Genomic DNA, 57671 nt, shown 5'->3' with positions numbered 1-57671 from the left:
TGCGGCGAGCTATCACCGTTCGCCCTGAGCGTAGCGAAGCGCAGTCGAAGGGCCGTCGCGCCGGGCGGCTTCGACTCCGCGCCTGCGGCGCTACGCTCAGCCCGAACGGAATCAGGCGGCGACTTGGCCTGTTGCTCGCGTGTGCCTGCGCAAGCTTCGCCGCGTACGCTGCGCCGTCGTCCGCCGTGGCGATGCCTGCGGAAACTGCGCCCACCGAGGCGCAGCGCATGCAGTGGTTCGCGGACGCGAAGTTCGGCATCTTCATCCACTACGGCATCTACGCGGTGGACGGCATCGACGAGTCGTGGTCGTTCTACGACGGCTACGTCAGCTACGACCACTACATGCAGCAGCTCAAGGGCTTCACCGCGGCGGACTACCACCCGCAGGCCTGGGCCGACCTGATCCGCGCAAGCGGCGCGCGCTACGCGGTGCTCACCGCCAAGCACCACGATGGCGTGGCGCTATGGGATACGGCGCAGGGCCTCAACGTGGTGAAGGACACGCCGGCGAAGCGCGACCTGGTCGGGCCGTTCGTGCAGGCGTTGCGCAGGGACGGCCTCAAGGTGGGCCTGTACTTCTCGCTGATCGACTGGTCGTACAAGGACTATCCGGGCTTCACCAAGACCGAGTCGCGCTACGACGCCAAGGCCGATCCCGCGCGCTGGAATCGTTTCGTGACGTACTACCAGGGCCAGCTGAAGGATCTGTCGCGGCGCTACGATCCGGATCTCTACTGGTTCGACGGCGACTGGGAGCACAGCGCCGAGGAATGGCAGGCGAAGCAGGATCGCGAAATGCTGCTGGCGCGCAACCCCATGGCCATCATCAACTCGCGCCTCGCGGGCTACGGCGACTACGCCACGCCGGAGCAGGGCGTGCCGATCACGCGGCCGCCCCAGAAGTACTGGGAATTGTGCATGACCATGAACGACTCCTGGGGCTGGCAGCCGAACGACCACCACTTCAAGAGTGCCAACCAGCTGATCCGCATCCTCGCCGACACCATCAGCATGGGCGGCAACCTGCTGCTAGACATCGGCCCACGCGCCGACGGCACGATCCCCGAGCAGGAAATCGATACGCTGAAGCAGATCGGCCGCTGGACGCACAAGAACGCCGAGGCGATCTACGCCACGCAGGCCGGCATTCCCAAGGATTACTACGCCGGTTCCAGCACGCTGTCGAAGGATGGCGGCACGCTGTACCTGTTCGTGGATGGACGTCCAAACGGCCCGGTGCTGGTGAAGGGCCTGATGAACCGCGTGCTGCACGCGCGCGTGGTCGGCGATGGCACCACGCTGGATACGCAGGTGGTGGGCAAGCCGTACTGGAGCCAGGTTCCCGGCCTGCTCTACGTCACCGTGCCGCCTGCCGCGCTGGATCCCGAGGTCACCGTGCTGGCGCTCACGCTCGACGGGCCGGTGAAGCTGTTCCACGACGAAGTGAAGCCGATCGAGAGCAACTGAAGCCGCGAAGCGGGGCTGGCGGATCGCCGGTCATATTGCATTGCGGCGTGCATCGCTCCAGAGCGAGTGATAGCTTTATATATAGATCGATCTAAATTCCCTGTGCAAATTTGGGAACGCACTGAAAGTGCAGGGAAGGGGGCGATTGATCCGAAAGATTCGCGGGCAAAGGAACGCAGCAATCCCGGCACGAATTCGCACGATCCAATCAGACCGGGACAGCGAGAAGCAAGTAGGGCCGCACGGGTCAGGGGTGTCCCGCCGGCTCATGCAGTTACGACAAACCACATCTTGAGGGAGGGGTTCCCATGCGTCATGCCATCGCGTTGCGTCGCAATGCACTTGTGAGCGCGCTTTCCATCGCGCTGCTGTCGCCGCTCGCCGTGCAGGCGCAGACGGCCCCGTCGGGCGATGCCCAGTCCGCGCAGTCCAGCCAGGCGCAGCCGGCCGACCAGAAAAAGGCGGTGAAGCTGCAGGCGGTCACGGTCACCGGCTCGATGATTCCGCGCGTGGAGGTCGAGGGGCCGACTCCCGTGGTCAGCATCAGCGGCGCGGACATCAAGGCCGAGGGCTACACCACCCTCTACGAATTCATGAACTCGCTGCCGCAGGCCGGCGTGTCGCAGACCGCGCCCAGCTGGGGCTCCACCTCGGTGAATGCGCGCCAGCTCAACCTGCGCAACATGGGTTCCGGCTTCACCCTGCTGATGGTCAACGGGCATCGTGTCGTCGATTACCCGCAATCCAACAACGGCCAGAGCAACTTCCAGAACTACAACAACATCCCCACCGGGATGATCGACCATGTCGAGATCCTCGTCTCCGGCGCATCGTCGATCTACGGCTCGGATGCGGTGGCGGGCGTGGTCAATGTGATCCTGAAGAAGGATTACCAGGGCGACGACCTGCAGTTGACCGGCGGCGGCGCCACCCGTGGCGGCCGCTCCTACGGCGACGCCAACTTTGTCGGCGGCCACTCCGGCGACAACTGGCACGTCGTCTACAACCTGGAGCACTCCAACCGCTCGCCGTTGTGGGGCCACGACCGCAGCTACACGGATTCCGAGGCGGATGCCGGCTACGGCGCCTGGAGCCCGAGCGCTCGCATGTTCGGCTACCAGACCTACGACGGCCTGTCGCTGTACGACGCCAACGGCAACTACATCACGCCGCCGACCGGCGCCTGCGGCCAGTTCGGCAACAACTTCGCGCTGCGCCACAAGCAGACCATCGGCACGAGCGGCGATGCGGTCACCGGGCCGGTGACCGACAACGGCTACTACTGCACCCAGCCGAACCTGTTCAGCAACTGGGTGCTGACGCCGGGCATCCGCAGCAACGACGGCTACGTTGCCGGCGAGTACGACTTCGGCAACGGCCTGCAGGCCTACGCTTCGGCAGGCCTGTGGGACACGGTGGGCACTTCCAACACGCAGTTGCCCTTCCTGTATCCGATGGGCGGGCTGCCCGGCAGCTTCTACGACCAGACGTCGGGGCAGGTGATCACCAACTATTTCCGCCAGCTCACCGCGCAGGAAATGGGTACCAGCGCCAACACGCACGACCGCGAACAGAACTGGAACATCATGGCGGGCCTGCGCGGCACGATGTTCGGCGACCGGTTCAATTGGGATCTGAACCTCAATTCCCAGAAATACATCGTCCACGAGGACTACACCGGCCTCAACGAACAGGGCATGTTCGACTTCTTCTTCGGGCCGCAGCTGGGCAGCACGACGGTCGACGGCAACACCTATCCGATCTATGCGGTGAACCAGCAGCGCTTCTGGAACCCGATCACGCCGCAGCAGTACAGCACCTTCGCGGTGAAGGGGCAGAACAGCGCGGTGTCGTGGCTCGACCAGGCCAGCTTCAACGTCAACGGCGACCTGTTCGACCTTCCCTGGAACGGCCAGTCGGTGGGCTGGGCGGGCGTGCTGGAAGCGGCCCACAACGGCTACCTGCTGTCGCCGGACGCGCGCGGCAACACCACCTCCTTCGGCGATCCGTTCCAGGACTACAACACCGGCGGCGGCACGCGCATGCGCTTCTCGCTGGGCACGGAGTTCCGCATCCCGCTGCTGTCGACGCTGACCTGGACTCTGTCCGGCCGCGCCGACAAGTACCGCGACGCCAGCATCGCCGATGTCGCGCGCACCTGGGGCACCGGCATCGAATGGCGCCCCTACGACGGCCTGCTGATCCGCGGCAGCTACAGCACCAACTTCAAGGCGCCCGACATGCAGGCGGTCTACCAGACCGAGTCGACCGTGCCGGTGGGTATCTACGCCGACCCGTATCAGTGCATCCAGACCGGCGATACCACCTGCCAGGCGGTTCAGCACACGACCTACTTCACGCAGTACTCGGGCGGCAACCGCAACCTGGTGCCGCAGAAGGGCCATTCCTGGACTTACGGCTTCGTCTGGCAGGTGCCGGGCGTCGATGGCCTGTCGGTGTCGGCCGATTACTGGCACACCGGCGTGGACAACGCGATCGAATACATCAGCAAGGACACCTTGCTGACCGACGAGGCGGGTTGCCGCACCGGCAAGACGATCACCGGCGCACCTTACACGGCACATGAGCCGGGCTCGGCCTATTGCCAGCTGGCGATCTCGGACGTGACGCGCGACGCGAACGGCAACATCACCGCCGTCCACGTCGGGCCGATCAACGAGGCGTCGCTGTACGTCAGCGGCGTGGATGCCTCGCTCGAATACAAGCTGCGCACGCTGGACAGCGGCGATTTCAACACCAGCATCGTCTACACCGACAACCTCTCGTACAAGGAGCGCGTGCTGGCTTCCGATCCCTTGCTCAACACCCGCTACCAGCACGTGGCCAGCAAGGTGACCTGGATCGGGCGGTGGTCGAAGGCGGACTGGGACGTGACGCTCTCCGGTCAGCGTGCCGGCAGCATCCGTGCAAACAACTACGGCGGCTGCGAAGTGCTGTCGAACGGCATCATCCCCTCGCTGGGCGATCCGGAATGCGTCGTCTACAACGGCAAGATCCCGCCGTGGATCACCTGGGATACCTCGGTCGGCTATCGCATCAACGATAAAACCAAGCTGACCTTCACCGTCTCCAACATCTTCGACAAGGTCGGGCCGATCCCGTATTACGCCGGCGGCTTCGAGTTCATCCCGACGCTGCAGGGCGATACCTACAACGGCCGCGAAGTCTTCCTGACGTTCGACTACAAGCTCGACTGACGCAAGAGCTCGACTGATCCCTCTCAGGTCGAGCTTTCCCCCGCGCCCCGGTTCTGCCGGGGCGTTTTTTTGGAAGCCTCCGCAAGCCGGTTTTTCCTCGCCAAAAAAGCGCATGCCCGCTTGCGCGGGCATGGCGTGGAAAGGCATGGATGTGCCGCCGGCGTCAGCTTCTGCGCAATTGCAGCAGCTCGTGACACGCGCCCATGGTGTGGTAGTCCACCTTGCCGGCGGGGCTCTTCTCGTCGCTGTACTTGCGGTTGTCGCGGGTGAGGATGCGGTACCACGCGCCGTATTCGTGGTCGACGAAGTGCCGCCACGAATACGCCCACAACTTGTCGTGCCAGGTGGCGTAGCCGGCGTCGCCGGTGCGTGCGTGCAGCAGGGCGGCGGCGGCCAGCGATTCGGCCTGCACCCAGAAATACTTGTCGTCGTCGCACACGCTGCCGTCGGGCGCGAAGCCGTAGCACAGGCCGCCGTGCACCTCGTCCCAGGCATGCTTCACCGCAGTGTCGAACAGGTGGCGCGCGGTGGGCACGATCCAGTGCTCCTCGCGGTTGCGCTCCAGCAGCAGCGGCTCGAGGATCATCAGCAGCTTGGCCCACTCGGTCTGGTGGCCGGGCTGGAAGCCCCAGGGGCGGAACAGGTGCTTGGGGTTGTCGCGGTTGTAGTCCCAGTCGATGCGCCACCCGGTGTCGTAGTGTTCCCACACCAGGCCGTCGGCCTGCGCAGCCTGGCGGCGCGTCATATGGTCGGCGAGCGTGAGCGCGCGATCGAGGTAGCGCACCTCGTCGCTGGCCTGGTAGGCGGCGAGCATCGCCTCGCACATGTGCATGTTGGCGTTCTGGCCGCGGTAGCCGCTGAAGTTCCACTCGGCGTCGGCCTCGTCGCGGTACAGGCCGGCTTCGGCGTCCCAGAAGCGGCGTTCCAGCAGCTCCCAGGTCTCGTCCATCCACGCGGCGGCTTCGGCGACGCCGGCCTTGCGCGCGCTGGCGTAGGCCAGCAGCACGAAGGCGACGCCGTAGGCGTGGTTGGTGCGGTCTTCCGGCGCGCCGTCGCGGATCGTCCACGCGTAGCCGCCGCTCTGCGGATTGCGGTGCACTTCGCGCAGGTAGCGCAGGCCGTGGCGCATGGCATCGCGGTATTCGGCGGCGAGCCTGGCGTCGTCGGCGAACTCCAGCGCTGCCATCGCGTAGTTGAAGACGAAGCGCGTGCTGCTCACCAGGTGGCGGTGGCTGCGGTCGTAGATCGAGCCGTCGTCCTTGTAGTAGTGGAAGAAACCGCCGGCCGGATCGATCGCGCGCGGATGGTAGAACGCCATGCTGTCGGCGATGTGCCGGCACAGGAAGCCGGGCGAGTTGAAATCGGGCAGCGGCGTGGCGGGCAGTACGTGGGTCATGCGTGTCGGACTCAAGAGTGGGATGCCATGAAGGCGAGGACTTCGTCGGCGGTCGGCAGCGCGACGAACGAACCTTGCCGCGTCACCGCGATCGCGGCGGCGGCGGCGGCGTGGCGCAGCGTGGCGTGCAGGCGTGGCAGCGTGGCGACCAGCGCGTCGAGGTCGCCCGAGCCGATCCGCTGTTCGGCCAGTTGCTGCAGCAGGCCGCCCACGAAGGCGTCGCCCGCGGCGGTGCTGTCCACCATCGGCACGCGATAGGCAGGCAGCTCGCCCTCGGCGTCGGGATGGAACCAGCGCAGCGGGTTGGGGCCATCGGTGACCACCAGCAGGCGCGTGCGGCCTTGCCACAGGCGCTCCAGCACGGCGTCCTCGCCGTCCACCGCCAGCCACGCGAATTCCTCGGCGCTGAGCTTCACCAGGTCGGCGAGTTGCAGCGCGGGCCATACCTGCGCGCGCGCACCGGCATCCTGCGGCCACAGCGCGGGGCGCAGGTTGAGGTCGAAGCTCACCAGGGCGCCCGAGTCGCGTGCGCGGCGCATGCCTTCGCGGGTGGTTTCCGCCGCAGCGGGCTCCGTCATGCTGTTGGAGCAGACGTGGAACACCGCGGTGCCGTCGAACGCGTCGGCGCGGAAGTGTTCGGGGCGGAACAGCAGGTCGGCCGAAGGCGGGCGATAGAAGCTGAAGCTGCGGTCGCCGTGCGCGTCCAGCGCCACGAAGGCCAGCGCGGTGTTCGCCTCGCCGGTGCGCGCCACGTCGCGGGTGTCCACGCCGGCGTGCTTGAGGCTGTCGAGCAGGAAGTCGCCGAACAGGTCGTTGCCCAGCATGCCGGCGAAACGCGCCGCGCCGCCCAGCTTCGCCACCGCCACCGCCACGTTGGCGGGCGCGCCGCCGGCGAAGGGCACGAAGGCGCGCGGGTAGCCGTGCGGATCGCGGCCCTCGGCGTGGAAATCGATCAGCGCTTCGCCGAAGCAGAGTACGGAACGCATCGTGCGGGATACCTTTAGCTGGCGACGGCGTTGCGGATCTTCGATCCGTGCAGGCCGTAGAACAGGATGAAGGCGTAGCACAGCACCGGCAGCACGAAGGCGTGGTGCACGCCCAGATGGTCGGCCAGCACGCCTTGCAGCCAGGGGATCACCGCGCCGCCGACGATGGCCATGATGAGCAGGCTCGACGCCTTGTCGGTGAGCGGCCCCAGCCGCTCGATGCCCAGCGCGAAGATGGTGGGAAACATGATCGAGTTGAACAGGCCCACCGCGACGATGCTGTACATCGCCACGTGGCCCTCGCTCGCCATGCTGGTCAGCACCAGCAGCCCGGCGATGGCCGCGAACACCGCCAGCAGGCGGCGCGGGTTGAGCCATGCCAGCAGGAAGGTGCCGAGGAAGCGGCCGATCATCGCGCCGCTCCAGTAGAAGCTCACGTAGCGCGCAGCCTGCTGCTCGGTCATGCCGCCAATGTCCGGCTGGGCGATGTAGTTGATGAGGAAGCTGCCGATCGCCACCTCCGCGCCCACGTAGCAGAAGATCGCCGCCACGCCGTAGGCCACGTGCGGAACGCGCAGCGCGTCGCCCAGCGTGTGCTTGCGGCCATCCGCCTGCGCGCCGGCCTCGGCCAGCGGCGGCAGGCGGAACAGCGCCACGAACACCGCCAGCAGGAACAGCACGGCGGCCAGCACCAGGTACGGCATCTGCACCGAATGCGCCTGCTGCGCGCGGTAGGCCGCCTGCTGCACGGCAGGCAGCGCGGCGACCTGGTCGGCGCCCAGCATCACGCCGGAGAGGATCAGCAGGCCTCCCACCCATGGCGCCACCGCGGTGCCGAACGAGTTGAGCGTCTGCGCCAGCGTCAGCCGGCTGGAGCCGGTGCGCGCGGGGCCGAGCAGGGCCACGTAGGGATTGGCCGCCACCTGCAGCACGGTGATGCCGGTGGCCAGCACGAAGAACGCGAACAGGAACAGCGGATAGCTCTGCCATTGCGCCGCCGGCCAGAACAGCAGCGCGCCGATGCCCGCCACCGCCAGTCCCGCCACCATGCCGCGCTTGAAGCCCAGCCGTTCCACCAGCTTGCCGGCCGGCAGCGCCATCAGGAAGTACGCGCCGAAGAACACGAACTGCACCAGCATCGCCTGCTTGTAGTCGAGCGTGAAAAGCGCCTTCAGGTGCGGGATCAGGATGTCGTTGAGGCTGGTCAGCGCGCCCCACATGAAGAAGATCACCGAGCAGGCCATCATCGCCAGCGGGTAGTCGGTGTAGCGTCCGCTGTCGTTGCCCGTGCGGGCGGGTTGCGGAGGTGTGGTGGCGAAGGCCATGCGTTTCCCCTGTGGTGTGCTGTGTCAGGCTGCGGACGGCGGGCAACTGCTGCCGCGTACCACCAGTTGCACTGGCGCCACGGTGCGGTGCGGTTCGGCCTGCGGCTCGCGCAGGCGTTGCAGCAGCAGTTCGGCGGCCTGCCTGCCGCGCGCGCGCGGCGTGGAGGCCAGCGTGCTGAGCGGCGGCGCGCTCAGCGCGGCTTCGGCGATGTCGTCGAAACCGGTGACGGCGAAGTCGCGGCCGGGCTGGATGCCGCGCTGGTACAGGCCCAGCATCAGGCCCAGCGCCACCGCGTCGTTGTAGCAGACCGCCGCGGTGGGAGTGGGCGAATCGAAGAACAGCGCGCCGCACTGCGCCGCCGCGTCCACGCGGTTCGGCGCGCACTCGATGCGCCAGTGCGGCTCGATGGGCAGGCCGGCGGCCTTCATCGCCTCGACGTAGCCGGCGTGGCGCTGCTGGCAGGAGCTGGAGCCGGCGTGGCCGCCGAAGAAGGCGATGCGCTTCTGGCCCAGCGCGATCAGGTGCTCGGTGGCCAGCCGTGCGCCGCGCTGGTTGTCCAGCATCAACCGATCCCACGGCGCGTCGGGCGATGCCTTGCCGGCGAGTTCGCGGTTGAACAGCAGCAGCGGCGTGCGCATGCCGATGGTCTTGAGCACCTGGCCGGCGTCGCTGCCTTCCGCGGGCGAGAGGATCACGCCGGCCGGGTCGTGTTCCAGCAGCGAGGCCAGCACCTGCTGCTCGCGCGCGATGGATTCGCCGGTGCTGCCGAGCAGGGTGACGTAGCCGGCGCCGCCCAGCGCCTCGTCCACGCCGGTGGCAAACTCGGCGAAGAAGGGATTGGCCAGGTCGTTGAGCACCAGCGCGATGCTGGACGAGGTGCGCCGGCGCAGGTTGGCCGCGGCGCGGTTGTAGACGTAACCTTGGCGGCGCAGCTCTTCCTCGACGCGGGCGCGGGTGAGCTTGTTCACCAGCGGGCTGCCGCGCAACACCAGCGATACGGTGGCGCGCGACACGTCGCAGGCGGCGGCGATGTCGGTGAGGGTGATCTTGCGATTGGCGTGTGGTGCGCTGTCCATGTCCATGGCTCGCCTGTGGTCGCTTGGAACGATCAAAATGTAGCGCAAGCCTGACGCCTGTGGTTCCGCGATGCAACATGCAAGCACCGCCACCGGGATGCTAGCGTCCTCAGCTTGGAACGATTTAAATTTTTGCGGTCAGGCAGGGCTCCGTGATCGGCCACGATCGCGAGGATCCAATGGCCCGCCATCCATGGCCGGGCTTTCCACGAACCACGAAGAAGCAACGGGGCGACTCATGAAGCAGCGCGGCAGACAGGTTTGTTCGGCATTCGCGATGGCGGTTTCGCTGGCCTTGTTCTCCGGCGGCGCGGCAGCGGCGGGCAGCGGCAACGCGGCGGCGGTCGATCCGCGCATCGGCACCGGCGGCGACGGCCACACCTTTCCGGGCGCCACCGTGCCGTTCGGCATGATCCAGCTCTCGCCCGACACCGCGATGCCGGACTTCAAGCACGCCTACAAGTGGGCCGCGGGCTACCAGTACGGCGACCCCACCATCCTGGGCTTCTCGCACACGCACTTCTCCGGCTCCGGCCATTCGGATCTGGGCGACGTGCTGGTGATGCCGATCGCCGGCGACGTCAGGCTCGATCCGGGCGACGCGGACAAGCCGGGCAGCGGCTACCGCTCGCGCTTCAGCCATGCCAGCGAAGTGGAGCAGGCCGGCTACTACGCGGTGACCTTGAGCGACTACGGCATCCGCGCCGAGCTGACCGCCTCGGCGCGCATCGGCTGGCACCGCTACACCTTCCCGAAGGACAAGCCGGCGCACCTGCTGCTCGACCTGCGCCCCAGCATCTACGACTACCCCGGCAAGGTGCTGTGGTCGCGCCTGCGCGTGCGCGCCGACGGCACGGTCAGCGGCTGCCGCACCACGCGCGGCTGGGCGCCGGGGCGCGAACTGTGCTTCGCGCTGCGCTTCAACCAGACTATGGTCTCGCGCACGCTGTACGACCGCGAGACCGACGTGGCCTACAAGGGCTTCGTGGGCCCGGGCAACCAGCCCGAGGATCGCGACGCCGAGAACGGCCGCGCGCTGGAGGGCGTGTTCGACTTCGGCAAGCTGGACAAGCCGCTGCTGGTGAAGGTGGCGATCTCGCCGGTGAGCGAGGCCAACGCCATCGACAACCTCGACCGCGACGGCAAGGGCTGGGACTTCGACGCGCGCCGCGCCGACGCCACGGCCGCGTGGAACAAGGCGCTGTCCGCGATCGACGTGGACGGCACGCCGGCGCAGCGCACCGGCTTCTACACCTCGCTCTACCACGCCATGCTGTCGCCCACGCTGAGCATGGACGCCAACGGCGAATACCGCGGCCCCGACCACCAGGTGCACAAGGCCGACGGCTTCGATTTCTATTCCAGCTGGTCGCTGTGGGACGTGTACCGCGCGCAGCAGCCGCTGATGGTGCTGCTGCGGCCCGACCTCAGCACGCAGTTCGTGCGCTCGCTGCTCGCCGCCCAGCAGGCCAGCCCGTTCGGCATCCTGCCGGTGTGGGCGTACCAGGGCCTGGAAACGTGGTGCATGATCGGCTACCACGCGGTGCCCGTGATCGCCGACGCCTACGTCAAGGGCGTGCGCGGCTTCGACGCGGACAAGGCGCTGAAGGCGATGGTGGCCAGCGCCACCTACGGCCCCTACGGCGACCTGGCCGACTACATGAAGCTGGGCTACGTGCCCATCGACAAGGAGCCGGAAGCGGCTTCCAAGACGCTGGAATACGCCTACGACGACTGGTCGCTGGCGCAGATGGCCAAGGCGATGGGCAAGGCGAAGATCGCCGACGAATTCGGCAAGCGCGCGACCAACTGGCGCAACGCGTGGGATCCGCAGACCGGCTTCATGCGCGCCAAGCTCAGCAACGGCCAGTTCCGCACCCCGTTCGACCCCACCTTCGCCGGCTACGGTAGCGACTACACCGAGGGCAACGCCTGGCAGTACTCCTGGTACGTGCCGCAGGACGTGCCCGGGCTGATCGCGGCGATGGGCGGCGACGCGAAGTTCGTCGCCAAGCTGGACGAGGTGTTCGACGCCAAGGTCGACCCAGGCCACTTCAAGAACGTGGAGGACATCACCGGCCTGATCGGCTGGTACGCGCACGGCAACGAGCCCAGCCACCACATCGCCTACCTCTACGACTACGCTGGCGCGCCGTGGAAGACGCAGGCCAGGCTGAAACAGATCATGGACAGCCAGTACGGCGTCGCGCCCGACGGCCTCGCCGGCAACGACGACCTCGGCCAGATGTCGGCGTGGTACGTGTTCACCGCGCTGGGCTTCTACCCGGTCACGCCGGCCAGCGACACGTACGCCATCGGCCGGCCCTTCGTGCCGAAGGCGGTGCTGCACCTAGAGAACGGACACACCTTCACCGTCGTGGCCGAGCATCTCGACGGCGCGCACCCGTACGTCGGCGCGGTGCTGCTCGACGGCAAGCCGCTGGATCGCCCCTTCCTGCACCACGGCGAGATCCTTGCCGGCGGCGAACTGCGCTTCGTGATGCAGGCCGAGCCGAACCGACAGTGGGGCGCGGCGCAACTGGTGGCAACGGGCGCGCGGCGATAGGCCGCGTTCCCGCGGATCGTCGGCCGGGCTGGCCGCTGGCACAAAACCTGCGCAGAATAGGCGGGTGCCCGCGGGGGAGTCGGGCGCTTTCGAGCGGGAGTCGCCGATGTTGCCTGTCCGATGAAAGCCAAGGGTTTGCCGCGCTGGCGGCTCGCCGGCCTGCTGTTCGCGATGCTCGTCATCGTGGCGCTGCCGTATCTCGCCACGCGCGTGATGGCCGACGAGACGCAGCGGGTCAACAGCTGGCTCAACCAGACCAGCACGATCAAGGCGCTTGCCTACAACATCGCCTACCTGGTGCGCGACAGCGAGGCGGCGAGCTACCGCATCCTCGCCGGCGACGGCGACGCCGCCATCGAGCAGCGCGCCGGCAGCGCCAAGCGCCAGACGCCACCCCTGCTGGATCAGCTGCGCGCGCTGACCCGCGACAATCCCGACCAGCAGGCGCGCATTGGCGCGCTGGAAAGCGCGGTCAACGGCCGCGTCACCCTGATGGATCAGGCGATGGCCCGCCTGCGCAAGGGCGACGCCGAGGGCGCGCGGCAGTCGCTGCGCGACACCAGCGACCTGTTCCGCATGCACGCGCTGATCGACGGCATCGCGCAGTCCGCCGATCGCCTCGTCGGCGAACGCAGCCGCGAAGTCGAGCGGCAGATGTACCGCAGCCGGCTGCTGCTCGGGCTGATCGCGCTGGCGCAGCTGCTGCTGCTGATCGTGGTGGTGGCCACCTCGGAGCGGCAGATCGGCAAGCGCCAGCTGGCGGAAACCCGCGAAGGCCGCGCGGTGCTGCGCTCGCAGATGATCGTGCAGGCGGTGCGCGAACCCATCGCGCTGTTCGACGGGCAGCTGCGCAGCCTGCTGGTGAACGCCGCCTTCGCCGAGCTGTACGGGCTGGATCCCAAGCACCATCGCCCGTTGCCGCTGCCGCAGATCGGCAACGGCGCGTGGAGCGACGGCGCCTTGCTGCAGCGGCTCAACGACGTGCTGCTGCGCGACCGCGAGCTGTGGGACTACGAAGTCGTGCAGCACACGCCGGACGGCGTGGATCGCCACGTCGTCGTCAACGCGCGGCGCATCCAGCAGCAGGACAGCGACGCGCAGTCGCTGCTGCTCACGGTGAGCGACGTCACCGCGCGCGCGCTGGCCGAGCACAAGGTCAGCGAGCTGAACCACCAGCTGGAAGGCAAGGTGGCGCAGATCACCGACGTCAACCGCGAGCTGGAGGCCTTCAGCTATTCCGTCTCGCACGACCTGCGCGCGCCGCTGCGCCACATCGCCGGCTTCGCGCGCAAGCTGCGCCAGCACCTCGGCGAGCAGGTGGACGAAACCGGCAGCCACTACCTCGACGTGATCGGCAGCTCGGCGCAGCGCATGGGCCAGCTGATCGAGGATCTGCTGGTGTTCTCGCGCCTCGGCCGCGGCGCGTTGCGCCTGCAGCCGGTGGACATGCAGTCGCTGGCCGAGGAGGCGCGCGCCCTGTGCGCGGCCGAGGCGCCGGAGCGGCGCATCAGCTGGTCCATCGCGCCGCTGCCCATCGTGGTGGGCGACGAGAACATGCTGCGCACCGTGTGGCAGAACCTGATCGGCAACGCGGTGAAGTACACCGGCCAGCGCGAGCACGCGCACATCGCGGTGGACGTGCAGCGTGGCCGCAGCGGCGACTACGAGTTCAGCGTCAGCGACGACGGCGCCGGCTTCGACATGCAGTACGCCGACAAGCTGTTCGGCGTGTTCCAGCGCCTGCATCGCGCTTCGGATTTCCCCGGCAACGGCATCGGCCTGGCCAACGTGCGGCGCATCCTCGCCCGCCACGGCGGGCGCATCTGGGCCGTGGCCGAGCCGGAGCAGGGCGCGCGTTTCCACTTCACCTTGCCGGCACGGGATCTGTCCGGCACATCCACCGAGAGGCTTTCATGATGAACCGCCACATCCGCACCATCCTGCTGGTCGAAGACAGCATGGCCGACGCCGAAATGTCGCTGGACGCGCTGCGCGAGGCCAACCTCGCCAACCCCGTGGTGCACCTGCAGGACGGCGTGGAATGCATGGACTGGCTGCAATGCCGCGGCGCCTGGGCCACGCGCGAGCCGGGCAACCCGGCGGTGGTGCTGCTGGACATCAAGATGCCGCGCATGGACGGCCTGGAAGTGCTCAAGCGCATGCGCGCGGACGAGCGCCTGAAGCGCATCCCGGTGGTGATCCTTTCTTCTTCGCGCGAAGAAAGCGATCTCGCGCGCAGCTGGGATCTCGGCGTCAACGCCTACGTCATCAAGCCGGTGGACGTGGATCAGTTCTTCACCGCCGTGCGCACGCTGGGGCAGTTCTGGGCCGTGCTCAACCAGGCACCCGAATACGACTGAGGATTGCGGACGATGGAGTCATCCATGCACGGTTCGCACGGCAGCGATGCGCGCCCGATCAGGGTGCTGCTGGTGGAGGACGACCGCGAGGACGCCGAACTGGCGCTGGCCGAGCTCGCCGACGACGCGCTGGCGCACGAGGCGCGCGTGGTGGACGGCGAGGCGGCCTACCTCGCCGCGCTGCGCGAGTTCGCGCCCGACATCGTGCTGTCCGACCTAAGCCTGCCGGGCTTCTCCGGCCAGCGCGCGCTGGAGCTGCTGCGCCAGCGCGACGCGGAGCTGCCCTTCATTTTCGTCTCCGGCACGCTGGGCGAGGAGGCGGCCATCGCCGCGCTGCGCAACGGCGCCACCGACTACATCCTCAAGCAGAACCCGGCGCGCCTCGCCAGCGCCGTGCGCCGCGCGCTGGCCGAGGCCGCCGAGCACCGCGCCAGCCAGCGCGCCGAGGCCGGACTGATCCGTGCGCAACGCTTCGAGAGCCTGGCGATGCTGGCCGGCGGCCTCAGCCACGACCTGCGCAACCTGCTGCAGCCGCTGCTGCTGGCCGGCGAGAGCCTGCGCGAATACGACGACGACCCGCAGCTTGCGCGGCTGGGCGAACTGGTGCGCGGCTGCGGCAAGCGCGGGCTGGACATGGTGCAGTCCATGCTCTCCTTCGCGCGCGGCGCGCGACGCGCCGAGCAGGTGCGGCTGGGCGCGCTGATGGACGCATTGGGCCTGCTGCTGCAGGGCAGCGTGCCGCGCGCCATCCGCATGCAGATGGCCGTGGAGATGCCCGAACTCGAATTCGCCGGCAACCACACCGAGCTGCAGCAATGCCTGCTCAACCTCTGCCTCAACGCGATCCAGGCCATGCCGGGCGGCGGCGACCTGCGCATCGAGGCGGCGCAGCTGCGGCTGGACGCGGGTTTCTTCCAGCCCGGCGAGCAGGCGCACGCCGGCCGCTACTTGCGCCTCAGCGTGATCGACAACGGCCCCGGCATGGGCAGCGACGTGCTGGCGCGCCTGTTCGAGCCGTTCTTCACCACCAAGGAAAGCGGCACCGGCCTCGGCCTGCTGTCGTGCCGGCGCATCGTCGCCAGCCACGGCGGCGTGATGCGCGTGGACAGCGCGCCGGGCAAAGGCACCCGCTTCGACCTCTACATCCCTCTGCAGGAAGCCGCTGCCGACACGGCCGAAGCGGGCGACGACATCAACACGCTGGAAGGCGCCGGCGAATGCGTGCTGGTGGTGGCCGAGGCCGCCAGCGAACTCTCCCTGCTCAGCGACACGCTGGACGCCTGGGGCTACCGGGCCAGCGCCAGCCAGAGCGGTACCGCCGCGCTGCAGTGGATAGTCGAGCACGGCAAGCCCGACCTGGTGCTGATGGACGCCGACATGAACCTGTTCAGCGGCGAGCGCATGCTGGCCGCGCTGGCCGAGCAGGGCTACGACGGCGCCGTGGTGATGCTGGCGCGCCCCGACGCACCGCCGCAGCCCGCCGGACTGCCGCCCTTGCCGCGCTTGCACGTGCTCGACAAGCCGGTCACCACGCGCAAGCTGCTGCGCACACTACGTTTGGCGCTGGCCGGCGCGGCCGGCTGACGCACTTCAAAGCCCTCTCCCCTCCGGGGAGAGGGTTGGGTGAGGGGCCGGTGCTCGCGTGAGTGATTGCCTCTGGTGAGGCCCGGAAATGCTCTTGAAGCCTAACGCCGAAAATCAGCGGCACCGGTATGGTGTCCGTTGGATTGAGAGGTTAGCTTGCTAATGACGCGGATGTATCACCGATGAGCACTCGAAGTTCGCGCTCGAGTGCTGCCCGAGCCTCAGGTACCTGCTTCTTGAAATGATCCCAAGCTTGTTCCCATACCTCGAGCTTCTTGTCTTGCGCTGGCGGAGGAAGCGAAACATCGTTGTACTTAACGTATCCACCCATACGAACAATCTGCCACCGAGTGTCTTTGACTAGGGACTCAAGACTCTTGCACAAAGGGTCAGGTAGATAAATGCGGTGTTTGTCGAAGTAGCGATAGAAAGTGGCGATTGCATTTATTGCGGTGGAGTATTTTTCGATTTTAGTTGGTTCACCAGCCCACTCCATGGGCGACGCAAGGCTTTCTCCTTCCCAGAACGCCTCAACTAACAAGGCGTAAACTTTGGCTACAACCTTGGCGCGACGCTCTTGAAGCTTGCTGAAAGTAACTTGATGCTCCTGCGCCGCCAGCTGGAGTTGGTGGCGCAGACGATCGGCCGCTTCTTGCGCGTTGAGTGCTAAATCGGACTTGTGTTTTTCGATGTCGCGGGCGAGCGATGCGCCGACAAGCGATTTTGCTAACCACGCGAGAACCATCACTAATGCGGTATTGCCGCCGATGGCTAATAGGATTGACTGCCAAGTTTCCATAGCAAGCTAACGCGTAGTGAACCCCGAATCAGGGCATGTGCAAGCATGCTCCATCGCGACCATGGTTGCGTCAAGCGAGGAAATTCTCTGCGCTGGCAAAGGGCTCGCTGACGCCTTCAGCTGGCAGTCGCGGGCATGCTGGCGGGCATATCGCGTGAAACGGGGTGACATGTTTTATCGTCTCGAAAGTCCGGATATGCGTACCGTGGTGAAACGTCCGAGCGCTGCTTCTGGCGCGCAGGATGCTCGCTGCTTTTTCGGGGCCCCTGGGCGGCGGTGAGGCGGGGACGAGAAGGCCGCGCAGCGGGCGAGCCCATGGATGGGCTCGCCTTTTCGCGCGGACAGGAGTCCGCTCGAAAAGCCCGGCCCCGGCTCACGGACTTGCCGTCCATGGATGGACGGCAAGCGCCAACCGGGGTGTCGTTTCCTCTTGGCTACTTCTCCTTTGGACAAGCAAAGGAGAAGTAGCTCGGGCGCCGGCAGGCGCTCGAAACCGCTGTTGTTTCTAGCGCGGCGAGTAGAGGTTCGCATGTAGGGGCGGTGAGGCAAGGGTGGCCCCTCACCCAACCCTCTCCCCGGCGGGGAGAGGGCTGCAGGCGTCCTCAGTCGATGCCGAGTTTCTTCAGCTTGTAGCGCAGCGCGCGGAACGTGATGCCGAGCTTCTTCGCGGCAGCGGTCTTGTTGTAGCGCGATTCCTCCAGCGCCTTCACGATGGCGCTGCGTTCGAGGTTGCTGATGTAGTCGTCGAGGCCGCCGTCGGCGGAGGCGTGGGCCGGCGTGGGCGCCGCGGCATGAGTCGCCGGTTGGCCGGCGGCGGGTGCGGCCTCGGCGCGCGCCTGGCGCTGCGGCAGCATCAGGTCGAGGGCGTCGATGCGGTCGCCGTCGCACATCGCGGTGGCGCGTTCGAGGATGTTTTCCAGCTCGCGCACGTTGCCGGGGAAGTCGTAGCTTTCCAGCGCCTGCTGCGCCTCGGGCAGCAGGTGGCGTGGGGTGCTGCCGTCCTTGCGGGCGAGGCCCTGCAGGATGTGGCTGGCCAGCAGCGGCACGTCGCCGCGGCGCTCGCGCAGCGGCGGCACGCGCAGCTCGATCACGTTGATGCGGTAGAACAGATCCTGGCGGAACTGGCCCTGCTCGACCAGCGCGGCGAGGTTCTTGTGCGTGGCGGAGAGGATGCGCACGTCCACCGGCACCTCTTCGCGCGCGCCGATCGGGCGCACGGCCTTTTCCTGGATCGCGCGCAGCAATTTCACCTGCATGTGCAGCGGCAGCTCAGCTACCTCGTCGAGGAACAGCGTGCCGCCGTGCGCGGCCTGGAACAGGCCCTCCTTGTCGGCGCCGGCGCCGGTGAAGCTGCCTTTCTTGTGGCCGAAGAATTCGCTTTCCATCAGCTCGGAGGGGATGGCCCCGCAGTTCACCGGCACGAACGGGCCGCTGGCGCGCGGGCCCTGCTCGTGGATCAGGCGGGCGACCAGCTCCTTGCCCACGCCGGATTCGCCGGCGATGTACACCGGCGCCTGGTTGCGCGCGAGCTTGGCGATGGTGGCGCGCACCTGCTGCATGGCCTGCGAGTCGCCGACCAGTCGCTCGCCGGCGTTGCCGGCCTTCGCCGCGGCCTTGCCGCTGCGCCGTTCCTCGGCCAGTCGCAGCGCGGTGCGCACCAGCTGGCGCAGCATCTGGATGTCCACCGGCTTGGAGACGAAGTCGAACGCGCCGGCCTTCAGCGCGTTCACCGCGGCGTCCACGTTGCCGTAGGCGGTGATCATCGCCGCCGGCGTTTCCGGGTGGTTGGCCGAGATGTATTCGAGGATCTCGTGGCCGCTGCCGTCGGGCAGGCGCATGTCGGTGAAGCAGAGGTCGTAGCTGCGTTCGCCGAGCGCGCGGCGCGCCTCGGAAACCGTGCCCACCGCGTCCACCTGCAAGTCCATGCGTCCCAGCGTGATGGTGAGCAGTTCGCGGATGTCGCGCTCGTCGTCGATGACCAGAACGGTCTGTTGGCTCATGGTGCGTTCGGCAATGGCGGTGTTGCCTACGAGGATACTCGTGGCGCCGACGAGGGCAAAGCATTGCCCGCGTTCAGCGGGCCAGGCGGTGTTGGAAGAAATCGACGATGGCGGCGTAGGCCTGCTTCGACTCGGGCAACTGCGGGTCGGAGAAGAACGAGTGCCACATGCCTTCCCACACGCGCAACTCGGTGGGCACGCCCGCCTCGCGCAGCAGCTCGTTGCTGTGCACGACCGAGCTCATCGCCATGTCGCGCGTGCCGGTGATCAGCAGCGTGGGCGGGAACTTCGCCAGCAGCGCCGGCGACAGGCCGGGCTGCACCAGCGGGTCGCGCGGATCGGCGCCGCGGAAGTAGGGCAGCGCGGCGAGGCCGAGCGGATGCGCGGGCACGCCCTGGCCGTTGAGCAGCGGCGCGACGTAGGAGGAATCACCGCCCAGGTCGGTGAGCGCGCCGCAAAACATGCCGATCGCGCCAGGCACCGGCAGCTTGTCGTGGATGAAGCGCGCCACCGCCTCGCCGGTGAGGATGCCGCCGGCCGAGCAGCCGTAGATGCCGATCTCGGCCGGCTTGTGGGTTTTCAGCAGCGCGCGGTAGACCTTCTCCACGTCTGTGCTTGCGGCGGGGAAGGTGTATTCCGGCCCTTGCCGGTAGTCCACGGCGATCACCTCGATGCGGCCGATGCTGGCGACGGGAATCGACTCCACCAGCGCGCCGCTGTGCGCGCCCCACAGGAAGGCGCCGCCGTGCAGGTTGAGCAGCACGCGGCGGCGATTCTCCGGCGACACGCCTTGCGCGGGCCGCACCACGTCCACGCCGACGCCGGCGATGGTGTCGCGGCCGAGCTTCACGGGGTAGAGCTTTTCCATCAGCTTCGCGCGCTCGCTGTTCTGGCTGTCGTAGAACCTGCGGCTTGCGGCGATGGGGCCGCCGAGCGGCGACGCCTTGGCGCCGTAGGCGAGCATGCCCGGGAAGAACGCGCGCGCCTGCGGCGAGGCGAACGCGGAGTAGGGCACGCTGGCGGCGGGCGCGCTTACGCTGCCGTCGGCCTGCACGCCGGGCCTGGTGTCCTGCGCCATGGCGGCAGCGGCAAACAGACTGCCGCACAGCAGCGCCGAGACGAGGCGATGGAGGGGTTGGCGATGCATGGCGATTCCTCGCGCGCCGGTTGCGCTCTTGGTTGTTGCGAACGAATGCGTGCGACCGGCGGCGCTCATGGCGTGGCGGCCTTTCCGGCGGTGCCGTCGAGCAAGGCGCGCAGCTTGAGGTACACGCCGTTGGTCCAGCCGAAGCCGACCACGTTCTGCGTGTAGCCGGCGGTGATCTTCACGTCGGCGTTGCCGCTCGCCATGTTGTATTTCTCGCGGATGGTGCCGTCGTCGGCATAGCCGCGATCCACGGTGGCCGTGAACTCGGCGGCGATGCGCCGCGCGTCGGCGTCGAAGCCGTAGTCCGCCAGGCCCTTCACCGCCAGCCAGTTGGTCGGCGCCCAGCCGAAGGGGGCATCCCACTGCGCGCCGGTGGCGCGCGTGCTCATGGCCAGCCCGCCCGGCTTCTCGAACAGCGCCAGCTTGCCGCGCAGTGCCTGCGCCTGCGAGGCGGAGGCGGCGCCGGCCCACAGCGGGTAGAACATGCTGAGGTAGGGATCGCCGGAGGGCTTGCCGGCGACGAAGTCGTAGTCCATGTAGCGGCCCTGCGCGGGTTGCCACAGGTACTTATCCATTGCCGCCCTGCGCGCGTCCGCCGCCTGCTGCCAGCGCGCGGCGTCGGCGCTCTTGCCGAGCGCGGCGGCGAAGTCGTGCAGGTTGCGCTCGTAGCGGTAAAGCAGGCTGTTCAGGCCCACCGGCGCGTAGTGGTGGGTGGAGCCAGCGAACGGGCCGAAGTGGAAGTCGGTGTCGAAGCCCGACTCGCGCATCGCGCGGTCGCCGAGGTAGTAGTCGGCGGTGAGGCGGTAGCCGTCCACCCAGGCGTCGGCGCAGACCGGCGAGGCCGCGGTGTCGCAGCTCGCGGTCTTCAGCCGTGCTGCCTCAGCGGCGTCGGGGCGCCGCGAGGCCTTGATCAGGTAGCCGGGATCCTGCGCGCGATGTGCCAGCAGCCAGCGGATCACGCCCTGGTAGTAGCTGGCGTCGTGCGCTTCCAGCACCGGGCCGTGACCGTAGTCGAAGTAGCGCGCCAGGCCGGTGTCGCCGGCGCGATGCGCGGGGCGCGTCCACAGGTCGTGGTTGCGCACCGCCAGCGGGTAGGCCTTTGCCAGCCAGGCGCGCTTGTCGGCGTCGTCGCGGAAACTGGCGGGGTCGGCCAGTAGCGCGGCCATCATCGCGCCGAGGAAGGGCGGCTGCGAACGGCTGAGGTAGTAGCTGCGGTTGGCGTTGAGTACGCCGCCGTAGTGGCGCACCTCGAACAGCGCGTTGTCCACCATGTCGCGCGCCAGCGCCTCGTGGTGGTCGGCGAGCAGGCCCAGTTCGATGAAGTAGCTGTCCCAGCCGTACATCTCGTTGAAGAAGCCGCCGGGCACCACGTAGGGATGCGGCAGGTAGAGCAGGCCCTGCACCGGCAGCGTGGCGGGGTCGAAGCTGCCGAGTTCGCGGATGCTCTGCGGCAGCCGGCGCACTTCCACGTGGCAGGCCTTGGCGATGCGCGGCAGGTCGGCGGGCATCGGCAAGCGCTGTGGCAGGTAGACGGCGAGCTGCGTGTCGCCCGGCCCCTTGCCGAAGGCGGAGCAGTCGTCCATCCGGCGCGTGAGCGTGGGCCAGGCGTGGTGGATGTAGGCCAGCGTTTTCGCGGCGTCGGGCGCGGCTGCGGCGGCCAGCGGTGCGGACGACAGCGCGAGCAGCAGGACGGCGAGGCGGGTGCGGAGTTTCATGGCGTGGTGTCCCCGGTGGGAGGGAGGGCGGTCATCGACAGGTCGGTCTTGCCGCCGGGCTGGCGCCGCACGGTTACGTCGTAGCGCTTGCCGCGGAAGGCGATGTTCTTCAGCGTCAGCGCCGTCCAGTGCGCGGGCAGCAGCGGCGGGTAGGCCGGCACCAGTCCCTGCGATTCGATGCGCAGGCCGGTGAAGCCGTACAGGATGTTCTGCAGCATGCCGGCGCCGGCGGTGAGGAAGTAGCCGGTGTTGTTGGTGGCGGTCTCGGTGCGCACGTCGAACGGCGGCTTCACCACGCGCGCCTTGAGGTTGCGCTCGAACCACCTGTCGGCATCCGCGGCGTTGCCGGCGGTGGCCGCGGCGATCGACAGCGGGGCGAGGCCCATGCTGTTCGGGTCGCGGCTGGAATGCTCGATCGGGCTCAGCGCGTAGGCGTAGTCGCGGCGGCGCACGGCCTCGCCCATCGGCAGATCCAGCGAGGGCAGCGCGAGCATCGGCAGCGAGCTGCCGCCCCAGGTGTCGCGGTCGTGCGGCACGGACGGATCGAAGTCGAGGTGGTGGCCGTCCTTGTCCGAGAACGGCAGGTACAGGCCGTCCGCGACCTCGGCCCAGCGCGGATCGGGCGCCGCGCCGAGCACGGCGGCGGCCGCGTCGGCGATGCGCAGCGCCTTGCGTGCCACGGCGTTGGTGAAGGTGTCGTTCGGCACGTCGCTGTAGTCCTCGTCCACCGAGGCGACGTGGACGATTTCCCAGCGGTGATGCGCGGCGTTCCAGCTGGCGCGGCTGGCCCAGAAGTCGGCCACGGCGCGGATCACCGGCCAGCCGTGCCGCCGCAGCCAGTCCTTGTCGCCGCTGGCGAGCCAGTACTGCCATTGCGCGATGGCGACGTCGCCGTCGACGTGGATCTCGCGCTCGTCGAGTACCTGGGCCGAATGCGGCGTCTGCGAGCTGCCGTCCTCGGGATCGGCCTCCCACGGGTACATCGCGCCGCGCAGGCCGCGCGCGCGGGCACGCGCCTCGGCCGCGGGCAGCGTGCGGGCGCGGAACGCCACCAGCGACTTCGCGCGTTGCGGATGCAGCAGGAGCAGGGCCGGGAACACCCAGGTGTCGCTGTCCCAGAACACGTGCCCCGCATAGCCCGGCGTCATGCCGCAGGCGCCGGTGGCCCACGCGGTGCCGGGCGCCACGTTGGACAGCAGGTAGTAGAGGTCGGCATGCACGATGCGCTGCGCGGCGGGGTCGCCGTCGATCGCCACGTCGGACTTCCACAGCGCATGCCAGGCATCCCGCTGTGCGCCCAGCAGCGCGTCGAAGCCGCGTTCGCGCGCCTGCGTGGCCAGCGCGAGGTCGGCCCGCGCATCGCCGCCCCAGCCTTCACGCGAGACGGCGACGAACTTGGCGAAGCGGTAGGCGTGATCCTTGCGCACGTCCACCACCACGTCGAGCGCGAGGCGCAGGCCGTCGCGCACCAGCTTGGCCGACACGGGGCGCATGTCCCGCGGCAGCGACACGGCCACGGCTTCGGCCATCGTCGAGCCGTTCGCGGCGCGGCCGTCCAGCCACAGCGCGAGCCGCGCGGCATCGCCGTCGTGGGCCAGCACTTCGGTGGTGCCGGGATACCACAGCGCGGCGCGATCCGGCGTGGCGGGCGCGACGGGCTGCAGCTTCAGGTGATGCTTGTCCAGTTCCTCGTGCATCTGCGCATCGGTGATGCGGGCCAGCGCGAAGCGCGGCCGGTGCGGCGCCCAGCCGTCCAGCGCGAAGGACAGTTCCACGCGGCCGTCGAAGTGCGGCGTGAGGGTGAGCCGGCTGCCGGCGAGGTGCGGCGACGCCTGGCTCACCAGCGAGAGGACTTTGACATCGGTGCTGCGCTGGCCGTCGCGGTAGGCATAGCGCGTGGCCAGCGTGCCGTCGTGCATGTCCAGGGTCTGCGCGTAGTCCTGGAAATGCGCGGCGTCCAGCGGCGCGGCGTCGAGCCAGGCGCCGCCGACGGCGCGGTAGTCGATGCCGCTCCACGCAGGCACCACGGCGGGGCGCGCCATGTCGCCGGGCGTGCGATCCATGAAGGCGGCGAGGTAGGCCGGCGCATCCTCGGTGCCGCGCGGCGCGGTCAGCGTGGCGGCGTAGCCGTTGCCCAGCTGGCCGGGGAAATAATCGGCCCAGTCCGTGGCGCTGGCCTGCAACACGAAGCCGGCATCGCCGGTCGCCGCGAAAGCGGGCGGCATCGCCAGCACGGACAGGATCGCGGCGAGGGCTGCACGTTTCATGCGGAGGCTCCCGGCACGGCGTCGAAGGCCACCGTGAGGCGCGCGCGGTCGCTGCGGAACGGTACGGTGCCGTGCCAGACGTAGGAGGGGAACAGCACCAGCAGGCCGGGCGCGGGGCGCACCACGTGCTGCGCGTGCAGCGGCGGCGCGGTGACGATGCCGGGTTCGCTGAAGGCGAGGCAGCCGTCCGGTGTGGCCGCTTCCGCCATGCCGTCGGGCAGGTCGATGTAGCAGGCCGAGGAGATCCAGCCGCGCGGATGCACGTGGCTGGCGTGGAAGCCCGCGTCGCGCAGCCGCACCGACCAGCTGCCGTTGAAGCGGTACGTGCCGCGGTTGCGCCGGCGCAGCGCGTCGTCGCCGTGGCCGATGTGCGCGAGGTAGTCGCGGATCGGCGCATCGAAGGCCTGGAACAGCGCGCGGATCACCGGGTCATCGTGGCGCGCGAGATCCTCGGTGGTCTCGGTGCCGTGGCGCAGCGACTGGAACAGCAGCGGATGGCCCTGCGGGTCGTGCAATTTTTCCAGGCTGCGCCTGAGGTCGGCGAGGAAGGCGTCGAGGTTCGGCCAGCCTTGCGGCGTTTGCAGGCGGTATGGCTTCACCAGGTGCGCGTAGTCGCAGTACGCGTCGTGGCGCGCGTCGCCGAGCAGCCGCCAGGCGGTGGTCTGCAAGGCGATCAGGTACTGGTCGTCGGGCGCGCCGGCGAGCAGGGCCTCGCAATGGATCAAGGCCTGTGGTGCGTCGCCGGTGCCGAGCAGGGCGGCCGCGAGCAGGTTGCGCGCGGCCGTGGTGGGCGCGCGTCGCAGCGCGCGTTCCGCCAGCGCGCGTGCGACGGCCGGGTCGAACTCCAGCGCGGCCAGTCCCGCGCGTATCAACAGCGCAGGCGAGGCCTGCGGGCGCGCGGCCGATTCGGCGAGGCAGGCCCAGGCGCCGCGCGCATCGCCGGCGCCTTGCAGGATCGCGGACTTGGCGGCGAGCAGGGGCTCGTCGTGCGGGAAGCGGCGCAGGGCGTCGTCGAGCGTCGCAGTCGCCTGCGCGAGGTCGCCGCTGCGCATCCACACCAGCCGTGCGAGATGGTCGTGCGCTTCGACGTGGTGCGGCTCCCGTTGCAGGCCGTCGCGCAGCGCCGCCTCGGCGCGCGCGAATTCGCGCAGTGCGACCAGGCTGCGTGCATGGGTGAAGCAGGCGGCCGCCGTCGGCCCGCCGTGCGCCAGCGCGCGACCGGCGTGGCGCTCGGCCTCGGCGTGCCTGCCGCAGGCGGCCAGCGCGATGGCCAGGGCGTGTTCGGCCAGCGGATTGCCGGGCGCGGCTTCCGCTGCGCGGCGGTAGCGATCCACCGCTTCGTCAGCGCGGCCCAGCGCGGCCAGCGCCGCCACGTGCTGCGCAGCGAGTTCGGCATCGGCCGGCCCGGCGGCGCACAGCGGCGCGAGCAGGGCCAGCGCCTCGGCCGGGCGCTGGCGCTCGTTGCAATGCCGCGCCAGGCGCAGCGCGGCCTGCGGCAGCTTCGTGGCCGCACGGCGCAGCAGCGGTTCGGCCTCATCGTCGCGACCGTTGTTGAGCAGCAGCTCGCCCAGCGTGGCGAGCGTGGGCGCCCAGTTCGGATCGAGCGCGAGCGCACGGCGCAGCAGCGCCTCGGCGCCTTCCGCGTCGCCGAAGCCCAGGCGCAGGGCGCCGAGCAGGCGCAGCGCCTCCACGTTGTCCGGGTGTTCCGCGACGATGGCCTGCAAGCGCTCGTGCGCGTGGCGCAGGTCGCCGGTTTGCAGCAGCGCGCCGACCTGGCGCATGGATTCGAGCAGCGTGGGCGAGGAGGTGGGCATCAGCTTGCGTGTGACCGGTCGCAAGGCCCCGCCGTTTGCCCTGAGCGTAGCGCCGAAGGCACGAAGTCGAAGGGCAGGTACCAAGGTAGGCACTTCGACTTCGCCGCTGCGCGGCTACGCTCAGTGCGAACGGTGGGGGATGCGTCAGGGTTCATTGTGCATGCGTGGCCTGTCGTCGGGCATGGACGTTCGCCCTGAGCGTAGCGTCGAAGACGCGAAGTCGAAGGGGGCAGGGCGGGCACTTCGACTTCCTCGCTCCTCAAAGCGCGAGCATCCATGGCCGCTCCCCGCGTCGCCGCTGCGCTCAGTGTGAACGGTAGGGGATGCGTCAGAGTTCATGGCGCACCAGCTTCGCCTTGCCTGCCGCGTCGCGCTCCACGCGGATGTCGTAGCGCTTGCCGCGGAAGCTCACGCCCTTCAGCGTGAGCGATTTCCAGCCGGGCGGCAGCACCGGCGCGTAGGCCGGGTCGAGTCCCTTGCCGTCGATGCGCAGGCCGGTGAGGCCGTAGACCAGGCTCTGGATGTAGCCGGCCGAGGTGGCGAGGATGTAGCCGGCGTTGTTGGCCACCGTTTCGGTGCGCACGTTGAACGGCGGCTTGAGGAAGCCCACGAGGTTGCGCTGCAGCCAATCGCCGGCGGCCTTGCCGTCGCCGAGCTCGGATTCGCCCACGGCCAGCATCACCATCATCATCTCGTTGGGATCGTCGCCGTGCGTCTTCAGCTCGTGCAGCTGGAAGTCGAAGTCGTTGCGGCGCACCTGCGGCGACATCGGCAGGTCGAGGTTGGGATACATCAGCCAGGCCAGCGAAGAGCCCATCCAGGTGATCTTGTCGTGCGGCACCGAGGGGTCGAAGTCGTAGTGGCGCTGCGCCGCCGCGTCGAACGGGATGTACATCTTGTCGGCGATGCGCGACCACTGCGGATCGGGCGTGGCGCCGACCTGCTTCGCCGCCTTGACGGCGATGCGCAGCGCCTTCTGCGCGGCGGCGTTGGTGAACGAGTCGTTGGGCACGTCGTTGTAGGCCTCGTCGGGCGAGGTGACGTGCAGGATCTCGTAGCGGTCGTGCGCCTTGTCGTAACTGACGCGGCTGGCCCAGAACTCGGCGATGCCGCGGATCACCGGCCAGCCGTACTGCTTCAGCCAGTCCCGGTCGCCGCTGGCCAGCCAGTATTGCCACTGCGCGATGGCGATGTCGGCGTTGACGTGGATCTCGCGGTACACGTCGTAGGCGAAGTGCGGCGTGTTGTCGATGCCGGTCTGCGGGTCGGCTTCCCACGGATACATCAGCCCCTTGGCGCCGTACTGCTTCGCGCGCGCCAGCGCGGGCTGCATGGTGCGGTGGCGGAACATCACGATGGGCTTGGCGCGCTCGGGGTGCAGCAGCAGCAGCGCGGGGAACACCCACGAGTCGCTGTCCCAGAACGCGTGGCCGGCGTAGTTGGGGGTGAGCGCGCAGGCGCCCATCGGCCACGCCGTGCCGGTGGTGGTATTGGACAGCAGGTAGTACAGGTCGGAATGCACGGCCTTCTGCACCTGCGGGTCGCCGTCCACCACGATGTCGGATTGCCAGAGTCGGTGCCACGCGTCGCGATGGCGCGCGAGCAGCGCGTCGAAGCCGGCGGCGCGCGCCTGGGTGGCGAGCGCGAGGTCGGCCTTGGCATCGCCGCCCCAGCCTTCGCGCGAGAGGGCGACGTACTTGGTGAAGGCGTAGGTATGGCCTTGCTCGACGTGCACCACGAGGTCGAGCGACAGCTTGTAGGGACTCTTCGACACCGTGGCGCTCTTCACCGCGATGCCGGGCGGCAGTTCCAGCGCGGCGGCCTCGGCCATCGCCAGGCCCTGCTCGGCGCGGCCGTCCAGCCACAGCGTGAGCGTCTTCGCGTCGCCGTCGTCCGACAGCACCTGGGTGTAGCCGGGGTACCACACCGGCGCGCGGTCGGGCGTGGGCACCGGCTTGTTGTCGAGGTTCTGCCCGCTGGCGATCACCGCGGCGATCATCTGGTCGCCGCTCATGCTGCCGATCGGGAAGCGCGGCTGGTGTTCCGACCACAGCCGGATCGGGAAGCTGAGCTGCACGTCGCCGCTGAACTTCGGCGTGACGGTGAAGCGCACCGCGGCGAGGTGCGGATCGGCTTCGCTGACGAAGCTCTGCACCTCCACGCCGGTGGACTTGTTCGCGTAGTCGAAGTCGTAGCGCGTGGTGAGCGTGGCGTCGTGCATGTCCAGCGTCTGCGCGTAGCCGGCGAAGATCTTCGCGTCCAGCCGCGTGGCATTGAGCCAGCCGCCGCCGGGGTTGTAGTCGACCTCGTTCCAGTCGGGGATCGCCGCGGGACGGGCGATGTCGCCCTTGGCGTAGTCCATGAACGCGACCATGTAGCCGCGGTTCGGCTCGGTGCCGCGCGGCGAGGTCATCACCGAGAAATAGCCGTTCGCCAGGTAGCTGGGGAAGTAGCTGCCGAAGTTGTCGCTGGTGCCGGTGAGCAGGAAGCCGGGATCGGTGGCCGCCATCGCGGGGGCGGCGAACAGGGCGGCGAGGGCCAGGCAGGCGAGTCGGCTTTTCATGCGGGCTCCGGCGATGGTTGGCGGTTCATTTGGCCGCCATGCCGACGGCGGCGGTGGCGGCGGGATTCGCGCGATCCGTCTCGCGCTTGAAGAAGAACAGCGCCAGCAGCACCAGCGCCATCGGCAGCAGCGAGAAGTAGAACGCGGCGATGCCGTCGAAGCGGGCGAACACGATGGCGGTGATGCGCGAGCCCAGCGTGCCGCCCAGTGCGGAGAAGATCACGATCAGGCCGGTCATCGCCGCATGCGAGGGCTTGGGCAGCGAGCTGAGCACCACCGAGTTGATCACCGGGTAGATCGGCGCCATCAGCAGGCCCACCAGCGGGAACAGCCAGGCCGCGACGGGCGCGTTGCGCCAGCCGGCCACGGTGCCGGGTTCGATGCCGCGCGCCAGCGGCAGGCTTACCATCACGATGGCCGCCATGCCGACCACGCAGAGGTTGAGCAGGGTGTACCAGTGCATGCGCCGCAGCGCCTGGCCCGCGCCCAGCCGCCCCAGCGCGATGGCGCCGGGCAGGATGCTGGCCAGCTGGATGCTCATCGCGTTCGGCAGCTTCAGGATCTCGTTGTTGAAGGTGGGCAGCCAGGTGGAGAAGCTCTGCTCGATCAGCACGTAGAGGAAGGCCGAGATCAGGAACACGTAGACCAGCGGCCGCGCGAACAGCCTCAGCATTTCGACCAGCGAACCTTTCATCGTTGTGGTGCGCGCGTTGTGCGCCGCCGACTCGTCCATGCGCGAGCCGGCGAGCAGGACGATCGTCGCCACGCACAGCGCGGCCAGCACCCAGTACACGTTTAGCCACACCAGGTCGGCCGGCGCGGCGCGGTCGATGAAGGCGCTGAACAGCCAGTTGCCGGCCAGCACGCCGAGCATGAAGATGCCCTCGATGGTCGAGGTGAGGCGGCCGTGCGCCGCGCGGTCGGCGGTGAGCAGGCCGATCGAGGAATACACGCCGACCTTGGCCAGCGCGAACGAGATGCCGACGCAGGTGAACAGCACCTCGGTGGTGCGGAAGCCCGGCCACAGCGGCATCAGCGCGCAGGCGGCGCCGAGCAGCGCCAGCGCCAGGATCATCGCGCGCCGGTAGCCGATCAGCGGCAGGAAGGAGGCCACGCCGAAGGAGACCACGGCGATGGTGAGATCCTTGAACAGTTCGAGCAGGCTGGCTTCGGTCTTGCCCACGCCGAAGCTGGCGATGGATTGCAGGATCACCGTGCCCACGCTGTTGAGCAGGATCGCGAAGACCACGTAGGTCAGCGCGAGCGCGGCGATCATGCGGAAACGGTTCATGCGCACCTCGTGCTGGCAAGCCTTGCGGAAAAAGACGGCCCGAACCGCCATCGCGCCATCCGGGCCGGAACGCGGGGAGAACGTTAGCTCATGCGAAATCGCGGTCAGCCATCCGGGGCAATCGCCCGTCATCCCGGCGAAGGCAGGAATCCAGTGTCTTTGCGTTCAATCACAATCAATGCTGCAGACACTGGATCCCGGCTTTCGCCCACTGCTGTCCGGAATAATCCGGGTATGGCATCGAAGGATGAAGGCCCGCGCCGCTTGTACGAAGCATTGCGAGAAGGCGACTTCATTTCCGATAACGACCATCGATCCAGATCGTCATCCCGGCGAAGGCCGGGATCCAGTAGCGACCATGCTCGTTCAAGCCGCACGGCAACTGGATTCCGGCCTACGCCGGAATGACGAGCAAAAGCGCGGCCACGAATGTTCAAAATTATTCCGGACAGCAGTGGGCTTTCGCCGGGATGACGAGCGGGATCAGGCCTTCGTCAGAACTGGTACTTCACCTGGAAGCTGTACTGGTGGCCTTCCAGCGTGCGGGCCAGCAGCACGCCGGTCGCATCGGTGGCGTTGCCCGCGATGCGCGAGTTCGACTCGGTCAGGCCCAGCGTGTCGGTGACGTTGGAGCCCAGCAGGGTGAACACCCAGCGCTTGTCGTAGGTGTACTGCGCGCCGATGTTGAAATCGGTGTAGCTGCCCAGCTGCTGCAGGGCGAGCTGATCCTGCGTGTGCGGGCCCACGTACTCCATCGTGGTCCACAGCAGCAGGTCGCCGTGCGGCATGGTGAAGTGCAGGGACGGCGTGACGCGCACCTGGAACTTCGGCTGGCGCTGCAGCTGCTTGCCCTCGTAGGTGCTGACGAACTCGCCGGTGGGGTTGTCGCTCGTCGGCAGGCCGTAGAACACCGCGTCGCCCTGGAAGTGCGAGTAGTGGCCGTCCATCCAGTCGCCGGAGGCGGTGATCGAGAACAGCTGGTCGGGCGTGGTGGCACGCACCTGGAAGTTGATGCCCTTGGTGTCCGAGCCGTAGGTGGAGTAGCCGCCCAGCGGCACGCCCAGGATCGACGGCTGGTAGCTCAGGCCGTTGAACTGGCGGTGGTAGAACGAGAGATCGGTGCTGAGCCAGTCGGCCGCGTACTTGTAGCCCACCTCGAAGTTCTGGATCTTCAGCAGCGGCGGCGTGTTGCCGGTGGCGTTGCCGCGCAGGTCGTCGAAGCCGTTGAAGTGCGCGCCCTTGTTGGCGCGGACATAGAGGGACATGTCGTCCTGCAGCTTGTAGGTGGCGCCCACCGTCCACGAGGTGTGGGTCTTGTCGTAGTTGGTGACCGAGTAGGTGCCGTTGCACATCGCCACGGCGTTGTCGTACAGCGTGTTGGGGTTGCCGTCGATGTCCACGTTGGAGAGGTTGCACACGGTGTTCTTGGCGTCCTCGTTCTCCACGCGCGCCGAGGCGTCGAAGATCCAGCGGTCGAGCTTCCACGTATCGGACAGGTAGAACGCCTTGTTGGTGGATTCGCCGTTCTCGGTGATGTTGTAGCCGCCGTTGTAGATCAGGCCCTGCCCGTTGGTGACGTAGTAGGTCTGGCCGCCCTGCACGTAGCTCACCGCGATCGGCGTGGCGTTCGGCGTGTTGGTCATCAGCATCGGGTTGCCGAGCGACCAGCGGTCGTTGTCGGTGTAGTGCGCCAGGTACAGGCCGGCGGTCAGCGTGTTGCCGTCGAACAGGTCTCTGCTGATGCGGAAGTCGTTGACCACGTTCTGCAGGTTCTTGTGGATGTGCCACAGGCCCTGGCTGATCACGTCGAGGTCGGGGTTGGTGACCGCGCCGCCGTTGGCGTAGTTGGCGCTGTACACGGCGCCGGCGGGGACCTTGCCGTCCGGATAGGTGCCGCCGGTGTTCTCCCAGCTGGCCAGCGTCTGCGGGTTGGCGCCGGAGAACAGCGCGTTGGTGTCCATGTTGCCGGCGTCCACCAGGAACTTGTCGCTCACCGTCCAGCCGTTGCCGAAGTCCCAGTCGAAGTTGACGCCGAAGAAGCCGAGCTGCGCGCCGCGGCCGTCGGCGAGGTTCACGCGGGTGCCGCCGCCGGGGTAGCTTTCCAGGTAGGCGTGCTGCATCGCCTTGCTGTAGTAGGTGCTGGTCAGCGGATCGAAGCCGGGGTAGTCGGAGAAGATGCCGGGGCGATCCTGGATCAGCGGCACCGGCGTGATGAACTGGTTCTTGTCGTCGAGGCCGCGCGCCCAGAACACCAGCGAGCCGTTGTCCCAGTCCTTGGTCAGCGTGGCGGTGAGCTGGCCGCCCTTGTCGCCGGCGTATTGCGGGTCGCGCACGCCGTCGGAGTCGCGATAGAAGCCGCCGATGCTGCCGTACCAGCCGTTCTTGCCGATCGGGAAGCCGTAGAAGCCGTCGATGCGGCGCAGGTTGCCGGTGCCGTAGGTGAGGCCGATGTCGCCGGACGGCGTGTCGGTGCCCTGCTTGAGGATGTAGTTGGAGGTGAGGCCGATCTGGCCGTCGCCGAACACCACCGACGGGCCGCCCTGCAGCAGTTCCACGTGGTCGACGGTGTCGTCCAGGCGGAACATCGAGCTCTGCTCGAAGAACGACAGCGAAGGCATGCCGTACAGCGGCGTGCCCATGATCTGGTTGGTGTAGAACGGCGCGTCGCCGCCGCCCGGGAAGCCGGCGATCTCGATGTTGGCCCCGGTTTCGCCGCCGCTGGACTCGGGCCACACGCCGGGCGAGAGCTTGAGCAGGTCGGCGGAGCTGCGCGGGTTGGCCTGCTGGATCTGCGCATCGGTGGCGGTGGTGATCGAGTAGCTGGCGTCGATCTTGCGCACGCCGGCGTTGCTGGCCGAGCCGGTGACGACGACCTGCTCCAGCGACTGCACGGACTTGCCGTTCTTCGTCTCGCTCTTGGCTTTCTGCGCGGCGGTGGCCGGCGCGCCGTTGGCGGCCTGGGCGTTGTCCTGCGCCAGCGCGGCGCCGGAGGCCAGGGCCGCGGCGATCGCCGCGGACAGGGTCAAGCTTGTAAGTATGCGTGCACTCATGTTCTGACTCCCCATCAGTTTGGATTTCAAGGTGATGCGGCGTCGGCGCGAAGCCGGGCCGATGGGCCGCTTGTCGTTTTGATCCGGTCGATGTCGAACGCGGCGATGTCCGGCAACAACACGTCGGCGTCGGCCAGGGCATCCGCCCGGCCGATGCCTATCGCCGCCATCCCCGCGGCATGGATGCTGGCGATGCCCGCCGCGGCGTCCTCCACGCCGAGGCAGTCCGCCGGCGCCAGGCCTAGGCCGGCGGCGGCGGCAAGGAAAATCTCCGGGTCGGGCTTGGAGCGCGCGACGCGGCTGGCGTCGACCACGTAGTCGAACAGGCCGGCGATGCCCAGCCGCTCGATGAGCCGGGGCGCGTTGCGGCTGGCCGAGGCCAGCGCGGTCTTCAGCCCGGCGGCGCGCACCGACTCCACCGCGGCGCGCGCGCCGGGCAGCAGGTGGCGCGGATCCAGCCGTTCGACGAATTCGACGTAGCGGGCGTTCTTGCGCGCGGCGAGCTCGGCCTTCTCCGCATCGCCGTAGCGGCGCGGCGCGCGTTCCAGCAGGATCTCCAGCGAGCCCATGCGATCCACGCCTTTCATGCGCTCGGCGATCGCCTCGTCGAACGGCGCGTCGATCTCGCCGGCCAGTTGCTCCCATGCGGCGCGATGCAGCACCGCGGTGTCGGCCAGCACGCCGTCGAGGTCGAAGATCACCGCCTTGGGTTCCGTCGGCGCGGCGGCCGGATGCGGCCGGTGCAGCGATTCGCCCCTGCGCAGGCGCAGCGGCTCGCCGCGGTGCAGGAAGTGCAGCGCCTCGCCTTCGAGCAGGGTGTAGCGCACGCCGGCGGCGTCCACTTCCACGCGCAACTGCGCGTCGCGCCAGCGCAGGCCGAAGCGGTAGCCGCGCCAGGCGCGCGGCAGCTGCGGCGCCAGTGCGGGCCGTCCGTCCTGCACGCGCAGGCCGCCGTAGCCCCAGGTCAGCGCCAGCCAGCTGCCGGCCATCGCCGCCATGTGCAGGCCGTGCGCGGCGTTGCCGTGCGAGTCGTCCAGATCCACGCGCAGCGTGTCGAGGAAGTAGCGGTACGCCTGCGCCTCGCGGCCCGTCTCGGCGGCGAGCACCGCAAAGGTGGAGGCGGACAGCGTGGAGTCGTGCAGGGTGACGCCTTCGTAGTAGTCGAAGTTGCGCCGCTTCGCCGCCGTGTCCACGCCGTCGCCGGCCAGCATCAGCGCGAGCAGGGTGTCGGCCTGCTTGCACACCTGGTGGCGGTAGATGGTCAGCGGGTGCCAGTGCAGCAGCAGCGGGCGCAGCGCGGGATCGCGCATCTGCTCCGGCGTGAGGCGCGGCTTGTCGAGGAAGCCGTCGTCCTGCGGGAAGATGCCCAGCGCGGCGTCCGCCGGCAGGTACATGGCGTCGGCGGCGCGGCGCCATTGCGCGGCTTCGTCCGCGCCCAGCCCGATGCGCTGCGCCAGCGCGGCGTGCGCGGCGGGGTGCATGGCGGCCAGCCACTCCACGGTGGCGGCGGCGTCGCGCAGGTGCCGCTGCGCCATGCGGTTGGTGTAGTGGTTGTTGTCGACCAGGGCGGAGTATTCGTCCGGCCCGGTCACTTCGTGGATGCAGAAGGCGCCGCCGCGGCGCGGGTTGTAGTGGCCGACCTGCAGCCAGATGCGCGCGGTCTCGCACAGCATCTCCGCGCCCATGTCGCGCAGGAAGGCCTCGTCGCCCGAGGCGTCCACGTACAGCCGGATCGCCCAGGCCACCGCGGCGTTGATGTGGTATTGCGCCGAGCCGCCGGGGAAGTAGGCCGAGCATTCGTCGCCGGCGATGGTGCGCCACGGATACAGCGCGCCACGCTCGTGGTTCAGCTCGCGGGCATGGGCGCGGGCGCGATCCAGCGTGGCGTGGCGCCAGGCCAGCATGTGCCGCGCCAGCTCCGGCGCCGACATCGCCAGGGCCGGCAACATGAAGGCCTCGGCATCCCAGAAGCAGTGGCCCTCGTAGCCCTCGCCGGTGAGCCCCTTGGCGGCGATGCTGCCGTGGTCGTCGCGGCTGCCGGACTGGAACAGCTGGAACAGATTGAAGCGCAGCGCCTGTTCCACTTCCGGCGCGCCGTCGACGGTGAGGTCGGTGGCGCGCCAGAGCGTTTCGAGCTGGCCTGCCTGGCCGGCACGCAGGGAGGGGAAGCCTGCGTGGCCGGCCGACGCCAGCGCGTCCTTCGCGCTGGACAGCAGGGTGGGATCGATGTCGGCGCCGGCGCCGGGCTGCGACCAGGCCCAGGCCGCGAACTTGTCCAGCGCCACTTCGCCGCCGGGCGCGAGCTGGCCGGCGAAGGTCTGCGCCACGCCGTGCGCCGTGCGCGCGGCGCCCTGGAAGGCCAGCGCGCCGTCGATGGGGTGGTGCGCCTGCGCGCAGGCCAGCCGGATGCCGCTGCGGGTGGTGTGCTGGGCTACCCAGGCGAGGTCGGCGTCGGCATGGGCGCCGTGCAGTCGCAGCCCGCCGACGAGGTGCGCGCCGATGCGCGGGTCGTCGCCCTGGGCCACGGCCGCGCGCGCGGTGTCGATGGCCGATTCCAGCGCGACGGGGCCGCGGTAGTCGATCGAGCGCACGCGGTAGCGGATCGCCAGCACGCCGGGGCGATCCAGCGGCACCAGCCGCTCGGCGACGATTTCCAGCGTGCCGCCGCCCGGCGCGCGCCAGCGCAGCGTGCGGCGGTAGCAGCCGTCGCGCAGGTCGAGCCGGCGCTCCAGCGCCAGCCACTCGCCATCGTCCAGCCGCACCGCCGCGTCGCCCAGGCGCAGCCGGATGCGGCTGGCGTCGGCCACCGGCACGCGCGTGTCGGTGTGGCGGGCGAAGCCGGTGAAGCGTTCGTGGTAGGCGATCGGCGAGCGCTCCCACACGCCGGCCAGGAAGCAGCCCTGGCTGGGGCTGTCGTCCTCCTCCAGTCCGCCGCGCACGCCCAGCGAGCCGTTGGCCAGGGCGAACAGGCTCTCGTCCTGGGCGAAGGCCGCGCGGCGGGTGCCGCGGCGGCGGATCAGCCAGGGCGTGCCTGCTTCGTCCGCATGCGGCTGGGCAGTCGTGGCGGCTTGCACGTGGGCGATCCCCTCTCGGTGGTGTGCGCCCGTGACGTCCGGGCGCCGGCAGCATACGAGCGAATGTTACCGATATCAAGATATCGGTAACATTCGGCCGGAGGAGGCGGATTGCGTGCGGCGTCCACCGTAATTTGCGGATTGCACGCGGTGCGGGCGACACTGGCGGGCGTGCGCCCCAACAAAGGATTGCCGCCGTGAGTTCCGCCCGGAAAAAGCCGCCCGCCGCCGCGACATCCGCCCCGACCATGGCGGATCTGGCGAAGCTGGCCGGCGTCTCCAAGATCACCGTGTCGCGGGCGCTGGGCGACAGCCCGCTGGTGACGGCGGAAACCCGCGAACGCATCCAGGCGCTGGCGCGCAAGCACGGCTACAAGCTCAACCTCAGCGCGCGCAACCTGCGGCTGCGGCGCAGCCACACGGTGGCGGTGATCGTGGAGATGAAGCCCTCGTCCGGGCGCACCATGTGGGATCCGTACCCGCTGTCGCTGCTGGGCGGCATCTCGCAGGAGCTGACCTCGGCCGGCTACAGCGTGCTGCTGACCACCCGCCACGATTCGGCGAACGCCGCGGTGCGCGCCGCCGACGGCCTGATCCTGCTGGGCCAGGGCGTGCACCAGGACGCGGTGAAGCTGTACGACCGGCTCGGCCTGCCGATGGTGGTGTGGGGCGCCGAGTCGGCGCAGGACAACCACGTCGTGGTGGGCAGCGACAACCGCCAGGGCGGGGCCGGCGTGGCCGAGCGTTTCCTGTCGATCGGGCGGCGCCACCCGGTGTTCATCGGCAACTCCGACCATCCGGAGATGGCGCAGCGCCTGCACGGCTTCGTCGACGAGCTGGCCGGGCACGGCATCAAGCCGCTGCTGCTGCGGCGGGTGGACTGGACGCTGGAGTCGGGCGTGGACGCGGTGCGCTCGCTGATGCGGCGCAAGGTGCGCTTCGACGCGATCTTCGCCTGCAGCGACCTGCTGGCGATGGGCGCGATCCGCGCGCTGGTGGAGCTGGGCCTGTCGGTGCCGAACGACGTCTCGGTGGTGGGCTACGACGACACCCCGCACGGTGCCGGTTTCCTGCCGCCGCTGTCCACCGTGCGGCAGAACTGGCAGGAGGGCGGCATGCTGCTGGCGCGCAAGGTGCTGGCGCTGATCGACGGCCAGCCGGTGGCCTCGCAGATGCTGCCGACCAGCCTGATCGTGCGCGCGACTTGAGTCGGGGGCCTTGGGGCCTGCTCACGACTTTTCATTGGCGGACTCGTCTTTGGATGGCGCTGCGCCGGAGTTCTGGGGCCACTCCCGCTGACACGACAGGCGATGCAGCTACGTCGCGTCGCGAGGACTCCCATGCTCGTCATTCCGGCGCAGGCCGGACAAGCGCGAAGCGCGCAGAACGCCCGCAGGGCGGCCCCGAAGGGGCGAGCGAAGCGAGTCATCCAGTGGTCGTGCGGCCTGAGCGAACATGGTCGCTACTGGATCCCGGCCTTCGCCGGGATGACAGTCTGGATAGGTGGTCGTTATCGGAAATGAAGTCGCCTTCTCGCAATGCTTCGTGCAAGCGGCGCGGGCCTTCATCCTTCGACACCGTCCCCGGATTATTCCGGACAGCAGTGGGCCTGCGCCGGAATGACGAGCCGAACTTTCGATGCTTCGCTGAGGCCTTGACCATCGTTCTTGCGCACGAAGCCATGGCGTCGCGACTTTGCGCTGCCTGCCGCATCCTGTCCTGTGCACCGACGGCTGCCCGCACAAGCCATGCGGAGATCGTGAAGCGGGCGCTCTCAGCCCGCGGCCGCCTCGCCCGCCATGCGGCCCATCTGCGCCGGCGTGAGCACCAGCCGGAAGCAGCTGCCGCCGCCGGCCACGCGCACGTATTCCAGCGAGGCCTGGTTCGCCTCGGCCATCTGCCGCGCCAGGTACAGGCCCAGGCCGGTGCCGTATTCGTGGGTGGTGTAGAACGGCTCGAAGATCTGCGCGGCCACCTTGGGCGCGATGCCGGGGCCGCGGTCGGTGACTTCGAGGATGGGTTCGCCGTGCTCGCCGTTGCGCACGATCACGATCACCCGCGCCGGCTCGCCCGGCAGGCGGCCGTAGCGCAGCGCGTTCTGCACCAGGTTCCACACCACCTGCTGCAGCTGCTGCGGGTCGGCTAGCGCGCCCACGGCGACCGGGCCGCCCACGACCACGCGCAGGGTGTCGTTGCCGATGTCGTTGCCCTGCTTGTATTCGTCCACGAAGCTTTGCGCCCAGCGACCCAGATCCAGCGTCTCCGGTCGCGAGCGTTCGCGGCGCGACAGCTGCAGGATGTTTTCGATGATCTCGTTGAGCCGCACGCAGTGGTTGTTGATGATCTCCACCATGCGTTGGTCGGAGGCGTCCATCTTCTCCGACTCGGCCAGCAGCTGCGCCGAATAGCGGATCGCCGCCAGCGGGTTGCGGATCTCGTGGGCGATGGAGGCGGACAGCCGGCCCAGCGAGCTGAGCGTGAGCTCCTCGGCGCGGCGCGACAGCAACGAAGTGTCGTCGAGGAAGATCAGCACCAGCGAGTCGTCGTTCGGCGCGAGGCGGGAGAAGCGCGGCACCACCTCGGGCACGCCGTCGGCGAGCTGGGTGGCGGTTTCGTCCAGCTTGCCCGAGGTCATCCAGTGGTACAGGCGGCGCGACAGCTCCGGTGCCAGCCGGCCCAGGTCGCGCTGCTCGGCGCTGGGGTTGCCCAGCAGCATCCAGGCCGACTCGTTGATCTGGTGGATGCGGTTGGCGTCGTCGACCAGCAGCACGCCGGTCTTCATGCGGCGGATGATCAGCTCGTTGACCTGCGAGAGGTTGGCCAGGTCGGTGCTGCGCTGCTCGGCCAGCGCCTCGCTGGCGCGCAGCTGGCGGCCCAGCACGTTGCACAGCGTGGTGATCGCGAAGTAGGCGAGACCGAACAGCGCCGCTTCCAACAGGCTGCGGTCGCCGTAGGCGCCGCTGGACTGGGCGAGCACGGCGTGGCCGAGCAGGCCCAGCGTGGCCAGCGCGGCGAAGAAGCTGGAGAAACGCAGTTCCAGGATCAGCGCGCCCACGCCCAGGTTCACCGCCAGCATCATCGCGATGCCGATGCGGGCGTAGTCGATGGCGCCGATCGCCAGCACCGCGGCGGCGATGTCCACCACCAGCCAGATCGACACGGCCGCCTTGGCGTAGGGCACGCAGCGCCCGGTCAGCGCCAGCGCCGCCACCGCGAACAGCAGGTAGGGCAGGGTGACCACCAGGGCGGGTTGCAGCGAAGCCGGCAACACGCCGCCGAGCTGCGCCGGCGCAAACGCCAGGCCGATGTAGACCAGCGCCTGCACCAGCCGGAACACGTTGAAGAACAGCATTTCGTGGCGGATCGCCGCCGGAATGGGGCGCGGGGCGTTGAGCTGCGGCAGGGCGGTGCTGGACACGGCGCTTGGCACTCCGGGGCGGTTGGGCGGGAGTATACGGATGCGCGGGAGGCGCGGCTCGCGCCCCGCCCCTTTCCATCGGGGGCCGCTTCCGCGAAAATGGGCGGCCGTGTCGCGCGGTTCCTGGCCTTCTGGGCAGGCGGCGACATCGACATGCCGGCAGCGTCCGCGCCGTCCGACCCCCGCAAGCCCGCGCCGCGTCCCTTCCGCGCGAGGCCGTGTTTCCCCGTTCGCTCGAGGCTATCGAATGAATTTCCACGAATACCAGGCCAAAGAACTGTTCGCGCAGTACGGCATCAACGTACCGCCGGGCAAGGTCGCCAATTCCCCAGACGCCGCCGTCGACGCCGCCAAGGCGCTGGGCGGTACCCAATGGATGGTCAAGGCGCAGATCCACGCCGGTGGCCGCGGCAAGGCCGGCGGCGTCAAGTTCTGCCGCAGCCTGGACGACGTGCGCGCCGCCGCCAAGGGCATGCTGGGCACCAAGATGGAGACCTACCAGTCCGCCGGCCGCGCGCTGCCGGTGAACCTGGTGCTGGTCACCGACGCCACCGACATCGCCAAGGAGCTGTACCTGTCGATCCTGGTGGACCGCGACTCCAAGTCGGTCTCCTTCATCGCCTCCAAGCACGGCGGCGTGGACATCGAGCAGGTGGCCAAGGACACCCCCGAGGACATCCACACCATCGTGGTGGACTTCGTGGAAGGCCTGCAGCCCTACCAGTGCCGCCAGCTCGGCTTCGCGATGGATCTCAACGCCAAGCAGGTCGGCCAGCTGACCAAGATCATGCTGGGCCTGTACAAGCTGTTCAACGAGAAAGACCTCTCGCTGGTCGAGCTGAACCCGCTCGCCATCCTCGCCGACGGCAACCTCGCCGCGCTGGACGGCAAGGTGAACTCCGACGACAACGCCGAGTTCCGCCACGCCGACCTGGCCGCGATGCGCGACCTCACCCAGGAAGACGCCGCCGAGGCGGCCGCGGTGCAGAACAACCTCAACTACGTGACGATGGACGGCACCATCGGCTGCATGGTCAACGGCGCGGGCCTGGCCATGGCCACCATGGACGTGATCAAGCTGGCGGGCGGCGAGCCGGCCAACTTCCTCGACGTGGGCGGCGGCGCCACCAAGGAGCGCGTCACCGAGGCGTTCAAGCTGATCACCTCGTCCGACAAGGTCAAGGCCATCCTGGTCAACATCTTCGGCGGCATCGTCCGCTGCGACATGATCGCCGAGGGCATCATCGCCGCGGTGAAGGAAGTGGGCCTGAAGATCCCGGTGGTGGTGCGCCTGCAGGGCACCAACGTGGAACAGGGCCGCGCGCTGCTGGCCAACTCCGGCCTGGCGATCACGCCTGCCGACGATCTCAACGACGCGGCGCAGAAAGCCGTGGCCGCCGCGAAGTGAGGAGCAACTAAGTCATGTCCGTTCTCATCAACAAAGACACCAAGGTGCTGGTGCAGGGCTTCACCGGCCAGCAGGGCACCTTCCACGCGCAGCAGGCGATCGACTACGGCACCAAGGTCGTCGGCGGCGTCACCCCGGGCAAGGGCGGCAGCGAGCACATCGGCCTGCCGGTGTTCAACTCGGTGTCCGAGGCCGTCGACCAGACCGGCGCCGACGCGTCGGTGATCTTCGTGCCGCCGCCGTTCGCGGCCGACTCCATCCTGGAAGCCGTCGACGCGGGCATCCGCGTGATCGTGGCGATCACCGAGGGCATCCCGGTGCTGGACATGCTGCGCGTGAAGAACGTGCTGGCGCAGCATCCGGAAACCGTGCTGATCGGGCCGAACTGCCCCGGCGTGATCACCCCGGGCGAATGCAAGATCGGCATCATGCCGGGCCACATCCACCAGCCGGGCAAGGTCGGCATCGTGTCGCGCTCGGGCACGCTGACCTATGAAGCCGTGTTCCAGACCACCAACGAGGGCCTGGGCCAGTCCACCTGCATCGGCATCGGCGGCGACCCGATCAACGGCCTCAGCTTCATCGACTGCCTGAAGCTGTTCCAGGACGACCCGCAGACCGAGGGCATCATCATGGTCGGCGAGATCGGCGGCAGCGCCGAGGAAGACGCCGCCGAGTTCATCGGCGAGTACGTCAAGAAGCCGGTGGTCTCGTTCATCGCCGGCGCATCGGCCCCGGCCGGCAAGCGCATGGGCCACGCCGGTGCGATCATCTCCGGCGGCAAGGGCACGGCGGCGGCGAAGTTCGCCGCGCTGGAGAAGGCCGGTGTCACCACGGTGAAGTCGCCCGCCGACCTCGGCAAGACACTCGCCCAGCTGATGAAGAAGTAAGCGTTGCCCCGGCAACGGTAGAATGCGAAGGCCGCGATTCGTCGCGGCCTTCGTCGTTTTTGAAAGGTATCCGGTTACCGTTCGCCCAGAGCGTAGGCGCGCAGCGCCGGAGTCGAAGGGCCGGTATCGCCAGCGCTTCGACTCCGCTTGCTGGCGCAAGCTACGCTCAGCGCGAACGGAGTTCCGTGATCGACTTCGGCGTCCGTGGGGCGCCGTTTCTGGAGCAAAGGATTCATGGCAAAGCTGCGTCTGGCGCTGGCCCAGCACGATTTTCCGGTCGGCGCCGTCGCCGCCAATGCCGCCAAGGTGCGCGGGCTGATGGGCGAGGCACGCGCCGGCGGCGCCGACTTGCTGGTCTGCCCCGAGCTGACCCTGAGCGGCTATCCGCCGGAGGATCTGCTGCTGCGCCCCAGCTTCCTCGCCGTCTGCCAGCAGGAGCTGGAATCGCTGGCGGCCGACACCAACGGTCTGGCCGCGCTGGTGGGCTTCCCGCACAGCGAGGGCGAGGTGTACAACGCCGCCGCGCTGTTGCGCGAGGGCCGCGTGGCGCAGATCGCGCACAAGCAGGCGCTGCCCAACTACGGCGTGTTCGACGACCAGCGCTATTTCCGTCCGGGCAGCGCCAGCACCATCGCGGTGATCGGCGGCGTGCGCGTGGGCCTCTTGATCTGCGAGGACGTGTGGCAGGCCGAGCCGGCCGCCGCGGCGGCGCGCGCCGGCGCCGAACTGATCGTGGTGGTCAACGCCTCGCCGTGGGACGCCGCCAAGGCGGCCGAGCGCGAGGCGGTGCTGGTGGCACGCGCGCAGGAAACCGGCTGCGCCATCGCCTACCTCAACCTGGTCGGCGGGCAGGACGAGGTGGTGTACGACGGCGGCTCGCTGCTGGTGAACGGCGACGGCTCCGTGGCGGCGCGCGCGCCGGCCTTCGTCGACGCGCTGCTGTGGGCCGAATTCGACCCGGCGGCGCGCACGCTGCAGGCCACGGACTGGCCGGTGGCCGCCGATGCCTCGGCCGAGGCCACGCTGTACGCCGCGCTGGTGCGCGGCATCCGCGACTACATCGACAAGAACGGCTTCCCCGGCGTGCTGCTGGGTCTGTCCGGCGGCATCGACTCGGCACTGACCCTGGCGCTGGCGGTGGACGCACTGGGCGCCGACCGCGTCACCGCGGTGATGATGCCCACGCGCTACACCTCGCAACTGTCGCTGGACGGCGCACGCGCGCAGGCCGAGCGGCTGGGCGTGGACTATCACGTGATCGACATCGAGCCGATGACCGATGCCTTCCTCGCCGCGCTCGCGCCCGCCTTCGCCGGCAAGGGCGCCGACACCACCGAGGAAAACCTGCAGTCGCGCACGCGCGGCGTGACCCTGATGGCGCTGTCCAACAAGCACGGCAAACTGCTGCTGGCCACCGGCAACAAGAGCGAGATGGCGGTGGGCTACTGCACGCTGTACGGCGACATGTGCGGCGCCTACGCGCCGCTGAAGGACGTCTACAAGACCGCGGTGTACCGCCTCGCGCGCTGGCGCAATGCGCAGGCCGGCGGCGAGGAGGCGATCCCGGTGGCGGTGATCGACCGCCCGCCTTCGGCTGAGTTGCGCGACAACCAGACCGACCAGGACTCGTTGCCGCCCTACGAGGTGCTGGACGCGATCCTGGAGCGCTTCATCGAGGGCGAGCAGTCGCAGGCCGAGATCGTCGCCGCCGGCTTCGCCGCCGAGGTGGTGCACCGCGTGGTGCGGCTGGTGCTGGTCAACGAATTCAAGCGCCGCCAGTCGGCGCCGGGGCCGCGCGTCACCACCCGCGCGTTCGGCCGCGAGCGGCGCTATCCCATTACATCCGGCTGGCGGTAAATCGTCGGTGCGGAAGGCCGCGGGTGCCGTCGCAGTGGCGGATCCGCCCGGCACGTTCGCTCCCTCTCACCGCCGGGGAGAGGATTGGGGTGAGGGGCGGGGCTTGCCCAAGTCGACAAAAAAACCGGCGATCGCTCGCCGGTTTCCTGTGTGCTCTTGAACTGCCGGTTCAGTGGTGCCGCATGAACGGCACGGCCCTGCGCCACGTCGCCACGTCGTGCGGCCACTTCGCGTCCTTCAGGTAAGGATGGTCAGGGTAGTTCAGCGCCAGCACCTGGCGGGTCTGGTCGGCCAGCTTGTCCTGCTTCAGCGCGAGGTAGCAGCGGGTGAGGATGGCCAGCGCGTCGCCGGCCTGCGGCGCCTGCTGGTAGTGCTCGATCACGTACTGCGCGCGGTCGGCGGCGCCGATGTAGACGTGGTTGAACAGGTAGAACTCGGCCACGTTGATCTCGTACTGCGCCAGCACGTTGCGCAGGTAGATCATGCGCTGGCGCGCGTCAGCCGCGTAGGCGCTGTTCGGGAAGCGGCGCGACAGCTCGGCGAAGTCGTCGAAGGACTGCAGGTTGTAGGCCTGGTCGCGGCGGGACTGCGCTTCCTTGTCGCGCGAGATCTTGTCCATGAAGCCGGTGGTGCGATCGAAATTGATCAGGCCGCGCAGGTAATAGGCATAATCCACATGCTTGCTGGCCGGGTCGGTCTTGATGAAGCGGTTGATCGTGGAGTACGCGTCGTCCCACTGGGCGTCCTTGTACTGCGCGTAGGCCATTTCCAGCTGGGCCTGCTCGTTGTAGTCGCCGGACGGGAAGCGCGCGATCAGGCGCTGGTAGGCCTTGATGGCCGCGGCGTAGTCGGCGTTCTCCAGCGAGGTGTGTGCCTTGTTGTACAGCGCGCCCAGCGGCATGGTGTCGATGTTGTCGCGCTTGTGGCGGAACATGGAGCAGGCGCTCATCGCCAGCACCAGGCCAAGCACGGCGAGCGTCCTGAGGCAGAACCGGGTGATCGTCGGCAGCTTGGGCGAGTCGAAAATTGAACGCATGGAAAAGAATCGCATGTTGGATCGAAAAGGCATGATAGCCGAAACCGCCGCCGCCCCGCGGCCCTCTGCCCGGCGGGCGGGAGGACGCGCATGACGGCGATACGGCACGAGGCCCGGGTGCCGCTGGCGGCGGCCGGACGCAGGTTCGACCAGGCCCTGGCCGAGTTGTTCCCCGACTATTCGCGCTCGCGGCTCGCCGGCTGGATCAAGTCCGGCGCGGCCACGCTGGACGGCGCCGTCGCGCCGCCCCGCCAGCTGCTGCGCGGCGGCGAGCTGGTGCGGCTGGAGGCCGAGCTGGAAACCGAGGTGGAAAGCGCGCCGGAGGACATCGCGCTCGCCGTCGTGCACGAGGACGAGCACTTGCTGGTGCTGGACAAGCCGGCCGGGCTGGTGGTGCATCCCGGCGCGGGCAACCCTTCCGGCACCCTGCTCAACGCCCTGCTGCACCACGACCCCAAGCTGGCCGAACTGCCGCGCGCCGGCATCGTGCACCGGCTGGACAAGGACACCAGCGGCCTGATGGTGGTCGCCAAGACCCTGCCCACGATGACCGCGCTGGTGGAGAAGCTGTCCAATCACGACGTGCAGCGCCAGTACGAGGCCGTGGTGCTGGGCAGCATGGTGGCCGGCGGCACGGTGGACGCGCCGATCGGCCGCAGCATGGGCGACCGCCTGCGCCAGGCCGTACGCGACGACGAAACCGGCAAGCACGCCGTCACCCATTACCGCCTGCGTGAGCGCTTCCGCGCGCACAGCCTGCTCCAGTGCAACCTGGAAACCGGCCGCACCCACCAGATCCGCGTGCACCTCACCCACATCGGCCATCCGCTGGTGGGCGACCCGCTCTACGGCGGCGGCCTCAAGTTGCCGAAGCGCGCCGCGCCGGAACTGGTTGCCGCGCTGCGCGGCTTCCGCCGGCAGGCGCTGCACGCCGAGAAGCTCGCATTCGAGCACCCGGCGACAGGCGAACAGCTTTCCTTCGATGCGCCGCGCCCCGACGACATGGCCGCGCTGATTGCCGCCCTGCGCGACGACCTCGCGGCCCACGGCCATGACGATGACTGATGCCTGGCTATTCCCCGACTGGCCCGCACCCGCGCGCGTGCACGCGGCGGTGAGCCTGCGCGAAGGGCCGGGCGTGTCGCAGCCGCCGTTCGGGCGTTTCAACCTCGGCCTGCGCAGCGGCGAATCCGCCGACGTGGTGGCGAGCAACCGCGACGTGCTGCGGCAGGCACTCAACCTGCCCAGCACGCCGCGCTGGCTGCACCAGGTGCACGGCAGCACCGTGGCTGAACTTGGCCCGCTGCCCGGCGAACACGAGCCGCAGGCCGACGCCGCCGTCTCGCGCATCCCCGGCACCGTGCTCGCCATCCTCACTGCGGACTGCCTGCCGGTGCTGTTCGCATCCGACGACGGCAACGCCATCGGCGCCGCGCACGCGGGCTGGCGCGGCCTCGCCGCCGGCGTGCTCGGGGCCACCATCGAGCAGATGCAGGTGGCGCCTTCGCGGCTGCTGGCGTGGCTGGGGCCGTGCATCGGCGGGCCTTCCTACGAAGTGGGCGAGGAAGTGCGTGCCGCCTTCGTGGATCGTTCGTCCGGCGCCGCGTCCTGCTTCACGCCCACGCGCCCCGGCCACTGGCATTGCGACCTCGCCGCGCTGGCGCGGCAACGGCTGGCCGCCATCGGCCTTTCGCACGTGCATGGCGGCGGCTTCGACACGTTCGGCGACGCACGCTTCTACTCGTATCGCCGCGAAGGCGCGCGCAGCGGGCGCTTCGCCAGCCTGGTCTGGCTGGCACACGGCTGATCCCGCGGTGGGCGCGGATACCATCCGCCAGCTGAAACCTTGACGTTTTCCCCGCATCCGGCCTGCTTGAATCGCAGGCGGCCACCCGCATCTCAGCGGGCAGTGGCGGCCAGTCCGCCAAACCTTTCGTGGGGATCGACCGATGCGGATGGACAAACTCACCTCGCGTTTCCAGCAGTCGCTGGCCGACGCGCAGTCGCTGGCCGTGGGCCGCGACAACAACATGCTGGAACCCGTGCACGTGATGGCGGCCTTGCTGGCCCAGCAGGGCGGCTCGACCGCGCCGCTGCTCACGCAGGCGGGCGTCAACGTGCCAGCGTTGCGGCAGCGCGTGAACGAGCTGCTCGACCGCCTGCCCAGGGTCAGCGGGCAGGAGGGCAACATCAACGTGGGCAACGACCTGTCGCGCCTGCTCAATCTCACCGACAAGCTGGCGCAGCAGCGCGGCGACCAGTTCATCGCCAGCGAGCTGTTCGTGCTCGCAGCGCTGGAGGACAAGGGCGAACTGGGCTCGGCGCTGAAAGCGGCCGGCGCCACCAAGGCGAAGCTGGAGGCCGCCATCGAACAGGTGCGCGGGGGCGAGAAAGTGCAGAGCGAGAACGCGGAAGACCAGCGCCAGGCGCTGCAGAAGTACTGCATCGACCTCACCGAGCGCGCCGAGTCGGGCAAGCTCGACCCGGTGATCGGCCGCGACGAGGAGATCCGCCGCACCATCCAGGTGCTGCAGCGGCGCACCAAGAACAACCCCGTGCTGATCGGCGAGCCGGGCGTGGGCAAGACCGCCATCGTGGAAGGCCTGGCCCAGCGCATCGTGAAGGGCGAGGTGCCGGAAGGCCTGCGCGACCGCCGCGTGCTGGCGCTGGACATGGGAGCGCTGATCGCCGGCGCCAAGTTCCGTGGCGAGTTCGAGGAGCGCCTCAAGGCGGTGCTCAACGATCTGGCCAAGAACGAGGGCCAGATCATCCTGTTCATCGACGAGCTGCACACCATGGTCGGCGCCGGCAAGGGCGAGGGCGCGATGGACGCGGGCAACATGCTCAAGCCCGCGCTGGCCCGCGGCGAACTGCACTGCATCGGCGCCACCACGCTGGACGAATACCGCCAGTACATCGAGAAGGACGCCGCGCTGGAGCGCCGCTTCCAGAAGGTGTACGTGGGCGAGCCCTCGGTGGAGGACACCATCGCCATCCTGCGCGGCCTGAAGGAGCGCTACGCGGTGCACCATGGCGTGGAGATCACCGACCCGGCCATCGTCGCGGCGGCCACGCTCAGCAACCGCTACATCCCGGATCGCCAGCTGCCCGACAAGGCCATCGACCTGATGGACGAGGCGGCCTCGCGCATCCGCATGGAGATCGACTCCAAGCCGGAGGAGCTGGATCGCCTCGAACGACGGCTGATCCAGCTGAAGATCCAGCGCGAGATGCTGAAGAAGGAGAAGGACAGCGAGTCGAAGCAGCGCCTCGCCGACCTCGAAGCGGACATCAAGAAGCAGGAACGCGAGTTCTCCGACCTCGACGAGGTGTGGAAGTCGGAGAAGGCCGCGCTGCAGGGCACCACCAAGGTGAAGGAGCAGATCGAGCAGGCGCGGCTGGAGCTGGAAGCGGCGCAGCGCCGGCAGGACTACGCCAAGATGAGCGAGATCCAGTACGGCAGGCTACCGGAGCTGGAGAAGCAGCTCGCCGCCGCGCAGGCCGCCGAGCAGAAGGGCGAGTTCAAGCTGGTGCAGGACAAGGTCACCGCCGAGGAAATCGCTGAGGTGGTGGCGCGCTGGACCGGCATCCCGGTGTCGAAGATGCTGGAAGGCGAGCGCGAGAAGCTGCTGCACATGGAGGACGAGCTGCACAAGCGCGTGGTGGGCCAGGACGAGGCCGTGCGCGCCGTGTCCGACGCGGTGCGCCGCGCGCGGGCGGGCCTGTCCGACCCCAACCGGCCCAGCGGCTCCTTCCTGTTCCTCGGCCCCACCGGCGTGGGCAAGACCGAGCTGTGCAAGGCGCTGGCCGAGTTCCTGTTCGACACCCAGGACGCGATGGTGCGCATCGACATGAGCGAGTTCATGGAGAAGCACGCGGTGAGCCGCCTGATCGGCGCGCCGCCCGGCTACGTGGGCTACGAGGAGGGCGGCTACCTCACCGAGGCGGTGCGCCGCCGGCCGTACAGCGTGATCCTGCTGGACGAGGTGGAGAAGGCGCATCCGGACGTGTTCAACATCCTGCTGCAGGTGCTGGACGACGGCCGCCTCACCGACGGCCAGGGCCGCACGGTGGACTTCCGCAACACCGTGATCGTGATGACCTCCAACCTGGGCTCGCAGCTGATCCAGGAGCAGGCCGGCGACAGCGAGGCCGACTACGTGCAGATGAAGGCCGCGGTGCTCGGCGTGGTGCAGGCGCACTTCCGTCCCGAGTTCATCAACCGCCTCGACGAGCTGGTGGTGTTCCGCCCGCTGGAGAAGAAGCAGATCCGCCGCATTGCGCTGATCCAGCTCACCGCACTGGAGAAGCGCCTCGCCGAGCGCCAGCTCAAGCTGGAGATCAGCGAGAAGGCGCTGGATCTGCTCGGCAACGTGGGCTTCGACCCGGTGTACGGCGCACGGCCGCTGAAGCGCGCGATCCAGCAGCAGCTGGAGAACCCGCTGGCCAGGGAGATCCTCGAAGGCCGCTACGCGCCGGGCAGCACCATCGCGGTGGATGCGGCCGGCGGGCACCTGGCGTTCCAGTCGGCTTGAGCGGGCGGAAACGAAGAACCCCGGCAATTGCCGGGGTTCTTCGTTGTGTTTCCTGCGTGCAGCGGCGTTACCAGCTGTAGCGCACCTTGCCGTACACATAGGCGCCGTTGTAGCCGAACGGCGAGAACGTGGAGTAGGGCAGGGTGCCGTTGTTGGTGTTGCTGGCGATGTTCTTGTCCGGGTAGGTGTCGGTGGCGTCGTCCACGCCCAGGGTGAACGTCCAGTCCTGCCAGCGGTAGCTGCCGGACAGATCCAGCACCCATTTCGGGGTGAAGGTCTGATCGATGACCAGGTGGCCGTACTGGTCGTAGGTGCCATAACTGGCCTGGTTGCTTACGTAGTTGGTATAGCGGCCGTAGCGGGTCAAGGTGCCGTTGAAGCTCCATCCGCCGATGTCGTATTGCTCGCCGAGGATCAGCTTGCTGCGCGGCGAGGAGTTTGCGAGATAGCCCTTGATGTCCTGGCGGCTGAGGCGCGTGAGGTTGATTCCGAGGTTGTCGAGCACGGCCGGGTTGGGCTTGATGCTGGTCACTATGTTCTGGTTGTAGTTGGCGCTGAGCGTGGTGGTGAGCTTGCCGGTGTCGCCGAGATCCTTTGCCCAGGTGCCCACGAAGTCCACGCCGCGGGTGCGCGTGTCGCCTGCATTGGTGAAGTAGTTGATGCTGGTGTAATCGAGGTTGGTGATGCCGTTGGCCGCAAGGTAGTTGACGACGGTGGGCGAGGTGATGCCGAGGCTGGTGGACAATGCGATGCGGTTGTCGATGTAGATCTGGTACACGTCCAGGCTCAGGTTCAGCGTGTCGGTGGGGCTCCACACTGCGCCGAGGGTGTAGTTGCGCGACTTCTCCGGCTTCAGTTGCTCGGCGCCGAGCAGTGCGCCGATCCGGCTGTTCGCGGGTACCAGGCCACTGTTGTAGATGCCGGCAGGCAGGCAAGGTTGTGTTGGGCCGTTCGGGCACAATGTCTTGGAACCGGCGGCGTAATAGAACGACGATATTTGCGAGAAGTACTCTTGCGCCAGCGAGGGCGCGCGGAAGCCGGTGCCCACGGTGCCGCGCAGGGCGAAGCTGTCGGTGAAGTCGTAGCGCAGCGACAGCGAGCCCGAGGTGGTGTTGCCGAAGTCGGAGTAGTTCTCGTGGCGTACCGCCAGCGAGGTGCCGAGCTTGTCGGTGAGGTTGGTCTCGAAGTCGAGGTATTCGGCCACGTCGTGGCGCGCGGCGCTCACCGTGTTGGCGGGCTGCCAGCCGGCGAAGCCCTGCGCGCCGCCAGGTTGCCCCGACGTGCCCACGTACCAGGAGGCCAGGTCGCCCGGGGCGATCTGGTAGCTCTGGCGCAGGTATTCGGTGCCGAAGGCCACGGTCAGCGGATTCGGCAGCCAGCTCGGACGGAGATCCTTGGCGATGTCGATGTCGAACGACTGCTGGTTGGCCTTGAGGATGCCGTCGTGGAACGTCGTGGGCGAGTTGCCGAAGTCGTTGTAGTAGGCGAAGTTCATGCTGTTGAACGTCGCGTAGGAGACGCGGTTGCCGCCGGCGTTGGCTGAGACGTCCCAGCGCCAGCCGTCCACCGTGCCGCGCAGGCCGGCTACCAGCGACTGGTCGGAGGAGACGGCGTTCTCCAGCGGCAGGAAGCCGTCGGGGTAGTACTCGGCCATCAGCGGGCTCTTCGGCGAAGGCGAGTTCAGGCCGTAGCGGAAGAACGCCGGCGAGACGCTGTTGCGGCGGCCGTAGTGGCCGAAGGCGTAGAACTGCACGTCCGGCGTGAGGTCGTACTGCATGTTGAGCAGCACGTTGTTGCTGTGCACCCAGGGGTCGCCCTGGCGGAAGTTCACGCCCAGCGCCTGCCAGGCCGGCGAGCGGTTGTCCGGGCCAGCGCGGTTGGTGTTGTCCTCGTTGCCACTTTCCAGCGTGAAGCGCATCCAGCCCTTGTCGCCGTTGAGCGGGACGCCGAAGTTGGCCGAGCCCAGCCACTGCCGGCCGTCGCCAGCGGAGTACTGGCCGCCGCTCACTTCCACGTCGCCGCCCTTGGCGCCTTTCTTCAGGATGACGTTGATCACGCCGGCGATGGCGTCGGAGCCGTACTGCGCCGAGGCGCCGTCGCGCAGTACCTCGATGTGGTCGATGGCCGAGACCGGGATGGTGTTGAGATCCACCGGCTGCGAGCCGCGGCCGATCACGCCGTTGTTGAGCAGGATCGCGCCGGGGTGCCAGCGCTTGCCGTTCACCAGCACCAGCACCTGGTCGGGCGACAGGCCGCGAAGCTGCGCAGGGCGCTGGGTGTCGGCGGTGTCGGCGGCGGCAGGGCGCGGGAAGTTCAGCGAGGGGATGATGCGCGCCAGCGCGGTGGGCAGGTCGTTGGTGCCGGTCTGCTGCAGCACCTGGGCGGAAACCACGTCGATCGGTGTCAGCGCGCTGCTTTCGGTGCGATCCGCCGAGCGGGTGCCGGTGACGATCACGGTCTGCAGTTTCTTGGCGTTGGCGGACGTGGAGCCGCTGCTGGTGTTGTCCTGTGCGGCGGCAGGCGCGCCGGCGAGCGCCAGCAGCACGGCGGCGGCGAGCGCGGTGGGAAGCAGGGTGCGGTTCGGCTTGTTCATCGGTGTCTCCCCGGTAGTGGATTGATGCGTTGCACCAATTGCAGGCTAGGGCCGCATGCTCTTTCCGTCAACCGCCGTATAGACGTCCATATGCAATGGCAGGGGCGCTTGGTGGCATGTCGTGATATGCCCCAGTCTTCAGCCTGCGCCGACTCATGCGGCTTTTCAATGCGCCATGCGACGCATTGAAAAGCCGGGGCGCGGCCCGAATAATGGGCTGTTGCCGCTTCGCCGCCCCGGTTCGGGCGTCGCGATCCGGCCGCCACGGAGTAGCCATGCCCATCTACGAATTCGAATGCAGCCAGTGCGGCCACCGTTTCGACCGCCTGCAGAAGCTGTCCGACGCCGATCCCACCGATTGCCCCCAGTGCGGCGCGCCCAAGGTGCAGCGGCGCGTGAGCGCGCCCTCGTTCCGCCTCGCCGGTGGCGGCTGGTACGAGACGGACTTCAAGAAGGACGGCGACAAGAAGCGCAACCTGGCCGGCGATGGCGCCGCGTCGCCTGCTGCCGCTTCGGCTCCGGCTCCGGCTCCGGCTCCGGCGCCCGCACCGGCAGCCAGCCCTTCGTCCAGCGACTGAGCAAGCCTGATCCACGCCGGCGGCTGGCGGCGGGATGCTAGAATTCCGGGTCTTTCTTCCCGTTCCCCAAGGGCTGCGGCCCGGAGTTCCAAGCGAATGCGCACGCATTACTGCGGCCTCATCGACGAGGCGCTGGTCGGCCAGACCGTCACCCTGTGCGGCTGGGTCAACAAGATCCGCCTGCAGGCCCACGTGGCCTTCGTCGACCTGCGCGACCATGAGGGCCTGGCGCAGGTGGTGGTGGAGCGCGAGAACGCCGATGCCTTCGCGGTGGCCGGCGAGCTGGGCTACGAGTATTGCGTGCGCGTCGCCGGCACGATCCGTAAGCGGCTGTCGGTGAACGATAAGCTGAAGACTGGCACGGTCGAGCTGCTGGCGGACAAAGTCGAGATCCTCAACGCCGCGAAGGATCTGCCGTTCGCGCTGCACGAGAATCCCAACGAGGACATGCGGATGACCTACCGCTACCTCGACCTGCGCCGCCCCGAGATGCAGGCGATGATGCGCAAGCGCATCAGGCTTGTGCAGGCGCTGCGCCGCTACCTCGACGCGCGCGGCTTCCAGGACATCGAGACGCCGATCCTCACCAAGGCCACGCCGGAAGGCGCGCGCGACTACCTGGTGCCCAGCCGCGTGCATCCGGGCCAGTTCTACGCGCTGCCGCAGTCGCCGCAGCTGTTCAAGCAGATCCTGATGATGGCGGGCTTCGACCGCTACTACCAGATCGCCCGCTGCTTCCGCGACGAGGATCTGCGCGCCGACCGCCAGCCCGAGTTCACCCAGCTCGACCTCGAGTTCGCCTTCGTCGGGGAAAAGGACGTGCAGGATTTCGTGGAGGAGCTGATCCGCCACGTGTTCAAGGAAGTGCAGGGCGTGGAACTGGATGCCGCCTTCCCGCGCATGACCTGGGCGGAGGCGATGCGCCGCTTCGGCTCCGACAAGCCCGACCTGCGCATCGCGCTGGAGCTGGCGGACGTGGCCGAGGCGCTGAAGCACGTCGAGTTCAAGGTGTTCGCCGAGCCGGCCAACGACCCGGCCGGCCGCGTGGCCGCGCTGCGCGTGCCGGGCGGCGCGGCGCTGTCGCGCAAGGAGATCGACGGCCTGACCGAATACGTCGCCAAGTACGGCGCCAAGGGCCTGGCGTGGATCAAGGTGGACGACCTCGCCAAGGGCCGCGAAGGCGTGAACTCGCCAGTGGCGAAGTTCCTCGACGACGCGGCGCTGGATGCCGTGCTGAAGGCCACCGGCGCCGAGTCCGGCGACATCGTGTTCGTCGGCGCGGGCAAGTGGAAGGCGGTCACCGACTTCATGGGCGCGCTGCGCCTCAAGGTGGGCAGGGATCGCGGCCTGGTCGAGGAGGGCTGGCGTCCGCTGTGGGTCACCGATTTCCCGATGTTCGAGTACGACGAGGACGAGCAGCGCTACGTGGCCCTGCACCACCCGTTCACCGCGCCGAAGATCGACGACATCGCGGATCTCAAGAGCCACGCCGCCACCGCGGTGAGCCGCGGCTACGACATGGTGCTCAACGGCAACGAGATCGGCGGCGGCTCGATCCGCATCCATCGCCCCGAGATGCAGAGCGCGGTGTTCGAGCTGCTCGGCATCGGCGCGGAGGAGGCCGAGATGAAGTTCGGCTTCCTGCTCAAGGCGCTGAAGTTCGGCGCGCCGCCGCACGGCGGCCTGGCCTTCGGCATCGACCGCATCGCGGCGCTGATGGCCGGCACCGAGTCGATCCGCGACGTGATCGCCTTCCCCAAGACCACCAGCGCGCAGGATCTGATGACCGACGCGCCGTCGCCGGTGAGCGACGCGCAGCTGAAGGAACTCAGCGTGGCGGTGACGGTCGAGAAGGCCTGACCTCGTTCCCTTCTCCCCACTGGGGAGAAGGTGGCCCGGAGGGCCGGATGAGGGGCGGGGTTTGCCTCGACGCAAGATTGGCCCCTCACCCCCGACCCTCTCCCCAAGGGGGAGAGGGAGCAAACCTGGAAACCCATGACCGAACACGTGATCCTGCTGCACGGCCTGTGGATGCGCGGTTTCGCGCTGGGCATGCTGCATCGCCGGCTGATCGCCGACGGCTATCGCGTGCACCGCTTCGACTACCTGAGCGTGGCCTCGTCGCGGCAGCGCATCCTTGCGCGGTTGCAGGCGCGGATGGCCGAGTACGCGCCCGACGCGGTGCATCTGGTGGGGCACAGTCTCGGCGGCCTGCTGGCCTTGCGTGCCTGCCTCGATGCCACGGCTCTGCCGCCGGGGCGCGTGGTCTGCCTCGGTTCGCCGCTCAAGGGCAGCGCGGCGGCGCGCGCCTTCGCCGCATGGGGGCGCGGCGGCGAGGTGCTGCTGGGGCACAACCGCGACCTGCTGGAGCAGGGTTTCGAGCGCTGGGACGGCCCGCGCGAGGTCGGCGTGATCGCCGGCCGCCTGCCGCTGGGGCTGGGCGCGATGCTGGGCCATCTGGAGGGCGAACACGACGGCACCGTGACGGTGGAGGAGACGCGCCTGCCCGGCGTGGCCGACCACCGCGTGGTGGAGGCCAACCACACCGGCCTGCTGTTCTCGCAGGAGGTGGCGCGGCAGGTGGATGCCTTCCTGCGGCGTGGCCGCTTCGACGCTGCGGCGGTCTGACCTGGCGGTACTGGCGGCGCATTACCCGTCTTGCGGTAAAATCGCCCGCTTGTCTTTCTTGAACCGGGTTCGGGTAACGCCATGGGCAGAGGTCCCTCCATCGAAGGCCGCAAGAACGCCGAAGACGCCAAGCGCGCCAAGGTGTTCACCAAGCTGATTCGCGAGATCACCGTCGCCACCCGCGCCGGTGTGGCCGATCCCGCGCTGAACCCGCGCCTGCGCGCCGCGGTGGACAAGGCGCTGTCGGCCAACATGCCCAAGGACACCATCGAGCGCGCGATCAAGCGCGGCTCGGGCGCCGACGGCGCCGGCGAGGAGATGCGCTACGAAGGCTACGGCCCCGGCGGCATCGCGCTGATCGTCGACTGCTTCACCGACAACCCGGTGCGCACCGTGGCCGACGTGCGCCACGCGCTGACCAAGCACGGCGGCAACCTCGGCACCTCGGGTTCGGTGGCGTTCCAGTTCACCCGCTGCGGCGAGCTGGTGTTCGCCACCGGCGGCGATGCGGCGAAGGAAGAGAAGGTGCTGGAAGCGGCGCTGGACGCCGGTGCCGACGACGTGGTGAACGAGCACGGCGAAAGCACCGTGCTGTGCGCGCCGGAGAACTTCGAGTCCGTGCAGCAGGCGCTGGCCGCGGCCGGGCTTGAGTCGGAGCATGGCGGCGTGGGCATGCGCCCCAACAACCGCACCGCGGTGAGCGGCGAGGCGCTGGAAGCACTGCAGACGTTGCTGGAGAAGCTCGACGCGCTGGACGACGTGAGCGAGGTCTACCACAACGCCCTGCTGCCCGCCGAGGCCGGCGAGTAAGCACGCGCGCCTTCGCGTCCGTCGCCCTGATGACACGCATCATCGGCATCGACCCGGGCAGCCAGCGCACCGGCGTGGGGGTCATCGACGTGGACGCCGCGGGCAAGCTGACGCACGTGTTCCACGGCGCGCTGGCGGTGGCCGGCGAGGCCAGCTTCCCGCTGCGCCTGAAACGCATTTTTGACGAGTTGAATGACATCATCGCCATCCATCGTCCGGACGAGTGCGGCATCGAGCGCGTGTTCATGGCGCGCAACGCCGATTCGGCCCTGAAGCTGGGGCAGGCGAGGGGTGCCGCGATCTGCGCGGTGGTGAGCCAGGGGATCGCGGTGCACGAGTACGCAGCGACGGAAGTGAAACAGGCGGTGGTCGGCAGTGGCCGCGGCGACAAGACCCAGGTGCAGCACATGATCGGCATCCTGCTCGGTTTGAAAGGGCCGATCCAGGCCGACGCCGCCGACGCGCTGGCGATCGCGGTGGCGCATGCGCACACCCGTTCCAGCCTTGAGCGCGTGGGCATTCCGCGCACGGCATGGAGGCGTCGCCGATGATCGGCCGCCTGCGCGGTGTCCTCGTGTCGAAGCAGCCGCCATGGCTGCTGGTGGAAGTAGGCGGTGTCGGCTATGAGCTGGAAGCGCCGATGTCCACCGTCTACGACCTGCCGGGGCTGGGCAAGGAAGTGACCCTGCTCACCCATTACGCGCAGAAGGAAGACAGCGTTTCGCTGTACGGCTTCCTCACCGAGGCCGAGCGCGCGCTGTTCCGCAACCTGCAGAAGGTCAGTGGCATCGGCGCGAAGATCGCGCTGGCGGTGCTCTCGGGCGTATCGACCAACGACTTCGCGCGGCTGGTGCATGCGGGCGACGTGGTGGCGCTCACCAAGATCCCGGGCATCGGCAAGAAGACCGCCGAACGCATCGTGGTGGAACTGCGCGACCGCGTGGACGGCATGGCGGTGAGCCTTCCCGGCGCCGTGCCGGCGGGCGCGCCGCTGGATGCCGCCGGCGAGGCTGCGGTGGCGCTGCAGCAACTGGGCTACAAGCCCGCCGAAGTGGCGCGGCTGGTGCAGAAGGTCGCCGCCGACGGCGATGGCGCCGAGGCCATTATCCGCAAGGCGCTCCGCGCCGCGCTGGGCGGCTAGGTCACGGGATGCCCATGAACGGACAGGCGAAGACGGAGCAGCCGGCGCAGGCCGCCAGTGACGGAGACGTCCTGCACGGCAGCAAGAAGGCGCTGATTCTCGGCGCCATCGGCGTGGTATTCGGCGACATCGGCACCAGCCCGCTGTACACCATGCACGAGACCTTCCTGCCCGCGCACGGCCTGCACCCGCATCCGAGCACGGTGCTTGGCATCCTCTCGCTGGTCACCTGGTCGCTGATCCTGGTGGTGGCGGTGAAGTACGTGAGCCTGGTGATGCGCGCCGACAACAAGGGCGAAGGCGGCATCATGGCGCTGATGACGCTGGCCCAACGCGCGGTGGGCGGTTCCACGGGCATGCGCAAGCTGGTGGTGCTGATGGCGCTGCTGGGCGCGGCGCTGTTCATCGGCGACGGCGTGATCACGCCGTCGATCTCGGTGCTGTCGGCGGTGGAAGGCCTGCAGGTGGCCGCACCGCAACTGGGGCACTGGGTGGTGCCGATTACGGTGGCGGTGCTGCTGGGGCTGTTCTGGTTCCAGCGCCATGGCACGGCCAAGGTCGGCGCGGTGTTCGGCCCGGTGATGGTGTTGTGGTTCCTGGCGCTGGGCCTGATCGGGATATGGAACATCATCCGGGCGCCCGGCGTGCTGTGGGCGCTCAATCCCTGGCACGCCGTGCAGTTCTTCGGCACCCACGGCAAGACCTCGATCCTGGCGCTGGGCTCGGTGGTGCTGTGCGTGACCGGCGCCGAGGCGCTGTACACCGACATGGGCCACTTCGGCCGCTTCCCGATCCGCGCCGCGTGGTTCTTCTTCGTGATGCCGTCGCTGCTGCTCAACTACTACGGCCAGGGCGGCCTGCTGCTGTTGCACCCGGAGGCGATCGCCAACCCGTTCTACCACGCGGTGCCGGGCTGGGCGCTGTACCCGATGATCGGGCTGGCCACGTTCGCCACGGTGATCGCCTCGCAGGCGGTGATCTCGGGCGCGTTCACGGTGACGCGGCAGGCGATCCAGCTCGGCTTCATCCCGCGCATGCAGGTGGTGCACACCTCGCGCGAGGCGATCGGGCAGATC

General features: G+C 68.7%; 37 protein-coding genes (1 of these 37 cut by a window edge). 20 read left to right on the top strand and 17 right to left on the bottom strand.

Features of this window, described 5'->3' with window-relative positions; translation table 11 throughout:
* The first annotated feature begins 191 nt into the window (after positions 1–191).
* Positions 192–1469 carry an alpha-L-fucosidase gene (locus ACZ5Z2_RS14165; protein WP_464759243.1) on the top strand — a complete coding sequence of 426 codons (1278 nt, stop codon included), beginning with the start codon at positions 192–194 and terminating at the stop codon, positions 1467–1469.
* A gap of 308 nt (positions 1470–1777) precedes the next feature.
* On the top strand, positions 1778–4687 hold the full coding sequence (locus ACZ5Z2_RS14160; RefSeq protein ID WP_464759242.1) for a TonB-dependent receptor plug domain-containing protein: 2910 nt from the start codon (positions 1778–1780) through the stop codon (positions 4685–4687).
* A 163-nt stretch (positions 4688–4850) separates the two neighbouring features.
* Here the strand turns inward: ACZ5Z2_RS14160 and ACZ5Z2_RS14155 are convergent, their stop codons facing one another.
* From ACZ5Z2_RS14155 to ACZ5Z2_RS14140, 4 genes are all read right to left on the bottom strand, one after another.
* Positions 4851–6083, bottom strand: coding sequence for an AGE family epimerase/isomerase (locus tag ACZ5Z2_RS14155; RefSeq protein ID WP_464759241.1), 1233 nt, complete (start codon positions 6081–6083; stop codon positions 4851–4853).
* Between the two features lie 11 nt (positions 6084–6094).
* Complete coding sequence (locus tag ACZ5Z2_RS14150) at positions 6095–7069, bottom strand: carbohydrate kinase family protein (protein WP_464759240.1); 975 nt, start codon at positions 7067–7069, stop codon at positions 6095–6097.
* Positions 7070–7083: 14 nt separating this feature from the next.
* Positions 7084–8316 carry an L-fucose:H+ symporter permease gene (fucP, locus tag ACZ5Z2_RS14145; protein WP_464761715.1) on the bottom strand — a complete coding sequence of 411 codons (1233 nt, stop codon included), beginning with the start codon at positions 8314–8316 and terminating at the stop codon, positions 7084–7086.
* Positions 8317–8418: 102 nt separating this feature from the next.
* Positions 8419–9477 (bottom strand): LacI family DNA-binding transcriptional regulator, encoded by a 1059-nt coding sequence (locus tag ACZ5Z2_RS14140; RefSeq protein ID WP_464759238.1) that lies wholly within the window; start codon positions 9475–9477, stop codon positions 8419–8421.
* 271 nt (positions 9478–9748) lie between these two features.
* Here ACZ5Z2_RS14140 and ACZ5Z2_RS14135 point away from each other — a divergent pair, with 271 nt between their 5' ends.
* The 4 genes from ACZ5Z2_RS14135 (at position 9749) to ACZ5Z2_RS14120 (ending at position 15981) form a co-directional block, all read left to right on the top strand.
* Positions 9749–12037 (top strand): GH92 family glycosyl hydrolase, encoded by a 2289-nt coding sequence (locus tag ACZ5Z2_RS14135; protein WP_464759237.1) that lies wholly within the window; start codon positions 9749–9751, stop codon positions 12035–12037.
* Positions 12038–12157: 120 nt separating this feature from the next.
* On the top strand, positions 12158–13954 hold the full coding sequence (locus tag ACZ5Z2_RS14130) for an ATP-binding protein (protein ID WP_464759236.1): 1797 nt from the start codon (positions 12158–12160) through the stop codon (positions 13952–13954).
* Complete coding sequence (locus ACZ5Z2_RS14125) at positions 13951–14397, top strand: response regulator (protein ID WP_464759235.1); 447 nt, start codon at positions 13951–13953, stop codon at positions 14395–14397. Before ACZ5Z2_RS14130 ends, ACZ5Z2_RS14125 begins: the two co-directional genes overlap by 4 nt.
* 24 nt (positions 14398–14421) lie before the next feature.
* The gene (locus tag ACZ5Z2_RS14120; protein ID WP_464759234.1) at positions 14422–15981 is read left to right on the top strand and encodes a sensor histidine kinase; all 1560 of its coding nucleotides are present in this window, start codon (positions 14422–14424) and stop codon (positions 15979–15981) included.
* A 151-nt stretch (positions 15982–16132) separates the two neighbouring features.
* Here the strand turns inward: ACZ5Z2_RS14120 and ACZ5Z2_RS14115 are convergent, their stop codons facing one another.
* The 10 genes from ACZ5Z2_RS14115 to pgmB form a co-directional block, all read right to left on the bottom strand.
* Positions 16133–16780: a hypothetical protein gene (locus ACZ5Z2_RS14115; protein WP_464759233.1), complete on the bottom strand. Its 648-nt coding sequence runs from the start codon at positions 16778–16780 to the stop codon at positions 16133–16135.
* A 602-nt stretch (positions 16781–17382) separates the two neighbouring features.
* Entirely contained in the window at positions 17383–18780 is a 1398-nt protein-coding gene (locus tag ACZ5Z2_RS14110; RefSeq protein ID WP_464759232.1) for a sigma-54-dependent transcriptional regulator, read from the bottom strand.
* A gap of 73 nt (positions 18781–18853) precedes the next feature.
* Complete coding sequence (locus ACZ5Z2_RS14105; protein ID WP_464759231.1) at positions 18854–19927, bottom strand: alpha/beta hydrolase; 1074 nt, start codon at positions 19925–19927, stop codon at positions 18854–18856.
* 65 nt (positions 19928–19992) lie between these two features.
* Positions 19993–21642, bottom strand: coding sequence for a trehalase family glycosidase (locus ACZ5Z2_RS14100; protein ID WP_464759230.1), 1650 nt, complete (start codon positions 21640–21642; stop codon positions 19993–19995).
* Entirely contained in the window at positions 21639–23909 is a 2271-nt protein-coding gene (locus ACZ5Z2_RS14095; protein ID WP_464759229.1) for a glycoside hydrolase family 65 protein, read from the bottom strand. The genes ACZ5Z2_RS14100 and ACZ5Z2_RS14095 overlap by 4 nt, the downstream gene beginning before the upstream one ends.
* Entirely contained in the window at positions 23906–25723 is a 1818-nt protein-coding gene (locus tag ACZ5Z2_RS14090) for a tetratricopeptide repeat protein (RefSeq protein ID WP_464759228.1), read from the bottom strand. Before ACZ5Z2_RS14090 ends, ACZ5Z2_RS14095 begins: the two co-directional genes overlap by 4 nt.
* Before the next feature lie 328 nt (positions 25724–26051).
* Positions 26052–28286, bottom strand: coding sequence for a glycosyl hydrolase family 95 catalytic domain-containing protein (locus ACZ5Z2_RS14085; RefSeq protein WP_464759227.1), 2235 nt, complete (start codon positions 28284–28286; stop codon positions 26052–26054).
* 25 nt (positions 28287–28311) lie between these two features.
* Positions 28312–29577, bottom strand: coding sequence for an MFS transporter (locus tag ACZ5Z2_RS14080; RefSeq protein WP_464759226.1), 1266 nt, complete (start codon positions 29575–29577; stop codon positions 28312–28314).
* 494 nt (positions 29578–30071) lie between these two features.
* Complete coding sequence (locus ACZ5Z2_RS14075) at positions 30072–32627, bottom strand: TonB-dependent receptor (protein ID WP_464759225.1); 2556 nt, start codon at positions 32625–32627, stop codon at positions 30072–30074.
* 26 nt (positions 32628–32653) lie between these two features.
* Entirely contained in the window at positions 32654–35701 is a 3048-nt protein-coding gene (pgmB, locus tag ACZ5Z2_RS14070; RefSeq protein ID WP_464759224.1) for a beta-phosphoglucomutase, read from the bottom strand.
* 248 nt (positions 35702–35949) lie between these two features.
* On the opposite strand from pgmB, the gene ACZ5Z2_RS14065 reads away from it, so the two are divergent.
* Positions 35950–36909: a LacI family DNA-binding transcriptional regulator gene (locus ACZ5Z2_RS14065; protein ID WP_464761714.1), complete on the top strand. Its 960-nt coding sequence runs from the start codon at positions 35950–35952 to the stop codon at positions 36907–36909.
* A 566-nt stretch (positions 36910–37475) separates the two neighbouring features.
* Here the strand turns inward: ACZ5Z2_RS14065 and ACZ5Z2_RS14060 are convergent.
* Entirely contained in the window at positions 37476–39119 is a 1644-nt protein-coding gene (locus ACZ5Z2_RS14060) for a sensor histidine kinase (protein ID WP_464759223.1), read from the bottom strand.
* Positions 39120–39366: 247 nt separating this feature from the next.
* Here ACZ5Z2_RS14060 and sucC point away from each other — a divergent pair, with 247 nt between their 5' ends.
* The 3 genes from sucC to ACZ5Z2_RS14045 all read left to right on the top strand — a co-directional run bounded on the left by sucC (position 39367) and on the right by ACZ5Z2_RS14045 (position 43274).
* Positions 39367–40527, top strand: coding sequence for an ADP-forming succinate--CoA ligase subunit beta (gene sucC, locus ACZ5Z2_RS14055; protein WP_464759222.1), 1161 nt, complete (start codon positions 39367–39369; stop codon positions 40525–40527).
* A gap of 14 nt (positions 40528–40541) precedes the next feature.
* Entirely contained in the window at positions 40542–41417 is an 876-nt protein-coding gene (gene sucD / locus ACZ5Z2_RS14050; RefSeq protein WP_464759221.1) for a succinate--CoA ligase subunit alpha, read from the top strand.
* Between the two features lie 234 nt (positions 41418–41651).
* The gene (locus tag ACZ5Z2_RS14045) at positions 41652–43274 is read left to right on the top strand and encodes an NAD+ synthase (RefSeq protein WP_464759220.1); all 1623 of its coding nucleotides are present in this window, start codon (positions 41652–41654) and stop codon (positions 43272–43274) included.
* 169 nt (positions 43275–43443) lie between these two features.
* Here the strand turns inward: ACZ5Z2_RS14045 and ACZ5Z2_RS14040 are convergent, their stop codons facing one another.
* Positions 43444–44310, bottom strand: a complete 867-nt coding sequence (locus ACZ5Z2_RS14040) for an outer membrane protein assembly factor BamD (RefSeq protein ID WP_464759219.1) — start codon at positions 44308–44310, stop codon at positions 43444–43446.
* Between the two features lie 90 nt (positions 44311–44400).
* Between ACZ5Z2_RS14040 and rluD the strand changes: the two genes are divergently transcribed.
* The 3 genes from rluD (at position 44401) to clpB (ending at position 48845) form a co-directional block, all read left to right on the top strand.
* On the top strand, positions 44401–45375 hold the full coding sequence (gene rluD / locus ACZ5Z2_RS14035) for a 23S rRNA pseudouridine(1911/1915/1917) synthase RluD (RefSeq protein WP_464759218.1): 975 nt from the start codon (positions 44401–44403) through the stop codon (positions 45373–45375).
* The gene (gene pgeF / locus ACZ5Z2_RS14030) at positions 45368–46117 is read left to right on the top strand and encodes a peptidoglycan editing factor PgeF (RefSeq protein WP_464761713.1); all 750 of its coding nucleotides are present in this window, start codon (positions 45368–45370) and stop codon (positions 46115–46117) included. The genes rluD and pgeF overlap by 8 nt, the downstream gene beginning before the upstream one ends.
* A gap of 142 nt (positions 46118–46259) precedes the next feature.
* On the top strand, positions 46260–48845 hold the full coding sequence (gene clpB, locus ACZ5Z2_RS14025; protein ID WP_464759217.1) for an ATP-dependent chaperone ClpB: 2586 nt from the start codon (positions 46260–46262) through the stop codon (positions 48843–48845).
* 67 nt (positions 48846–48912) lie between these two features.
* Here the strand turns inward: clpB and ACZ5Z2_RS14020 are convergent, their stop codons facing one another.
* On the bottom strand, positions 48913–51438 hold the full coding sequence (locus ACZ5Z2_RS14020) for a TonB-dependent receptor plug domain-containing protein (RefSeq protein ID WP_464759216.1): 2526 nt from the start codon (positions 51436–51438) through the stop codon (positions 48913–48915).
* 275 nt (positions 51439–51713) lie between these two features.
* Here ACZ5Z2_RS14020 and ACZ5Z2_RS14015 point away from each other — a divergent pair, with 275 nt between their 5' ends.
* The 7 genes from ACZ5Z2_RS14015 to ACZ5Z2_RS13985 all read left to right on the top strand — a co-directional run.
* The gene (locus ACZ5Z2_RS14015) at positions 51714–52016 is read left to right on the top strand and encodes an FmdB family zinc ribbon protein (protein WP_464759215.1); all 303 of its coding nucleotides are present in this window, start codon (positions 51714–51716) and stop codon (positions 52014–52016) included.
* 96 nt (positions 52017–52112) lie between these two features.
* The gene (gene aspS / locus ACZ5Z2_RS14010) at positions 52113–53876 is read left to right on the top strand and encodes an aspartate--tRNA ligase (protein WP_464759214.1); all 1764 of its coding nucleotides are present in this window, start codon (positions 52113–52115) and stop codon (positions 53874–53876) included.
* Between the two features lie 135 nt (positions 53877–54011).
* The gene (locus ACZ5Z2_RS14005) at positions 54012–54644 is read left to right on the top strand and encodes an alpha/beta fold hydrolase (protein ID WP_464759213.1); all 633 of its coding nucleotides are present in this window, start codon (positions 54012–54014) and stop codon (positions 54642–54644) included.
* Between the two features lie 81 nt (positions 54645–54725).
* Complete coding sequence (locus ACZ5Z2_RS14000; RefSeq protein WP_464759212.1) at positions 54726–55454, top strand: YebC/PmpR family DNA-binding transcriptional regulator; 729 nt, start codon at positions 54726–54728, stop codon at positions 55452–55454.
* A 29-nt stretch (positions 55455–55483) separates the two neighbouring features.
* The gene (ruvC, locus tag ACZ5Z2_RS13995) at positions 55484–56005 is read left to right on the top strand and encodes a crossover junction endodeoxyribonuclease RuvC (protein WP_464759211.1); all 522 of its coding nucleotides are present in this window, start codon (positions 55484–55486) and stop codon (positions 56003–56005) included.
* Positions 56002–56595 (top strand): Holliday junction branch migration protein RuvA, encoded by a 594-nt coding sequence (gene ruvA, locus ACZ5Z2_RS13990; protein ID WP_464759210.1) that lies wholly within the window; start codon positions 56002–56004, stop codon positions 56593–56595. The genes ruvC and ruvA overlap by 4 nt, the downstream gene beginning before the upstream one ends.
* 14 nt (positions 56596–56609) lie before the next feature.
* Positions 56610–57671: the 5' portion of a potassium transporter Kup gene (locus ACZ5Z2_RS13985; protein WP_464759209.1), read on the top strand. Its footprint extends 861 nt past the window's final position; only the first 1062 of its 1923 coding nucleotides appear in the window; it begins with the start codon at positions 56610–56612; its stop codon lies beyond the right edge, outside the window.

The organism is Rhodanobacter sp. G1, from assembly GCF_055397855.1.
Note: the sequence above shows the minus strand (reverse complement) of the source record. Positions and strands in the feature narration are given on the sequence as shown.

Coding starts and splice junctions, on each gene's coding strand:
- ACZ5Z2_RS14165 (WP_464759243.1), top strand. CDS start 192: ATGCCTGCGGAAACTGCGCCCACCGAGGCGCAGCGCATGCAGTGGTTC.
- ACZ5Z2_RS14160 (WP_464759242.1), top strand. CDS start 1,778: ATGCGTCATGCCATCGCGTTGCGTCGCAATGCACTTGTGAGCGCGCTT.
- ACZ5Z2_RS14155 (WP_464759241.1), bottom strand. CDS start 6,083: ATGACCCACGTACTGCCCGCCACGCCGCTGCCCGATTTCAACTCGCCC.
- ACZ5Z2_RS14150 (WP_464759240.1), bottom strand. CDS start 7,069: ATGCGTTCCGTACTCTGCTTCGGCGAAGCGCTGATCGATTTCCACGCC.
- fucP (WP_464761715.1), bottom strand. CDS start 8,316: ATGATGGCCTGCTCGGTGATCTTCTTCATGTGGGGCGCGCTGACCAGC.
- ACZ5Z2_RS14140 (WP_464759238.1), bottom strand. CDS start 9,477: ATGGACATGGACAGCGCACCACACGCCAATCGCAAGATCACCCTCACC.
- ACZ5Z2_RS14135 (WP_464759237.1), top strand. CDS start 9,749: ATGGCGGTTTCGCTGGCCTTGTTCTCCGGCGGCGCGGCAGCGGCGGGC.
- ACZ5Z2_RS14130 (WP_464759236.1), top strand. CDS start 12,158: ATGAAAGCCAAGGGTTTGCCGCGCTGGCGGCTCGCCGGCCTGCTGTTC.
- ACZ5Z2_RS14125 (WP_464759235.1), top strand. CDS start 13,951: ATGATGAACCGCCACATCCGCACCATCCTGCTGGTCGAAGACAGCATG.
- ACZ5Z2_RS14120 (WP_464759234.1), top strand. CDS start 14,422: ATGCACGGTTCGCACGGCAGCGATGCGCGCCCGATCAGGGTGCTGCTG.
- ACZ5Z2_RS14115 (WP_464759233.1), bottom strand. CDS start 16,780: ATGGAAACTTGGCAGTCAATCCTATTAGCCATCGGCGGCAATACCGCA.
- ACZ5Z2_RS14110 (WP_464759232.1), bottom strand. CDS start 18,780: ATGAGCCAACAGACCGTTCTGGTCATCGACGACGAGCGCGACATCCGC.
- ACZ5Z2_RS14105 (WP_464759231.1), bottom strand. CDS start 19,927: ATGCATCGCCAACCCCTCCATCGCCTCGTCTCGGCGCTGCTGTGCGGC.
- ACZ5Z2_RS14100 (WP_464759230.1), bottom strand. CDS start 21,642: ATGAAACTCCGCACCCGCCTCGCCGTCCTGCTGCTCGCGCTGTCGTCC.
- ACZ5Z2_RS14095 (WP_464759229.1), bottom strand. CDS start 23,909: ATGAAACGTGCAGCCCTCGCCGCGATCCTGTCCGTGCTGGCGATGCCG.
- ACZ5Z2_RS14090 (WP_464759228.1), bottom strand. CDS start 25,723: ATGCCCACCTCCTCGCCCACGCTGCTCGAATCCATGCGCCAGGTCGGC.
- ACZ5Z2_RS14085 (WP_464759227.1), bottom strand. CDS start 28,286: ATGAAAAGCCGACTCGCCTGCCTGGCCCTCGCCGCCCTGTTCGCCGCC.
- ACZ5Z2_RS14080 (WP_464759226.1), bottom strand. CDS start 29,577: ATGAACCGTTTCCGCATGATCGCCGCGCTCGCGCTGACCTACGTGGTC.
- ACZ5Z2_RS14075 (WP_464759225.1), bottom strand. CDS start 32,627: ATGAGTGCACGCATACTTACAAGCTTGACCCTGTCCGCGGCGATCGCC.
- ACZ5Z2_RS14065 (WP_464761714.1), top strand. CDS start 35,950: ATGGCGGATCTGGCGAAGCTGGCCGGCGTCTCCAAGATCACCGTGTCG.
- sucC (WP_464759222.1), top strand. CDS start 39,367: ATGAATTTCCACGAATACCAGGCCAAAGAACTGTTCGCGCAGTACGGC.
- sucD (WP_464759221.1), top strand. CDS start 40,542: ATGTCCGTTCTCATCAACAAAGACACCAAGGTGCTGGTGCAGGGCTTC.
- ACZ5Z2_RS14045 (WP_464759220.1), top strand. CDS start 41,652: ATGGCAAAGCTGCGTCTGGCGCTGGCCCAGCACGATTTTCCGGTCGGC.
- ACZ5Z2_RS14040 (WP_464759219.1), bottom strand. CDS start 44,310: ATGCGTTCAATTTTCGACTCGCCCAAGCTGCCGACGATCACCCGGTTC.
- rluD (WP_464759218.1), top strand. CDS start 44,401: ATGACGGCGATACGGCACGAGGCCCGGGTGCCGCTGGCGGCGGCCGGA.
- pgeF (WP_464761713.1), top strand. CDS start 45,368: ATGACTGATGCCTGGCTATTCCCCGACTGGCCCGCACCCGCGCGCGTG.
- clpB (WP_464759217.1), top strand. CDS start 46,260: ATGCGGATGGACAAACTCACCTCGCGTTTCCAGCAGTCGCTGGCCGAC.
- ACZ5Z2_RS14020 (WP_464759216.1), bottom strand. CDS start 51,438: ATGAACAAGCCGAACCGCACCCTGCTTCCCACCGCGCTCGCCGCCGCC.
- ACZ5Z2_RS14015 (WP_464759215.1), top strand. CDS start 51,714: ATGCCCATCTACGAATTCGAATGCAGCCAGTGCGGCCACCGTTTCGAC.
- aspS (WP_464759214.1), top strand. CDS start 52,113: ATGCGCACGCATTACTGCGGCCTCATCGACGAGGCGCTGGTCGGCCAG.
- ACZ5Z2_RS14005 (WP_464759213.1), top strand. CDS start 54,012: ATGACCGAACACGTGATCCTGCTGCACGGCCTGTGGATGCGCGGTTTC.
- ACZ5Z2_RS14000 (WP_464759212.1), top strand. CDS start 54,726: ATGGGCAGAGGTCCCTCCATCGAAGGCCGCAAGAACGCCGAAGACGCC.
- ruvC (WP_464759211.1), top strand. CDS start 55,484: ATGACACGCATCATCGGCATCGACCCGGGCAGCCAGCGCACCGGCGTG.
- ruvA (WP_464759210.1), top strand. CDS start 56,002: ATGATCGGCCGCCTGCGCGGTGTCCTCGTGTCGAAGCAGCCGCCATGG.